Raw genomic sequence first — 56,014 nt, 5'->3', positions numbered from 1 at the left:
GTACGCGGCGATCCCGGATTTCGTCGTCGCGTGCGTCGGCGGCGGGTCCAACGCGGCGGGCACTTTCGCGGGATTCGCCGACACCAGCGCACGGCTGGTCGGAGTGGAAGCGATCGGCGGCTCGGGCGCGACGTTCGGTCAGGCCGGGGTGCTGCACGGTTCGCGATCGCTGTTCCTGCAGGACGAGCACGGGCAGATCCTCGAAGCCCATTCGATCGCGGCCGGGCTGGACTACCCGGGCGTCGGACCGGAACACGCGCACCTGCGCGACCTCGGCCGGGCTCGATACGTCGCGGTCAACGACGAAGCAGCGGTCGCCGCGGCCTCGCAACTGGCTCGTACCGAAGGAATCATCCCGGCGCTCGAATCCGCGCACGCGCTTGCCTGGGTGGCCGAAGCCGCTGGTACGCCGGATCTTCCGGCGGGCTCGACGGTGCTGCTCACCCTGTCCGGCCGCGGCGACAAGGACATCGCCACGCTCATCGCCCGCTCCGAGGAGTCCCGCGCATGAAAACCGACCGCAAAATCCTGATGCCGTACATCACCGGCGGAATTACTCCACAGTGGACTGATTACCTCCCGGCGCTGGCCTCGGCGGGCGCGGACGCGATCGAAGTCGGCATCCCGTTCTCCGACCCGACATTGGACGGCGTGACCATTCAAGAGGCGTCGAACGTCGCACTAGCCAACGGAACGACCCCGCGAAGTGTCCTCAATGCCCTGTCAGAGACCACAGTGGACGTTCCGGTCATCGTGAGCACTTACGCCAACTTGGCCGTCCGCAAGGGTTTCTGCGCTGATCTGAAAGAAGCCGGAGTCGAGGGCCTGATCGTGCCGGATCTTCCCTTGGAGGAAGTACCCGCGATCGAGGACGAAATAGACCTGGCCTTGCTGGTCTCCCCCGCGACGCCGGCCGACCGCGCGCAAGAGATCGTCGCGCGGAGCCGAGGTTTCGTCTACGCCGTCTCGTCCATGAGCACCACCGGCGAACGCGACCACCTGCCCGCCTCCGCGATCGACCTGGCCACCCGGCTGAAGAACGCCACCGACCTGCCAGTCCTCGTCGGCTTCGGGATCTCCCAACCCGCACACGCCGCCGAGGCCGCGCGCGTGGCCGACGGCGTGATCGTGGGCGCGGCGATCATGCGCCGGGTGCTCGACGGCGCTGGTCCGGAGCGGGTCGGCGAGTACGTCGCGACCCTGCGAGCCGCGCTGGACTAGAATCCGCTGGTCAAGCCAGACTGGACCAGAACGGACGCGCATGGCCCGATACCGAGCGATCGCCGCGGATCTCGCCGCGAAGATCCGCGCCGGGGAGTACGCGCCCGGTGCGGCCTTGCCGCCACAACGGGAGCTCAGCGCGTCCTACGGCGTCACGCTCATGACGCTCCGGCAAGCGCTGCGCGAGCTCAGCGACGAAGCCCTGATCGTGCAACAACCCGGCCGCGGCACCTTCGTGGCGTCCACACCGGCCTCGTACCAGCTGGGCTCCCTGCGCAGCTTCACCGAGGACCTGCGCGATCAGGGCTACGTCGTGCGCACCGAAGTCGTCAGCCAATCAGTGCGGCGGCTGCCCGCGCGCGTCGCGGCTCGGCTGCAGGCTCGAGCCACCGATTCCGGCCTGCGCCTTGAGCGAGTGCGCGAGTTCGGCGGTCGCCGGGCAATCCATCAGGTGTCCTGGATCGCTCCCCCGCACGGAGAACGCTTGCGGGACAAGGATTTCACCACGGTCTCGCTCTACAGTGCACTGTCCGAACTGGACGTCGTGGTCGATAGGGCCGCCGAAACCATCCGCCCGGACGCCCTCGACGACAAGCTCGCCCGCCTCCTCGCCGAGCCCGTCAACACCCCGGTCCTGGTCAGCGAGCGCACCACCAGCACCCCGGACGGCACGATCGTCGTCATCGACCGCGCGACCATTCTCGGCAGCATGATGCACATCAGCACCGAACGCGCCGCCGATCGCCTCTCACTGCGCTGGGGCGCCGGAAGCTGAATCACGGTGCCCGTGCGCCAAAACCGCCAGGTGCAACGAAAGCCGCGTGTCCGGATCGGACAGATCCACCCCCAGCAACCGCTCCACCGTCGCCAACCGCGAATACGCCGCCGGGCGGCTCAAATTCAACGCCTTCGCGAACTCAGTCATCGAATAACCCGACTCGACAAACGCCCGCAACGTCCCGAACACCCGACCAGCCCGCGGCTCCGGCAACGTCAGCAACGGCCGCAACTGAGCCTCGGTGAACTCATGCAACCGCGGATGCTCCCGCAACCACCACAACAACCCGCGCACCCCCAAGTCACCAGCCCGCCGAAGCCCAGGCGCACCAGGCGATTCGACGTCCGCGACATGCACCGCCTCCTGCAGCGCGGCCGGTAACTCACCGAGCCGGCGCACCGGCCCTGCCGCTCCGAAAGCCGCCGCCAACCCAGCTGGAACACCGGCAACCACCCGCTCCAGCAACGCTTTCTCCGCCGACACCGAAGAACACGGGAACACCGCGGCCACCCGACCCTCGGCCAGCACTCCGCCGATCCCGTCGCTGGTCAGCACCGCGTCCAGCAGTGCCCGCTCCTGCCCAGCCCGAGCCGGACGGCACACCAGCACCGCGTAGTACGTCGCCGACGCCAGCCCCAACGCCCGAGCCCGCGCGCGGACCGAACCCTCGTCCGCACCATGCAACAGGTCCCGCAGCAAATCGCCCTGCGCTTCGATTTCCACCGACAGCGGCGAGCGTTCGAGCAACTTCCCGACGGTCAGCGCCTCCGCCGCGCGTTCGAGCACCATCCACGCCGCCGGCTGCTCCGCCGACCGAGCGGGCACGACCAGTCGGCCCCAGCGTTCGCGCGGCGGCCCGACCGGCGTGCACATCCAGCTCTCCGGACCGCCCACCTCGGTCGCCGCGGAAAACGGCACCCGCCGGGACCGGGCGGGCCAATCGCGCAGGAGAGATTCCGCCGAACCGACGCCAGCGAACGCGAGCGCCCGATGCGTCCGGTCCTCCAGCACGACCGGCAACCCGATCAAGTCCGCCGCGTGCGCGAGGACCGCGTCCGGTGCCTGCGAAGCCGAACCGACCGTGCTGAACGCCTCGTGCGCGCGCTCGGCCAGCCGCAACCGCTCGTAATGCGCGTTGACGATCCGGGCGTGCACGATCTCGGTCACCTCGATGAAGCGGACCGTGCTGCGCAGCTCCACCAGCGGAAATCGCGCGGCGCGAGCGGCCTGAACCAGAGCGTTGGGCACCGCCTTCAGATGCTGCCCCGGCTCCACGACCAGCCCGATCGCGCCGGCGTCCCGGAGCGACCGCACGTAGGCCACCGCGTCGAAGCCCGGCTCGGTGAACGCCCTCCCGATGGAGAGCACCAGAACGTCGCTGGTCAGCGTCCCGGCGACGTCGCTCAACTCGCTCACGTGCACCGATCGCACCGGCACGTCGACCGCGTCCGCCGCCGAGCGCACGACCGGCGACCCGGCGGCCATCACGGGCAGCTCGAGGACGTCTCGCAAGGTCAGGTGCACGACGTCAGCATAACCCGACGATCTGTAAAGCAAAGACCCGTCAATCCGACGATTCGTCGGTTACCCGCGACCCGTCCGGGAGGGACCCTCAGAGGGCGAAGACCAGGAAGAAAGGTGGCTCGATGAGCGATTCCGTGCCGACGCTGTCCCAGTGGATCGCCGGCGGTGAGGCAGCAGGCGCGCCGGACGGCTACGGGGACGTCACGAACCCGGCGACCGGGAAGGTCACCGCGCGCGTGCCGCTCGGCTCGGCCGCGGACGCCGAGGCCGCGATCGCCGCCGCGAAGGCCGCGTTCCCCGCCTGGCGCAGGACTTCTCTGGCGAGGCGCAGCCGCGTGCTGTTCCGGTTCCGCGAATTGCTCGACGCCCGATCGGCCGAACTCGCCGCGATCATCACCGCCGAACACGGCAAGGTGCTGTCCGACGCGGCGGGCGAGGTCGCGCGCGGCCTGGAGGTCGTCGAGTTCGCCTGCGGGATCCCGCAGCTGCTCAAGGGCGCGGCGACGGCCAACGCGTCCACCGACATCGACGTCACGTCGCTGCGCGAACCGCTCGGCCCGGTCGCGATCATCTCCCCGTTCAACTTCCCCGCCATGGTCCCGATGTGGTTCTTCCCCATCGCGATCGCGGCCGGGAACACCGTCGTGCTGAAGCCGTCGGAGAAGGTCCCGACCGCCGCGAACTGGCTCGCCGAGCTGTGGCGCGAAGCCGGGCTGCCCGAGGGCGTGTTCAACGTGTTGCACGGCAACAAAACCGCGGTGGACGCGCTGCTGCACAGCCCGGACATCGAAGCGGTCTCGTTCGTCGGCTCGACCCCGATCGCGCAGTACGTCTACGAGACCGGCACCGCGAACGGCAAGCGCGTCCAGGCGCTCGGCGGCGCGAAGAACCACATGGTGGTGCTGCCCGACGCCGACCTCGACCTGGTCGCCGACCAGGCAGTCAGCGCCGGTTTCGGATCTGCTGGCGAACGCTGCATGGCGGTGTCGGTGGTGGTCGCGGTAGGCGACGTCGCCGACGCGCTGGTGCCGCGGATCGCCGACCGCGCGAAGACCCTGGTGACCGGCGACGGCACCCGCGGCTGCGACATGGGCCCGCTGGTCACCGAAGCGGCGAAGGACCGGGTGTCCGGCTACATCGCCGCCGGTGCCGAAGCAGGCGCGACGCTGGTGCTGGACGGCCGCGAGGGCAAGTTCGACGCGGACGGCAACGGATTCTTCGTCGGCCCCACGGTGTTCGACCACGTCCGCCCGGACATGCCGATCTACACCGACGAGATCTTCGGCCCGGTGCTTTCGGTGGTCCGCGTGGAGACCTTCGCCGACGCGATCGAGTTGATCAACGCCGGGCCGTACGGCAACGGCGCGGCGATCTTCACCAACGACGGCGGCGCGGCCCGCCGGTTCTCCGCCGACGTCGAGGCGGGCATGGTCGGCGTGAACGTCCCGGTGCCGGTCCCGGTGGCCTACCACTCGTTCGGCGGCCGGAAGAACTCGCTGTTCGGCGACACCCACGCGCACGGCGGCGAGGGCGTGCACTTCTTCACCCGCGCCAAGGTCGTCACCACCCGCTGGCCTGGCCCCGAACAGGGCGGGCTCGACCTCGGCTTCCCGCAGAACGTCTGAGAAGGGATCTGCGATGGACACTCAGTCGGCAGCAGCCCGGCACCTGTGGATGCACTTCTCCCGCATGGGAAATTACCAGGACTCGCCGGTCCCGGTGATCACCCGTGGCGAGGGCGTGCACGTGTGGGACGACCGCGGCCGCAAGATTCTCGACGGGCTGGCCGGGCTTTTCGTCGTGCAGGCCGGGCACGGCCGCCGGGAGCTCGTGGAAGTCGCCGCACAGCAGGCGAACGAGCTGGCGTACTTCCCGATTTGGGGCTATGCCACGAAACCGGCGGCGGAACTGGCCGAACGGCTCGCGCACCTCGCGCCGGGCGACCTCAACCGCGTCTTCTTCACCACCGGTGGCGGCGAGGCGGTCGAGTCCGCGTGGAAGGTCGCGAAGCAGTACTTCAAGCTGACCGGAAAACCCGGCAAGCACAAGGTGATCAGCCGCGCGGTGGCCTACCACGGCACCCCGCACGGCGCGCTCGCCATCACCGGCCTGCCCGCGATGAAGAAGGACTTCGAACCGCTGGCGCCGGGCGGCTTCCGCGTGCCGAACACCAATCTGTACCGGCATCCGGAGTTCGCCGACGACCTCGAGGCGTTCGGCCGCTGGGCCGCGGACCGGATCGAGGAGGCGATCCTGTTCGAGGGCGCGGACACGGTCGCCGCGGTCGTGCTCGAACCAGTGCAGAACTCCGGCGGCTGCCTCACCCCGCCGCCCGGGTACTTCGAACGGGTGCGGGAAATCTGCGACCGGCATGACGTGCTGCTGGTCGCCGACGAGGTGATCTGCGCGTTCGGCAGGCACGGCACGACGTTCGCCAGCGAGAAGTTCGGCCTCCAGCCGGACCTGCTGACCTGCGCCAAGGGGCTGAGCTCCGGCTACAGCCCGATCGCCGCGCTGATCGCGTCGGACCGCGTGATGGAGCCGTTCCTCGGCGCGGGAGTCGGCTTCCCGCACGGGTACACCTTCGGCGGGCACCCGGTGTCGGCCGCGGTCGCGCTCGCGAACCTCGACCTGATGGAACGGGAGGGGCTCAACCAGCGCGTACTGGACAATCAGGGCGCGTTCGAAGCGACCCTCGGCAAGCTGCTGGACCTGCCGATCGTCGGCGACGTCCGCGGCGACGGCTACTTCTGGGCGGTCGAACTGGTCAAGGACAAGGCGACCCGCGAGACGTTCAACGCCGACGAGCGGGAACGCCTCGTCCGCGGCTTCCTGCCGGGCGCGCTGTTCGACCGCGGCCTCTACTGCCGTCCGGACGACCGGGGCGACGTGGTCGTCCAGTTCGCCCCGCCGCTGATCGCCGGGCAGGCGGAGTTCGACGAAATGGAGCAGATCCTTCGGGACGCGCTGCTGGAGGCGCAGAAACTCGTCTGAGCCAACTGGCGAGGGAGGGGGCCGGGGCCGTGTGGTCCCGGCCTTCTTCCGTGCCGTCGCTTATCATGAGCGCCAAGGAATCCTGACCGCGAGGCGGCGCGCATGCCCGAGCACGAACCCGGCCTCGACCGCCGGCTGGCCGACGCCGTCGAGCGGCTCGGGAACGGACTGCGCGCGCTTTCCCAGCGCAGCGCCCGCACGCAGGGCCTTTCGCCGCTGCAACAACAGGCGGTGCTGTCCCTGTCCCGCCAGCCCGCGACGCGGCGCGAGGTGAACACACTGGCCGCGGAGTTCGACGTGACCACGCCGACGATGTCCGACGCGGTCAGCACGCTGGAACGCAAGGAACTCCTCACGCGCTCACCGGGTTCGGACGGACGCCGCCGCCTCCTGACTTTGACCGACCGCGGCTTCGAGGTCGCTGCCTCGTTGTCGGCGTGGGATCAGCAGCTGGTGCGATCGCTGGCCGCGGTGCCGGAACCGGATCGGGCCACCACACTGAATACGTTGTTGCGGGTGATCGCGGATCTGCAGCGCGACGGCGCGATCAGCGTGGCCCGGGTGTGCACGACGTGCCGGTTCTTCGGGCGGGACGAACATCCCGACCCGAGGGCTCCGCACCACTGCCACTTGATGCGGAAACCCTTGGCGCTGACCGAATTGCGCACCGACTGCCCGGAACACGTGCAGGCACCCGCCTGACCGCCCGCCAACAACTGCGTCACTGACCGTCCGTGAGGGGAACCCTGAGGGACTCAGAGTCCCTCAGGGTTCCCCTCACGGACAGCGAAGCCGGCGGCGAACGGAACCGGAGGGGGTTAGAGGGCGCCGATCTCCTCGCAGGCCTTTCGTACGCCGGCGCCGTAAGCTGGATCGGCCTTGGCGCAGTTGTCGATATGCCGTTCGACCGTTTCCTTCCGCGCGCCCTTGATCCCCCGCGCGGTGTTCTCGAAAAGCCGCTGCCGCGCGCCGTCGTCGAGCAGCCGGAACAGGGTGCCGGGCTGCTCGAAGTAGTTGTCGTCGTCCTCGCGATAGTCGAACCGATCCGCGACCGCACCAGCGGCCCCCGCGGGCTCGGCGTACTGCGGCTGCTCCGCCCACCGCCCGAAGGAGTTCGGCTGCACCCTCGGCACCCCGCCCTGGTTGCCGTCGACCCGCATCGCGCCGTCGCGGTGGTAGGTGTTCACCAGCGCCGCCGCGTGCGGGCAGTTGACCGGGATCTGGTGGTGGTTCACGCCGAGCCGGTAGCGGGTCGCGTCGCCGTAGGAAAACAGCCTGCCGTGCAACATTTTGTCCGGACTGACCGAGATGCCCGGCACCAGGTTGGCCGGGGTGAAGGCGGCCTGCTCGACGTCGGCGAAGTAGTTCTCCGGATTGCGGTTCAGCTCCAGTTCACCGACCTCGACGAGCGGGTAGTCCTTCTTGCTCCACACCTTCGTCAGATCGAACGGGTGGAACCGGTAGGTCGCCGCTTCCGCCTCCGGCATGAGCTGCACATATAGCGTCCACTTAGGATAGTCGCCGCGCTCGATGGCGTCGTACAGGTCGCGCTGGTGCGATTCGCGGTCCTCGCCGATGAGCGCGTCCGCTTCCCCGTCCGTCAGGTTCTCGATGCCCTGCTGGGTGCGCAGGTGGAACTTCACCCAGTGCCGCTCGCCCGCGTCGTTGATCAGGCTGAACGTGTGCGAGCCGAAGCCGTGCATGTGCCGGTAGGTCTTCGGGATGCCGCGGTCGCTCATCACGATGGTGATCTGGTGCAGCGCCTCGGGAAGGTTGGTCCAGAACCCCCACTTGTTCTCCGCGTCGCGCAGATTCGTCCGCGGGTCGCGCTTCACCGCGTGGTTGAGGTCGGGGAACTTCAGCGGGTCGCGGTGGAAGAGGACCGGCGTGTTGTTGCCGACCAGGTCCCAGTTGCCTTGCGACGTGTAGAACCGGACGGCGAACCCGCGGATGTCGCGTTCGGCGTCCGCCGCGTTCCCCGGCGACGGTGGAGAACCGCACGAACGTCTCGACCTCGTTGCCGACCTTGCTGAACAACGCCGCCCTGGTGTAGCCGCTGATGTCGTGGGTGACGGTGAACTTGCCGAAAGCACCGGATCCCTTGGCGTGCATCCGCCGTTCCGGGATCACCTCGCGGTCGAAGTGCGCGAGTTTCTCCACCAGCCAGAGATCCTGGAGCAGGACCGGCCCGCGCGCACCGGCGGTGAGGCTGTTCTGGTTGTCGGCGACCGGCGCGCCTGCCGCAGTGGTCGCTGCGACAAACAGCGTAAATTACCCGGTCAGACTATTCCCGATCGACCGATTCGCATTCCATCAGCGAACACGCTCTCATTTCCGAATACCTGCGCGCGTGCGGCTTGTCGCGGAGATTTGCGCATTGCTCACTCCTCGCTGTCGCGCACCACCAGCGCGATCTGCACCCGGTTCACCACGCCCAGCTTCGCGAACAGGCTGCTCGTGTGCGCCTTCACCGTCGCCACGCTGATGTGCAGCCGTTCCCCGACCTCGGCGTTCGACAGCCCCTCGGCGATCGCCCGCGCGGTGTCCCGTTCGCGTTCGGTCAACGCGGCCAGCCTCGCCTGCGCCGCCTCCCGCGCGGTACGCCGGGTCTCCGACGAGCGCGGCCCCATCGCCGCGGTGATCAACCTGCTGGTGGCGGCCGGGGACAACGCCGGGTTGCCGTCCGCGACCGAGCGCACCGCGGCCAGGATGTCCGGCGGCGGGGTGTCCTTGAGCACGAACCCGAGCGCCCCGGCCCGCAGCGCGCCGAGCACCATCTCGTCGGAGTCGAAGGTGGTCAGCACCAGGATCCGCGGCGGGTCCGGCCAGCTGAGGATGGCCTCGGTCGCGCTCAGGCCGTCGCGGCCGGGCATCCGCACGTCCATCAGCACGACGTCCGGCCGGATCCGGCGGACCTCGGCGATGGCGGCGTCGCCGTCCGCGGCCTCGCCGGCGACCTCCAGGTCGGCTTCGCCGTCGAGCATGAGCCGCAACGACATCCGCACCAGCTGATCGTCGTCGACGATCACGACCCGCACCCGGTCCACTCACTCGCTCCCTTCGCCGCGGGCAGGCCACGGCAGCCACGCGGTCAGCACGAACCCGCCGCCGGGGTCCGCGTGATGGTCAAGTTCACCACCGGCGAGCTCGACCCGCTCGGACAGCCCCAGCAACCCGAACCCCGCCGACGGCGGCGGCTTCTCGCCCCTCGCCGCGCCCGAATCCCGCACGGTCACGCGCAAGCCGTCGCCTTCCTCGCCCTCCACTGTGACACGCACTTCCGCGCCAGGTGCGTGTTTCCCGGCGTTGGTCAGTCCTTCTTGGACAATCCGGTACACCGTGCGGGCAAGCAGATCCGGCGGCGTACCGATGGATTCCGGGGTGTAGGCGACGTTGACCCCGAGCGCCCGGGCGTCCGCGACCAGTGCGGGCAAAGTCGCGAGCGACGGCTGCGGCGGCTCGAGCCCACCCGGACTCGCCCGCAGTACGCCGAGCACCTCCCGCAACTCCTCCAACGCCTGATGCGCGCCGTCCGCGATCCCCTTGGCCAGCAGCGACACCTGGTCAGGGTCCAGATCCGTCCGATGCCCCAGCACCCCGGCCTGCATCGCGACCAGCGAAACCCGATGCGCGAGGACGTCGTGCATCTCGCGCGCGATCCGGTGCCGCTCGACGATCCGCGCCTCCGCCGCCCGCGCGACCTGCTCGCGTTCCGCGCTCTCCGCACGTTCCCGCAGCGACTGCAACTCCTCGCGCCGCGCCCCGATCGCCGCCCCGACCGCCACGACGATGCCGGTGATCAGCACGATGAACGCCACCGACAGCCACCAGGGGTCGGGATCGGCGCCGCGCGGGTAAATCCCTTCGGTGACCGCTCCCGTCGCGATGCAGGCGAACCCGATGAACGCGGTCTCAAGCGGCCGCCGCCGGGTGGCGAGCGACCCGAGCACGAGCAGCGCCGCACCTCCCGCGGACGACGACACCGCCGAGACGATCACCACCCCAGTCGCGATCGAAAGCGGATACTTCCGCCGCCACAACGTCGCGACCAGGCACCCGACGCCGATGATCGGGTCGCCGAAGAGCAGCCACCCGATCCGCGGGTCCTCAGAGCCTTCCGGCAGCTGAGCGGCCACCGCGAACCAGGCGAACGCACCAAGCAGCGCGGCTACGACCAGCCGCCACCCCTGCTGCCACGGCTTGAGCCTGACCTGCGGAACGATCACCCACCCATCTTCGCCGATCCGCCCGCCCCGTGCAGCCGCCCACGGCACAGCGTCGCTTTAGACCAAAGTCGTAACCCTCGACTTTGGTCGGCCCCGGTTCGCTCCGCAGGTCCGATGCGTGTTGTGGGCGCGACCGCCACACTTGAGCCACCACGAGTTAGGGAGAACACATGAGCAAGGGCGGCTACACGGCAGTGCAAACGGTCGGCATGGTGATCACAGTCGTATGCGCACAAGCCGCGATCCGCAGTTTCTTCGACCACGACGCACGCCAACTGTGGGGCGCGTTCGACTGGGTCCCCGGCGGATGGACCGGTCAGCTCATCGCCTTATTGGCGCTGACGCTCGTCGGCGTAGCAATCGCCAGCTGGGGCGCCAACCGAGCCAAGACGAAAAGCTGAGTCCACTAGCGACTCAATGCACTTCAGGCCCCAACGCCGCATACGTTTCCGGTCGCCTCCGTCGCAAATAGACCGCCATCGCGAGCCCAGCGACAATCAGAATCGGCAACAACCACGGCAACAGGCCAATCCACGCCGCGTCCGACCCAGCCATGGTCGGAAAGTTCAGAACAGCAAGCACAATCACGCCGATCAACCCGGCCCCGCCCAGCCCCGGCGCGATGAACGTGCTCCACCAATGCGGATCCCGCCGCTGCCGGAAGAACACCACCACCGCGATCGACGCCATCGCCTGCAACACGAGGATCGCCAACGTCCCGAACCCGGTCATCGACGACGTCAAGAACGCGACCGGGTCGAGCCCCAGCACCGCGAAGATCGCCGCCACCACGGTAGCGAACCCGATCTGCGCCGCACTGGCGTTACGCGGCGTACCAGAAACCGTGCGCCCCAACGCCTTCGGCAACACACCGTCTCGAGCAAGCGCGTAGATGTAGCGACTGGCCGAGTTATGCAACGCCAGCAACGCGGCGAAAAGGCTGACCACCAGCAGAAGTTGCATGACATCGGTGAGCGCGGTCCCTAGAACGTCCTGCGACGTAGCAAGCAACAGATCGCCCGCCGCAAGATGGTCCTGCGCCACCGATTTCGCGTTGCCCACCCCGATCGCACTCACCAACGCCAACGACGTGACCGCCGCGAACACGCCAATCGCGATCACCGCGATATAGGTCGCACGAGGCACCGACTTGTTCGGGTCGCGCGCCTCCTCGCTGAACAACGCAGTCGCCTCGAACCCGATGAAACACGTGGCAGCGAACAACAATCCCAGCCCGATCGACCCCGACGTCACGACCGCGGGCGACAACGCACTGAACGAGTACCCGGACTTCACCAGCACCGCGACGTCGAACACGACCAAAATGCTGACCTCAAGGATCAACGAAACGGCCAGCACCTTCGCCGAAACGTCAACCCCGCGCCGGCTCAGCAAAAAGACCGCCACCACCGACAACCCAGCCCAAAACTCCCACGGCACATCAAGATGAAAGACCCGGTTGACGACACCTCCCGTCAACGCACCAGACGTCCCGACGGCCCCCGCCACGAAGCAGTTGTACCCAGCCAACGCAACGAACGCCCCGGAAAGCCCGGCCGGCCGCCCCAGCGCCGCGACAAGATATGCGTAGAACCCGCCAGCATTGGACACGTACCGGCTCATCCGCGCATACCCGATGCCGAACAACAACAGCACAACCCCAGCGATCAGGAACGACGCGGGCATCCCGCCGCCATTGCCGAGCGCGATCCCCAGCCCCGCGATGACAACCATCCCCGTCAACGGCGCGACGGCCGCCAGCACGAGAAACGCGATCCCGCCAGTCCCGAGCGCATTAGCGCGAAGCCGCCCCCCGACGGCCTCCGGTGTCGACTGCTGTGCCATCCCAGGCCTCCCGATCCACTGCGAGGCTCCCGTTGCCCCGCAGCGCCCCAGTGTGCTTGCTCGGCGCCCGATCGCCTTGTCGTCGCAGGCAGAGGTCTTGGCAATCCGCGCACCCCACCCCCTTTGGTTCGCGCGTTCCGTGAGGGCCACCTTCACGGACTCAGAGTCCCTCAGGGTTCCCCTCACGCCCAGCGGAGGTCCGTGAGGGACCCCTTCACGGACTTAGATTCCCTCAAGGAGCCCTTCACGGACCCCGCCCGCTCGCCGCCGCGATCTGCCCCAATGAAGCGTTCCGCGCGTCAGATGCACCCAATGTGGCATTCGGTGCACCCCACGCACCCAACGCCGCATTCGGTGCACCCCACGCACCCAACGCCGCATTCGGTGCACCCCACGCACCCAATGCCACATTGGCGCTAGCCCCACCACCACCAGCGAACCGCCGCCGATGCACCCACCCATGGAGGCACCCACCCCGCCCCCAACCCCGATACGAAGCCTCCTCTGCGGTTCGGGGGTGCTTGTCAAGGCATCTTTCCCGCCTTGACAAGCACCCCCGAACCGTCAGGACAATAAAACTTCGGGGTGGTGGCCCCCACTCAGAAGCAATGTCGCCGCCAGGCGACGAGCAATCACCCCAAAACCTCCCGCAACCGAACAGCAAACGCCTCCGGCTGCCCCGGATACCCATTCTCCGCACCAAGAAACCCCCCATGATGACTAGGAAACACAGTCACCCCCACCCCCAACCGAGCCGCGAGAGCCCGAACAGTCCGCCCAGTAAACGTCTCCCCGGTCTCCTCCCCCACCGCCAGCACAACCCGCCCCTCAACAGCCTTCAACGCGGCAAAATCCGGCACAAAATCAATAACCGGCCGAGACCGCGCGGACAACAACGGATCATCCCGCTTCCCGTCATCCTCGGCAGGCAACCCAAACTGCCCAGGCTCAACCTCAGGCTGCGCAAAGAACTCCTCAGTAAACTCCCCAACCCAACTGGTCATGGCGATAAACGCAGCCATCCCATACCCCCACCCCCGAGCCAAATACCGCTCAGTCACCGCATCACAAGCCCGAGCCGCCCCCTCGACATCCGGCAACGCCGCGATAGCCGGCGGCTCATGCGCGACCACCTTCACCACATCCCCCGGATACCGAGCCACCAACGCCAGCGCAGTAACCGCCCCGCCACTGCTGGCGAACAGATCAACAGCCCCCACCCCGAGAGCCGAAATCACCGCATGCACATCCCCAGCCTGCACCTCAGGCCGATTCTCCGTACCCCCGTCAGACCGAGTACTCCGCCCGAGCCCCCGCGGATCGTAAGTAACCACCGCCCGCTCCGGGAACAACCCCGCAAGCGTCCCGAACCCGCTGGCATCCATCGGCTGCCCGATCATCACCAACGGCCGGTCCACCTCCGAAACCGGCCGGTTATGCACGTCGTAAACGATGTCCGCGCCGTCAAGCACAAGATGATGAGTAGACACAGCGACACTCCCCTGCCTCGCGAAAACCTGTGCGAGCAGCCTACCCGACCACCGCACTCCGGAGTCCACAATGGACCCAACAGCTCAGCAGCCGACATCAGCTATGCTGACCCCGTGGCAAATTCGGCAGGCAGCAAAGGAATGCCGCGCCCCGAACGGGAGCGGCTGATCCTCGACGCCGCTGTCCAGGAGTTCGGAGCCCAGGGCTACGCCCACGCCTCAGTAGCCGCCATCGCCCGCCGGGCGGAAATTTCCAAACCGCTCGTCTACGGCTACTTCGAGTCCAAAGACGGCCTCTACCTCGCCTGCCTGCACCGAGGCGCGGCCCCGCTGGTCGACGCGGTCACCGAAGCCCAAACCGGCACCGGCCTGACCCGAGCCCTGGACACCCTGGACGCCATCTTCCGCACCCTGGAACCCCGCCGCCTGGACTGGGCAGTCCTCTGGGACCCCACCCTCCCCCCGAACTCCGCAGTAGACGAAGCGGCCCGCTCCTACCGCCGCAAACTGTCCGCACTCGGCGCGGAAGGCACCCAAGAAGCCTTGTCCACAGCCGGTTTCGCCGACCCCGCGGACGCCTCCCTGTTCGCCCGAATCTGGTACAGCGCGGTAGCCGCCACCGTCAACTGGTGGCTGGAGCATCCGGAAGAAACCGCCGAAACCACCACCCAACGCTGCGCGAGAATCCTCACCTCCCTGCGCGGCTGACTTCGCAATCCACCCACTCGAAGTATCCGCTCCCCGATACCGCCCGCTCCCGAAACGCGCCGGAATACGTGTACGCGCCGACATAACCGCGCCCATGCCCGTACCGCAATGGACTGTCCACAACGGCCTCCACCACCACAACTTCCTCCGCCCCGTCCCGCACCGTCCACCGAAACCGCTCCGGCACCCGCATCTCCCGCCCCCGCGGATCAACTTCCGGCTCGCCCCGATAGTCCACTTCGAACTGGACCTCACGAAACACCGCGGCATCCCCGTCAAGCGTGCGCACATAGGCAAGCCGACAAGCCGTAGCCCCAGCCGCCCGAACATCGGTCAGCAACAACTGGGTCCGGTCATCGAGATTGATGATCTGATAGGTAAAGAAGTCGATCGGCAGCTTGAACCGCGGCGGCAACGGCGTACGCCGAAGTGCTTGCGGCGAAACCGATCGCGCGTACTCGACAGTGCAGAGCCCGCCAATCTCGGTCTCGCCAGTGTCGTCGGTAATCATCCCGGTAAAGGTCGCGAGCAAACTCAAGTGGTCATACGCCGGGTTCCGCACGAACCAGGAAACCTGCGGCGTAGCAGTAATCGCCAGATCCGCCGAGAACCCGTCGTAACGCGCATGCACCTGATACGACGGATGTGCCGCTTCGATCGCGAGATCTGAATCCCACTCCAGCCGCGAACCGTCCTCCGCGAAGCGGCATTCAGTGTGCGAATCGTAGGCCTGATAGTGATGATGCCCAGACGCGGCAGTAGACGACAAGACAGTGGTGGTGCGGCGCGCATCGGAGGTAGCGAGGTAATCGTTGTCGAAACACACCGCACCGGTGCTGCCGATCAGCGTCATGGTGTTGAGGTAGCGGTGCGGCCGGGGCAGTTCCGGCACGAAGATGCCGTAGTGCGTCCACGCCCAGGTCCGCGAGTCCGGATGCGGCCGCAGCAGACCGGGCCGGTCGAACGGCTTCGCGGACTCCTCGATCCGCTGGTCGAAACGAGGGAGCACCCGGTTCACCACGAACGGCGCGGCAGCGGTCAGCACGCTCATCTTTCCTCCTCAGTGCCTATTACCCTAGAGTAAGTTACTCTAGGGTCAATTCGGAAGGGAGCAGTCGGATGACACGGTCCTGGTGGGGTTGGGGCGACACCGAAGAAGCGCTGACCGCCGAAGAATCGGAAGCGCTGGTCGCGCGCACGTCCGCCTTCCTTCCCGCCCACGACTTCACCGACCACGCTCCTCCCTCGCCGGACGACCTGCCGGCGCCGCCGTCCCGGCTCCGCCCGCCCGCCGCGCTGGCCCGGCTGTGCTCGACCGGCCAGGCCGACCGGTTGTCGCACGCGCGCGGCAAGGCCTTCCGGGACGTCGTCCGGAATCTGGAAGGGCGGGTCGAGGCGGTGCCGGACATCATCGCGCGCCCGGAGTCCGAGCAGGACGTGCTCGACCTCCTGGATTGGTGTTCCACCAGCGGCACGCCGGTAATCCCCTACGGCGGCGGCAGTTCCGTCGTCGGCGGCGTCGAACCGCGTTTCCCGGCGCCCGCGGTGTCGCTGGACCTCGGCCGCCTCGACCAGGTCGTGGAGATCGACCGGACGAGCCGCACCGCGCGCATCCAGGCCGGGGTGCACGGGCCTGCCCTGGAGAACCAGCTCCGCCCGCACGGCCTGACGCTGCGGCACTACCCCCAGTCGTTCACGCACTCCACGCTCGGCGGCTGGCTGGCGACCCGCGCCGGCGGCCACTTCGCGACGCTGGCCACGCACATCGACGACCTCACCGAGTCCCTGCGCGTCGTGACTCCGGCCGGCGTCAGCGAGTCGCGACGGCTGCCCGGTTCGGGGGCCGGACCGTCGCCGGATCGGCTGTTCCTCGGCTCGGAAGGCACACTGGGCGTGATCACCGAAGCGTGGATGCGGCTGCAGGAACGTCCCCGCTGGCAGGCGAAAGCGTCGGTGAGCTTCACTAAGTACGCCGACGCAGTACGAGCGACCCGGGCGATCGCCCAGTCCGGCCTGTACCCATCGAACTGCCGCCTCCTCGACGCGGCGGAAGCGTTCCTCAACACCGGCGTCCAGGCGGACGGCTTGCTGCTGCTCGCGTTCGAGTCCGCCGACCATCCGGTGGACGCCTGGCTGGACCGCGCGCTCGAACTCGCCGCGGACCACGGCGGCACCGTCACCGCCCGGCGCGGCGAATCCGGTTCGGCGTGGCGATCGGCCTTCCTGCGGATGCCGTACCAGCGCGACGCGCTCGCCCGCCGGTCGATGGTGGTGGAGACTTTCGAAACGGCCTGCACCTGGGACGCGTTCGAGTCGCTGCACGAGGCAGTCACGACGGCCGCGAACGCGGCGATCGCCGAGATCTGCGGCGCGGGCGTGGTGACCTGCCGGTTCACCCACGTCTACCCGGACGGCCCCGCGCCGTACTACGGCATCTACGCGACCGGCCGCTGGGGCAGCACCGTCGCGCAGTGGGACGAGCTGAAAACCGCGGTGTCCGAGGCGATTCTGGCCAACGGCGGCACGATCACCCACCATCATTCGGTCGGCCGCGACCACCGCCCGTGGTACGACCGGCAGCGCCCGGACCCGTTCGCCGCCGCCCTGTCCGCGGCGAAGGACGCCCTCGACCCGGCCGGAGTGCTGAACCCGGGCGTCCTGCTCCGCTAGTCCCTATCGCCGCAGATACCGCAACGCCCGCGCCGCCGCGTGACTGCCGCACATCCCGTGCGCGCCCGGTCCCGGCGGCGTGGCCGCGGAACACACGAAGTGGCCTGGAACGCCGACATCGTACGGCTGCAGGGTCGCCCGCGGCCCGAACACCAGCTGTCGCACGTCTTTCGCTCCGGTGAGGATATTTCCGCCGACGAAATTCGGGTTCCCCGCAGCGAATTCCGCCGACGACGTGGTCACCGAACCGATGACGCGCTCCCGGAAACCCGGCGCGAACCGTTCGATCTGTGCGGTGATCGCCTCGGTCGCGTCGCCGGAGTAGCCATGCGGCACATGCGCGTACGCCCACACCGGATGCACATCCCCGACCGAACGCGACGGATCGGCCAAGTATTGCTGACCCAGCAACACGAACGGCCGATCCGGCATCCGTCCATTGTGCACTTCACGCTCACCTGAAGCGACTTCCGCCGCAGAACCTCCCAAGTGGACAGTCCCGGCCGCCCGCGCTTCCGGCGAGCGCCACGGAATCCCGTCCTGCACCGCGAAGTCCACTTTGAACGCACCGGGACCGTAGCGAAACCGCTCGTACGCCCGCCGGATCCGCGGCGGCAATCGATCGCCGAGCACCGATGCCAGTGCGCGAGGTCCGACGTCCCACACCACCACATCCGCTCGCGGCAGCTGCGAAACCGCCTGCACCCGCACGCCGGTCTCGATCTTCCCGCCGAAGTCGGCCACCAACGCGGCCAATGCGTCGCTGATCGCCCGCGACCCGCCCTCAGCCACCGCCCAGCCGTGCCGGTGACCCGCGGTGAGAATGCCGAGCCCGATCGCTGACGACAGCGGACGGTCCAACGGCCGGAACGCGTGTGCCGCAACGCCGAGCCACAGCGCACGAGCCTGTTCAGTGCGGAAGTACCGGGCCAGCACGGTCGCCGGAGCGACCGTCGGCAGGCCGAATCTGCCCAGCAGCAACGGATGTTTCGGCACCCGCAGCAGCGGGCCGAGGATGTCCTCGCTCAGCGCGTCGTAGTTCTGCGCCGATGCGGAGAACAGCGCCGACCAGCGACGTTCGTCCGGACCGAGCCCGGCGGCGGTGGCGGAGACCGAGCGCCGCAGGACCCCGGCGGTGCTGTCGTCGAGCGGGTGCGCGCAGTCGATCTCCGGCAGCCGCCAGCGCAGGCCGTACCGGTCGAGCCCGAGGCCGGTCAGCACCGGAGAGCCGACCGCCATCGGATGCGTCGCGGAGCAGTGGTCGTGCAGCAGGCCGGGGACGATCGCCTCGTAGGTGCGGGCGCCGCCGCCGATCTCGTCAGCGGCCTCCAGCACCGTCACGTCGACCCCGGCGCGTGCCAGCACGGCCGCCGCGGCGAGCCCGTTGGGACCGCTGCCGACCACCACCGCCGTAGTCATGCCAGCACGCTGCCGGTCTTGGCCTGGTGAGCGGTCCAGGTGACGGTGAGCGGAATCGGACCGTTCGGCAGCCACGGCTGTTCGTTGACCGCGTCGGCCACCGTCCAGTGGCCGCGCTCGATCACGCCCAGCGCCGCGTCAATCACCTGGTAATGCTGCACCTTTGAATGGATGGCCTGCGATTCGACCCACACCACGATCCACTCCCCGGGCGCGAACCCGACCCGCTTCTGCACCGCGTTGACGAAGTCGCGGCCGTGCAGATGCCCGTCGCCGAAGTTGAACCCGAGGATCGAGTTGCAGCCGAACTCGGCCTCGCGCACGGTCCGCGCGTCGAGGTCCGGCAGGTTCTTCGCGAGCACGGAGAACAACCCGCGGCCCTGGCTGTGCATCGACCGCCAGGCGATCGTCTGTTGCATGGTGATCTCGGCGATTTCGGCTGGGTAGCCCATCTCCTGCAACTGGTCGACCTGGTTCTTCGTCGGCCGGTGCGGCAATGTGTTGAGCTTCGCCTCGGCACCCGGCGCGAACGCCCACAGCGCCGACGCCCAGTTGCCCGCGTATTGCCGCATCGACGGCAGGAACGACACCAGGTCCGGCCGCAGGTTGCCCAGGATCGGGAAGAACAGCAGCGCGGCCGCGATCACGACGGCGAGCCAGCCCGGCGTCATGTCGCCGACGCCGTATCCGGCGCTCGCCGGGAAGCCGAGGAACAGGAAGATCGCGAGGTAGCCGAAGAGAATGTTCCACTCCAGCGGCACGGCCAGCGGGAAGGTGGACGTGATGAACAGATGGAAGACCACCATCAGCGCGACGCCGGCGAGCGTGACCCAGTGATTGGTGGAGAACAGCAACACCAGCGGGGTAATGATTTCCACCGTCGTCCCGCCGACGTGCGCCATGAACGACGCGAGCTTCGACGGCCGGATGTCGTTCGGGAAATCGCGGTAATGCGCTCGCTTCAGCCACTTGAACGGCACACACGGGCTGTTGGACACCATCGGCGGCACCACATTCGTGAAGTGCTTGCCGAACTTCGAGACGCCCGCGCCGATCCAGACCAGGCAGATCAGCAGTTTCGCGGCAATGATCATGTTCACGAACGGAAGGAAGGCGAAGAACACCAACGCGGGCAGATACTGTTCACCGCGCGCGGCAAGGAAAACGGTCTTGTCCCGCAAGCCATTCAGCACGTACAGCACGATCGGCGCGATCAGCAATTCCGGACGCACGAGCCCTGAGGTGTTGCCCGGAAGCGCGGCCGACAACGCAGCGTCCGGGACGCCGGGCAGCACGATCGCGGTCAGCAGTGTCGCGAGGAAAGCCAGGTACAGCAGCACATCGAAGCCGTTTCGCCGGTCGCCCTTGGTGAACGGCACGCGCTTCCACGGTCGCAGCCGGATTGTCCCGGGCCGCGCCCAGAACAGGATCCCGCCGGTCATCGGCTTGAACTTGCCCGCGATCGGTCCCCAGGAACCGGCGACGCCGATCGCTTCCAGCAATACCGTCCACAGCACGAGCTTTTGGTAAACGACCGGCTCGTGCCACCACGCGGCGACGTCCCAGAACGGGCCGACGCCGGACGTCGCGGTCACCAGCGCCACCCCGGCCAGCACGTAGAGGAAAAGCAGCTTCACCACGTATGTGGCCGGAATCATTTTGGGCGAGCCGAAGCCGAACTGGACCCAGTGCAGCGCGAGCGCCTTGGTCCGTTCGAACAGTGGCTTCCGCAGGAAGGTTTCCGGATCGACCGGGGGAAAATCCCCTGTCTTGAACCCCATTGTTCTCCGCCTTTCTCCGGGCAGCATCGACCGGACCCGCTGATGCGGGCACGGATTGTTCTTTCAAGAGCGGGTTTAGCCAGCCGCGGCGAGTTCCCGGCGCAGCGCCGGTTTGTCGATCTTGCCGACCGGATTCCGCGGCAGCGCGGGCACGATGTCGATCCGCACCGGCACCTTCACCCGCGTCAGCCGGGCGCGGCAATGGTCAAGCAGCTCGGCCTCGCTCACGACCGCGGCCGGGTACAGCGTCACGGTCGCGACCGGCAGCTCGCCGAGCACCGGATGCGGCGCGCCGACCACCGCGGCTTCCAGCACCGCCGGGTGTGCGTGCAGTGCGTTCTCGATCTCCTTGGGGTAGAGGTTCTCCCCGCCCCGGATGATCATGTCCTTGATGCGGTCGACCAGGACGAGGTAGCCGTCCTCGTCGAACCGCCCGACGTCGCCGGTGTGCAGCCAGCCGTCGACGATCGTCGCGGCGGTGGCCTCGGGCCGGTTGAGGTAACCGCGCATCACGTTCGGGCCGCGGACCACGACCTCGCCGGGACCGTCGGTCAGCCTGCCTTCTGGATCCATCAGTGCGACTTCCTGCCCGGGCAACGGACGCCCGACGGTGCCCGGTTTACGCGGCCCGGCCAGCGGATTCAGCGTCGACGCGCAGCTTCCCTCGGACAGTCCGTACCCCTCGACGACCACCACCCCGAACCGCTGCTCGACACACTCGATCAGTTCAGCGGGCATCGGCGCGGCACCGCAAACCACCAGCCGCAGCGACGAAGTGTCCGGCCGAACAGTCTCCGGAAGACCCGCCAGCCGCGCGTAAATCGCTGGTACGGCGGAGAAAAACGTCGGTCGGACGCGTTCGATCGTGTCGAAGAAGTAGTCCGCGCGGAATCTCGCGGTGATCGTCGAGCAGCCGCCGGCGAGCAGCGGCGCGAGCACGCTGACCACGATTCCGTTGACGTGAAACAGCGGCAAGATCAGCAAACTGTGGTCCGCCGGGCCGAGTTCGAGCGCGTTGACGATCATTTCGGTCATCGCCCGGACGTTGGCGTGGTCGAGCACGACGCCTTTCGGCTGCCCCGTCGTGCCGCTGGTGTAGATGAGCAACGCGACGGCATGTTCGTCGTCGGCCACCGGTCCGTCGTCCGGCGCGGCGGTCGCCAACTGCTCGAGTCGCAGCGTCACCAGATCCGAATCCGCCTGCCCCACCACGACTTTCGCCTTCGCGTCCGAGATCTGGAACGACGCCTCGCCGTCGGTCAGCTCCGGGTTCACCGGCGTGACCGCGGCCCCGAGCCGCCAGGCCGCGAACAACACCACCGCGAACTCGACCCGATTCGGCAGCAGCACCGCGACCACGTCGCCCGCGCCGACCCCTCGGGCCCGCAAGGCGGCCGCCGCACTGCGCACCCGCACCGCGAATCCGGCATTGCCGAGTTCGCCGTGTTCATCGGCGAGACAGGGCAGGTTCGGGTTCCGCCGCGCTCGTTCTTCAGGCAGGGCCGCGAGGTGCATCGTCGAAGTCCTTTCCCAGGGCGGCTTAGTGGGAAATGACGGTAAGGACGGGCCGTGACCCAGGCCATAGGCCGCAGAACCGAAGGCTTCGCCGGTCGTTGTGCCGGGGTCACAACCGCCTGCACCGAGGGGGTGAACGACGCCGCTCGCCTGTCGCCGGGGCGGCCCGGTGGTTACCCTGACCGCCATGTCCGACGCCGTCGACGCCGTCGTGGCCGAGATCGCGCACGCCATCGACGCCGATCTCACCGCGCGCACCACCGAGCTGACCGACTGGTTCGTCGAGATGATCCCGGAGTTCCGGCACGACGAGACGGTCCGGAAGCTGATGATCGCCAGCACGTCGGCGAATCTGGTCGCGATCCTCGACATGCTGTCGCATTCCATCCCGCTCGACCGGATCACCGTCCCGCCCGCCGCGGCCGAGTACGCGCGCCGGTTCGCCCAGCACGAGCTGTCGCTGGAAGCGCTGCTGCGCGCGTACCGGCTCGGCGAGCACCGGTTCGAACAGTGGGCGATCGAGGCGCTGGAGCGGCAGCCGAACATCGACACCCAGCTCGCGCTGGCCGTGCTCGCCGAACTGTCCCGCCGCACCAACCGCTACATCGACCAGGTCATCCAGGGCCTCATCGACATCTTCGAGACCGAACGCCGCCGCTGGAGCAGCCGCACCGGAGCCGCGCGGGCGGCGCAGATCCGGCTGGTCCTCGATTCGGACACGCTGACCGAGGACTCCGCGCAGCAGCTTCTCGCCTTCCCGATGCGACAGTGGCACCGCGCGGCCGTCGCGTGGCTGCCCGCCGAGGGTGCGGGCGAACTGCAGGCCGCGGCCCGGTTGCTACAGGAGGTGTGCGGACGCGGTCCAGCTCTCACCATGCTGGCTGACGACCGCACGCTGTGGAGCTGGACGGTCAGCACGGAACGCGACGACATCGAGGTCGACCGGCTCCGCTCCGGCGTCACCGACATCGGCGGCGGCCTGCGGCTGGCTCTGGGCGCGCCCGGCTACGGACTGGCCGGATTCCGCGGTTCGCTGCGCGAGGCGGTCCGGGCACGGGCGGTCGCGGAGACCAACGAGGACCAGAGCCAGAACGTGGTGCTGTTCGACGACGTCGCAATCGCCGCGCTGCTCACCGAACAGTCCGACGATGTCTATCGATGGATCGCGCGGGTGCTCGGAGACCTCGTCGCCGACGATCCCGGCGCCGAACAGCTGCGCGAAACCCTGCGGGTCTTCCTCGACACCGACGGCAGCTACACGCACGCCGCCGCCCGGCTGCACCTGCACAAGAACACCGTCCACTATCGAGTCCGCAAGGCCGAGGAACTGTGCGGACGACCGCTCGCCGAGCACCGGCTGGAAGTGGAAGTCGCCCTGCGTGCGGCCACCTTGCTGCGCAAGCGGCTGCCGTGGAACGAACCCGGCTGACCCGTCTGTCCATTGTGGATTCTTTTGCCTTCTCGGGATGCCGTGTTAGCCTGTCGCCGTGCTGCGCCTCATGACGTCCGAGCGACTCGTAACCCAGCGCGCCGGCTGAACCAGGCTGCCGGCGCGCAAGCCGGCGTACGCCTTTCTCCGGGACCTGGCCCTCTTCCCGCCAGATCCTTCTTCCTGGAGAAACGCCATGTCCCTGAGCACTTTTTCTTCGGCCCCGTACACCTCCGCCCCGGCCATGCTGGTCCGCCGCCGGATCGCGACGTACTTCGTCGGCGGCATCGACCAGATCCCCGGCCTGGTCGCCACGCTGACCCAGCACGGGAAGCTGATCCACGAGCTGTCCGTCGACGTCCGCGAAGGCGTCCGGGAAAGCAGCATGGTCAGCACGGTCCTGGTCAGCCCCGATGCGCTCGACTCGCTGCTGGACGCCCTGCGCGACCTGTCGTCCGTCGTCTCCGCTGAGCTGGCCTGATCTTTCTGAGCCACCCCCTCGCCGACGGCCCGCCGACGCGCATGCTCAGACTGGGGTCCCCACCAGCGAAAGGGCATCCCATATGCGATTGGCCGACAAGATCACCCTGATCACCGGCGCTTCAAGCGGAATGGGCCGGGCGGCCGCCCTCACCTTCGCCCGCGAAGGCGCGACGGTCGTCGTCACCGACGTCGAAGACGCTGACGGCGCCGCCGTAGCCGAGGAAATCCGCGCGCTCGGCGGCCAGGCCGAATACCGCCGCCTGGACGTCACCGACGAAGACTCCTGGGCGGCTGTCCTCGGTGCCGTCCTGGACCAGCACGGAAAGCTGGACGTCCTGGTCAACAACGCCGGGATCAGCGGCACCTTCGACCCGGATCTCACGAGCACGGCCTTCTACGACCGCCTGCTGCAAGTCAACGCCCGCGGAGTATTCCTGGGCATCAAGCACGGCGCCGCAGCGATGTCCGGCAGGGGCGGCTCGATCGTGAACCTGACGTCGATCTCAGCCTCGATCGGCCAGGTCGGCGTGCATCTGGGTTATGCCGCCTCGAAGGGCGCGATCAAGGCGATGACGACCACCGCGTCGGTCCACTATGCAGGCGAAGGCATCCGAGTCAACGCGGTAGCGCCCGGCCTGCTGCCGCCCATGCGCACCTCCCGCGGCTCCACCGACCCGGTGTGGCGAGCGAAGCAGGTCGAGGGCGTGCCGATGGGGCGCACCGGGGAGGTGCAGGAGGTCGCTGATGTGATCCTGTTTTTGGCTTCCGCGGAATCCTCGTACGTAACCGGGGTAGAGATCATGGCCGACGGGGGTTACACGGCCCAGTAAGGTTTTCTGGGGCTTCCGCGGAGTTGGGCGGGAGCCCCGTAAGCCTCGGTGCGGTGTCGTGTGCACTCTGGCTGTGTTTCTGGCTGCTCGGCCGCTCCCGCTGGCGAGCCTGTCCGGACGGCCCGGCTAACCCTGGCCAGCTGCGCGCCGCCGCCTCAGCTAAGCGAGCGCGCCACACGCCGCCGCCCGGTCAGCCAAGCTCGCCACACGTGGCCACCCCCGGCTAACCGGGCGCGCCACTCGCGGCCGCCTGACCAATCGAGCGCGCCGCACGCCGCCGCCTCAGCCAACCCCGCCAGGCGCAGCCGCCCCGGCTAACCGGGCGCGGCACGCGCAGCCGCCCAGCCAACCAACCCGCCAAACGCAGCCGCCCTGATCAGCCAAGCCAGCCACCCCGGTCAGCCAAGCCGGCCACGTGTAGCCACCCCGGCTAGCCAACCCCGCCACACGCAGCCGCCCAGGCACCCCAGCCCGCCACACACAGCCACCCCAGCCCTGCCGCGCGCAGCCGCCCCGGTCACTGAGCCCCGGCGCGGAGACCCAGCGCGCGAACTGGCCCTCCGCATCCAACCGCCACAGTTCGTCGTCGAACCCGCGGCCCGCGCGAACCCATCGCCTCTCGCCCCGGCCCACCATCGGGCCTCGCCGCCGCGGTCCCTACCTGGATCAGCCGTCGCGAACGAGCCCCGCGGTACGTTCACCAAGCGCCGGTCTCCCCGGTGGCGAACGGAGGCGAAGCCGATGGAGCTGAGGCAGGTCGAACACTTCCTCGCTGTAGTCCGGCACCGCAACTTCACCCGCGCCGCCCAAGACGTGCACGTCGTGCAGTCCGCCCTCAGCGCGTCGATCCGGAAACTGGAAGCCGACCTCGGCGCGGAACTGTTCGACCGCACCACCCGCCGGGTGACCCTCACTCCCGCAGGCGAGGCCCTGCTCCCCCTGGCGCACCAAATCGCCGCGGACGTCGACTCCGCCCGAGGCGAGGTCGCCGCGGTAACCGGCCTCGCGCGCGGCCGGGTGTCGATCGGGACCATCCAGACTCTGACCGTCATCGACCTGCCCGCGAAACTCGGCGAATTCCGCGCCCGCTACCCAGGAATCCGGCTGCGTGTCCGGGAAGGCACGATCCCCGGACTGACCGCCGCAGTATCCGACGGCGAACTGGATCTGTCCTATATGGGCGGTCCGCTGCCGGAGGATCTGGCCGAATTCGCCAGCTGGCAGCAAAACCTGGTCCTGCTCACCCACCCCGGACACCGCCTGTCGCCCCGCCGCCGAGTCCGGCTGGCGGAGCTGGACGGCGAACCGTTCGTAGACTTCACCGGCAGCGGCCTGCAAGCCCTGGTCGACCGCGCCTTCACCGAAGCCGGAGCCCGCCGCGACCAGGTATGCGAGGCGACAAACGTGCCCCTGCTAGTCGACCTGGTCGCGGCCGGCCTGGGCGTCACCGTGGTTCCGGAACAGGTCGCCGCGAGGTCCGGGCTGCCGTTCGCCCACCTGACCCAGCCGACGCTGGCCCGCACGATCTACCTGACCGGCCGCTCGGCAAACCTCACCAACCCGGCGGCACGGGCGCTGCTGGCCCACCTCCTCGCCTGACCCCACGCACCGGCGCGAGCACCAGCGCAAAGCCGACCAACCCCAACACCAACGCGACGGTCGTCAGCCCGGTAATCCCGGCGACAAACGCCAACGCGAACGCTCGCCCGCCGAGCCGCCGCAGCAACCGGACAGCATCGCGAGTCTCTCCGTCGACCGGCTCGACATCGGCTGCCGGGCTGACGCCGACTTCCGACTCGACGCCAGCCTCCGAGTTGAGGCTCACCGCTGGCTCGACACCGGTCACCGAGCCGAGGCTCACGACCGGCCCGACACCGGCCACCGAGCTGGGGCCCACCGCTGGCTCGACGCCGGCCACCGAGCCGAGGCTCACGACCGGCCCGACACCGCGCACCGAATTGCCGCCGAACACCGGGCTGCCGTTGGCCGCCCTGCCGACGTTGGCGGCAGGCTCGGCATTGGCCGCCCGGTTGAGTCCGCCAGCAGAGTTGCTGCCCGCCACCGGGTTGGCGTCGGCCACGGCATCTGCTGCCGAGCTGGCGCTGACCGCCGACTCGACGCCAGGCACCGGGCCGACGCTCCCCATCAGGTTGACGGCCACCGACTCGGCGCTGGGCACCGGATCGACACTCGCCGCCCCGTCAACACCCGCCATCGCCTCGGCACCGGTCGCCAAGCTGACGTTGGTAACAGGCTCCCCACCTGCCACCGGGTCGATGCTGGCCGACTGGTCAACGCCCGCCATCGACTCGACGGCCATCACCGGCTCGGCACCGGTCGCCAAACTGACGTCGGCCACCAACTCGCCACCCCGCACCGCGTCGACACTCGACGCCTGGTCGACACCCGCCATCGGCTCAACAGTCGCCACCGGCTCGGCACCGGTCGTCGTGCTGTCGTTCGCCGCATCGAGAACAACGTTGTCCTGCGCGACCCGACGATCGCCCGCGTCGCTCTTCGCAGCGAGGCCGGGCTCGGTGTCGGCGGACCGGTCCGCCGGCACGCCACCGTCGAGGTCGTCGCTTCGGGCTGGATCCTCGGCGGAGTCGCCGGGCTCAGACGTCATGGGCTGAGTATTGGCCGACGGCGACCAGCCAGTCCAACGCCTGTTTTCGCTGCGATTCAGCGATGAAATCGATCGATCCTGCGGAGGCTCATCGACTTAGCAATTGCCGCCCCTCGACGGCGCCGGGATCAGGCGAAGAGCACCTCCTCGCTGCCGACCAGCTTCACGCCTGCCGCGGACAGTTCCTCGTTCACCCGGGCGCTCTCCTCCGCGGCGGGGAGTTCGTCGTCGTAGGTGGCGTGGGCGTCTTGGACCAGCGTGACCTCATGACCGCGGTTGAGGGCGGCCAAGGAGGTGGCCCGGACGCAGAAGTCGCTCTGCATTCCGGCCACGACCAGCGGGGCTGACTCCGCAAGCAAGGAGCCCAGCGAGGTATCGGCGAAGGAGTCGGGTGTCTGTTTGTCGACTACGTGCTCGCCCGGGCGGACGTCGTGCACCAGTTCCCAGCCGGAGGTGCCGGGCACGTCGGGGTCGTCGCCGGTGCCGTTGTTCCGGACGTGCACTACTTGGGCACCCGCTGCTCGCGCACGCTCCAGGACACGCGCGATCGCGGCGGCGACTCGGTCAGCATCGGGCACTGGGGTGGGCGGGAGAAGCATGTTGTTCTGGACGTCGATGAGAAGCAGCACGGGAACCATGACCGGAAGCATCCCAGCGGGCACCGACAAAAAACGGGGCTCGGCGTTCGCCCACAGGGATGAACACTGAGCAAGCTGCGGGGCAACGCCCTGATGAGCTGGCAGCGTCGCACTGGAGCGGCAACGCCTCCGCTGAAGAGGACTTCCCACCGGGTTCTGGCGCTGGCGAATCTCCTTAGCCCCAGCGGGAGCGCATCTTCGGACAGGGCGAGTTTCCGGCCGAGCATTCGGCAACCCATCCGCCGAAACCGCTCGCTGACAGTACTTCCGCGACGACCGCCAGGCCTGCCACCAGACCCCCCAAGCTACGAGTCTCTCGGCTCCTGTGCAGAATCCGGCTGCGCTGACGGCCGAGGGTGGCGCACCGGACGCTGCCGGGCGACCGGGTAGCGCGCCAGAGGGTGCGCCTCGTCCAGTCGGTGGCGCGCGCGGCGGGGCTCGGCGTCCGACGGTGAGACCCAGCGGCGCATCGAGTCGTCCGGCCGGGAGGTCGGGGAGGTCAGCGAGGGCGGGGTGGTCGGCGGCGGAACAGCGGAGCGACGCCGGGCGGCGCGGCGCAGGAACACCACGGCCAGCACCACGAACACCGCGGCGACGGCCACCAGGAGCCACCAAGCTTGCATTCGTCCTCCCGTCGTGGGTGGGTCGCACGCAAGGGTGCCCGTTCGGCCCGCCGACAGCGCGATGTCCACACCGCCGGGTGTCACCGGAACGGGGGGTTGTTTGCTGGATAATCGCGGAGGGCGGGCCGGGTGCCGCGCAGGTACCGGCTACAACGTCGCTAGCAGAGGCTGTACGACGACCAGGCTCGCAGTTAGCGCGAACGAAGGACACCGCTGACTGGATGCGCGACGGAGCCGAACCCGCGAGAAATACCGAGAGCTGTCGTGCGCGGCGAGGAGCAATACCGGAATCTCGCGACGTGGCGTGGCAGCTCGAGGGCAGGATCCAGGGCGGAGCCGCGCGGCAGAGAACGCCGGGGCAGCGCCGAGAACCTTGCCGCGCGGGGAAGCACGCCTCAGGCGCGACCAACATCAGCGGCGGTGCGAGAACCTCGTCGCACGGGAGCGCGCTCGGGGCTCAGCAGCAAGAACAAGGCAAGGAGAAGCCCCGCAGCGGCGAGCAGAACCTCAACCCACCACCAAAGGCCCTACTTCACCCCGTCCCGCAACGCCGACACCCGATCAACCGCCGCGGTGAACTCCCCGCTCGGCAAAGATCCGTCCGACAAGCCCGCAGCCAGCGAGGAAGCAGCATCATCCCCCTGGCTCACGTCTCGAGCGGAGGCCAGGATCAAGTCCATCCCCGCCTTCGCCGCCAGCACAGCACGGTTTCCCGGCCCGCCATAAGACTTCAGCGCGCCAGCCTCCAAAGCATCCGTCACGGTCACCCCGGCGAACCCCGTGCCGTTGCGGAGTTCCTGCACGGCCGCCGGCGAGAGTCCGGCGGGGCGGGAAGCGTCCAGAGCCGGGTACACGGCCCACGAGAGCATCACCAGCTTCACCCCGGCATCGACCCCCGGGTGGTAGGGAGCCTCGTCCTTAGCGCGCAGTTCAGGCAACGGCACGTTCAACGTTACCGGCCCGACGTCCGTGTTGCTTCCGGCCGGGACGGCGCCCAGTCCGGGGAAGTGCTTGGCGGTCGCGGCGACTCCGGTGGACTGCTGGGCGGTCGCGAAGTCCCGGCCCAGCGCACCGGCCACCTGGGGATCCTGACTATAAGAACGGCCGTATTTGTCGATGAAATTGCCCGGTTGGCGGTAGACATCCAGAACCGGCGCGAGGTTCACGTTCATGCCCACCCCGGCCAGGTTCTGGCCCGCACCGGTACCTGCGGCCTGCGCCGCGGCGGACGGGTTCGAGGACTGAGCGACCTGCTTCGCCGACAGGACCGGCTCCCCGGGCAGGCGGCGGACTTTGCCGCCTTCCTGGTCGGTCATCAGCAACAACGGCCGATGCACCGGGCTTTGCGCGTTCGCGTCCCGTAATTGTCGGATGACGCCGGTAATCTGCTGGGAACTCGAGATGTTCTCGCCGAAGAAGATCACGCCCGCGGCTTCCCCGGCGCGGATTCGTTGCAGCAGAGCGTCGGGCGGGGTCAGGCCGGGATAGGAGTAGATCACCCGCTGTCCGGCCAGTTGCCGCGGGGTGAGTTCGGCGGGGGTGGCGGCGACCGTGCTCATCGCGAGCACCGTCACGCCGAGAGCCAGCAATGCCTTCCGACGCTTCATGGGGCCTCCGTTCGCGCGGGTCGTGGGACCACGCTAAACCCCGCGTGCGTGCTCGGCCGATCGAGCTGTCGACGGAAAGTCCTAAGTGGACGTCAGACCCAGTAAGCGACCCGGGCCCGGTAATTGCGCAGCACCAGCAACGCCAGCGTCCAGCCGACCACGGTCACCACGCCCGCGACCAGCCAGTGCGTCCAGCTCTGCTGCTGCCCGACCAGCGGCGCGCGCACGATCTCGACGAAGTGGTACACCGGGTTGAGCTGCAGCAAATTCACCGCGACAGAACCGAAACCTTCGTGCGAGGCCTGATTCATCGCGCGCACCTGGTCCATCGACCACATGATCGGCGTTGCGTAGAAGAGCATCGTGATGAAACTCTGGATCACCGGCGGGATGTCGCGGAACCGCGTGGACACCACCCCGAACAGCAGCACCACCCACGCACCGTTCAGCAAGACCAGCAGCAGCGCGGGCACCGCGAGCAGCATTCCCCAGCCGAGCCCGGGGTGCAGCAGCGCGCCCGCTTTGTCCACCAAGCGGTACGGCTGCGAGAGCTTGCCGAAGAAGATCGCCAGCACCACTACGTACACGACGAGGTTGTGCGCCAGGTACAACGCCTGCCGCCACACCGTGCGCAGCGCGTACACCGACACCGGCGCCGGCAGCTGTTTGATCATCCCCTCGTTCGCGATGAACGTTTCCGAACCCTCAACGATGCAGCCGTTCATGAAGTTCCACAGGATGAGCCCGGTGGTGATGCTCGGCAGCAACGTCGAAATCGAGGTACCGAACAACGCGGAGTTCACCACGCCCAGCGCGAGCGCGGTGACCGCCATCCCGACGGTGATCCACAACGGCCCCAGCGACGAACGGCGGTAGCGCTGCTTGATGTCCTGCCAGGCGAGCAAGGCCCACAGTTCCCGGGCACGCAGCCCGGCCCGCAGGTCGGCGAGGGCGCGGCGCCAGCTTCTCGGGTCGGCGTCGATCGCGGGCGGAGCGGTCATGACACCGAACCTAGCCGCGATCGCCGGTCCCGGCCAACACGCGACTACGGTGTGCCGGGTGAGCTTTTTCCTGTCCCGCGTCCTTTCCGCACTCCGCGACGGCGGCGACACCGTGCTGTTCCACCACGACGACACCACGATGACGTACCGGGCGGCGGCAGAGCTGCTGTCGCGACTGCACAGTGGACTCGCCGAGGTACGCGGCATGGTGGCGATCGACGCCGCGAACCGGCCGGAAGTGGTGCTCGCTCAGCTTGCCGCGCAACTGCGTGGATTGGAAGTCGTGCTGATCGCGGCGTCCGCGAGCCGTCCGGCGCGGGCGGCGACGCTGGCGGCCACCGGGGCGACCTTGCTCACTGACACCGAACTCGACACGCTCGCCGCCGCGCGTCCGTCCACTACGGACACATTGCCGGATCGCGTCACGGCGATTTTCCCCAGCGGCGGCACCACCGGAACTCCGAAGCTGATCCGGCACAGCGGCATTTACGACGGCGTGGCCCACATCTTCCAGCCGGACGGCACCAAAACCGCTCTCGTCACCGCGCCGCTCACACACATGACCGGCAACGCCGCCGTACTCGGCGCGCTCTGCTGCGGCAACACCGTGGTGCTGCATCGGGAGTTCAACGCCGAAAAGCTGCTGGCCGATGTGGAGCGTCATCGCATCACGACATTTTCCCTTACCCCGCCTCGGCTCGCCGCGGTACTCGACCATCCGCATCTGTCCACAACGGACGTATCCAGCGTGCAGCAGCTTTCCCTCGGGGCCGCGCCGTTGCCGCCCCGGAGGCTGGCCGAGGCGCTCGAGGTGTTCGGACCGGTCGTCGGACAGGGTTACGGGCTCACCGAAGCGCCGATGATCGCCAGCATCTCCGCGGACGAAGTCCTTGCCCGGCCGGATCTTCTCGGCTCGGTCGGCCGCATCGTGCCAGGCATGGAAGCCCGCGTCGAGAACGGCGAGGTACTCGTGCGCGGACTGTCCATGATGGACGGCTACCACGGCCAGCCGCCGATCGGCGACGGCTGGCTGCACACTGGCGACCTCGGCCGCTTCGACGAGGACGGCTACCTCTACCTAGAGGACCGGATCGACGACGTCATCGTCACCGGCGAGCACGGCACGAAGGTCTCTTCGACCACTGTGGAGCACGCACTTCTCAGCCATCCCAAGGTAAAAGCCGCCGCAGTCGTCCCGGAAGCCGGACCGGACGGTACCCTTCTGCGCGCAGTCGTGGTCGCCGACAAGACGACCACCGACGAACTGCGCGACCAGGTCCGCAGAGAACTCGGCGGCGAGCATTTCGTACCGTCCACTGTGGAGTTCCGCGCTGAGCTGCCGCTGACCCCAGTGGGCAAAGTGGACAAACAACGGCTCAAGCGCTGACCGACGGGCCCAGCAGCCGTTCCCGGTGATGCTCCTCGTGCAGGTCTCGCCGTCGCGCGTGCAGCAATTGCGCCAACGTCACTTTGCCAAGCACCCGCGAGGGATCGTGCCGGTCGACCACCAACGCCTGTGTCGTGTGCCCGAGCGCCAGTTCGTTCGCGACATCGCGCAGAGTGTCGTCCGCGTACACAACGACATCCGCTGACATCTGCACATCCGGTTGGTGCGTCATCACTTCATGCACGAAGAACGTCTCAAGTGGATCAGTCGTATACTCGCGAGTGAGGTGCAGCCGTCGCCGCGCGATCTTCTCGGTGAGTACGGAACGCTTGAGCAGCAATACCGAAAGCGCGTACGCCGAGAACGACGCGACGACGAGTGGCAGCAGATAACTCCACGCGTGGGTCAGCTCCAACGTGAACACAATGCCGGTGAACGGCGACCGCATCACGCCGCCGACCACCGCGGCCAGCCCGCACGTCGCCCAGAATCCCGGCGCGACGTGTGGCAGCAAACCGCCTTCCGCCGCACCCAGCGCGGCACCGATCATGAACACCGGCGCCAGCACGCCGCCAGAGGTCCCGGATCCCAGTGACAGCGCCCAGATCAGCGTCTTCACAACCAGGATTCCGACGATCAGCGACGCGGTCGCGTGCCCGGTGAGCAGCGTGTCGATCACGTCGTAGCCGACGCCGAGCGCGTGCGGTTCGATCAACCCGCCGATGCCGATCACCAGGCCGCCGATCGCTGGCCACCACATCCAATGCACCGGCAAGCGCCCGAAAAGATCTTCGGCGAAGTAGACGAGCGCGGTCGCGCCGATCGCCAGCAACCCGCCGGTGAGACCGGGGATGAGGGCGAGGCCGTCCGCGGCCGGGCCGGGGTTCGCGCCGGTGAACGGGACCCCGAAAACCGGTCCGGTGCCGAGGAGGAAACCGCGGCACACCGTCGCGACCGACACCGCGGCGGCCACCGGCACGAGGCTGCGCGGACGCCATTCGAAGAGCAGCAACTCGACCGCCAGCAGGACCGACGCGAGCGGCGCGTTGAACGTCGCCGCCATCCCGCCCGCAGCACCGGCGACGAGCAGCGTCTTGCGTTCGTCCGCGGACAGTTTCAGCAACTGCGCGACGATCGAACCGACCGCGCCGCCGGTCATGATGATCGGTCCCTCGGCGCCGAACGGGCCGCCGGTGCCGATGCTGACCGCCGCCGAAACCGGCTTCAGCACCGCGACGCGGGGGGCCACCCGGCTGCCGCCGGTGAGGATCGCTTCGATCGCCTCCGGCATGCCGTGGCCGCGGATCTTTTCCGAGCCGTAGCGCGCCATCAGGCCGATCACGAGCCCGCCGACGACCGGCGCGAGCAGCACGAGCCACCACGGGTGGTGCTGCGCGCCCGGCGCGACGAGATCCGTGGCGACGCGCTGGTAGAAGACCAGATTGGCGATCAAGCCGATGAGCTTGAGCAGCGCGAACGCCGCCACCGCCGCGGCGCCGCCCACCGGCAGCGCGATCGCGGTGATCAGCAGCATCCGCCGATTGACTGCGAAGTCGCCGAGGTGCGCGGCCCGCGCCGGGATCTTCACAGCCGGCCCGGCCCGGCCGTCGGCACACCGGGTGCCGATTCCGCCGCCGCGACCAGGTCGCGGACCGCCGTCGAGACCGCCTGGCTCCGCTGGGCGGGCACTTCCGCCAGCAGTTCGGACAGCGCGCGGTGGCGTCGGTCCACGACACCCGTGACGACCTCGCGTCCGGCAGCGGTGACCTCGATCGTCACCACCGTGCGGCGGTGCTCGTCCTCGCCGCGCACGACGTATCCGTGCGCCTCGAGCTTGTCAGCCAGCCTCGTGACCGAGGAGGCGTTGACCCCCATCGCCTCGGCGAGCCGCGAACACGGCACGCGTCCCAGGCTGTCGAGCACCACGAGCAATCGCACCTGCGGGAAGGTGACGCCGCGCGGGGCGGCGTGCGCGCTGTCCCAGGCCACGGCCACGAGCACGCGAGTCAGCCGCTCGAGATCGGCCACGTCGTCCGGCAAACCTTGCATAGTGCAAAAGTTGCTATAGACAAGGCTCTGGGTCAAGGGTGTGCTCGGTCACGGGGGCATTCTCCCCGGCCGCCCGTTTTGTCGGTGATCTTGGCTAGGGTGGCGGTGAGCGACGCGGAGGTGAGCCGGTGGAGGACCACCCACTCCGGGGCAACCCCGGGGAGCAGCACGACACGTACCCACAGCGCCCCGCGCAGCGGCGGCACGCTCCGCGTGCAAGACAGCGCGGATGAACGGAGAACGAGTCGCCTCCGCGTCGCTCCTCGAACCGATGCCGGTGTGGCGGTGGCCGGTCGCGCGGTGGACGACGTTCGACGAATGCGCCGCGGCGCTGGACCTCACCGTCGGCGAACTGGCGTGGTTCGCCGACGAACGCGGCTGGCACCGACGGTCGCGGCCCGTGCTGCGGCACTACAGCTACCGCTGGATCCCGACGTCCACCGGCGGCGCGCGGCTGATCGAACGGCCGAAGCCCCGGCTGGCCGAGGTGCAACGCCGAGTCCGCAGGCACGTGCTCGACGCGCTGCCGGTGCACGAGGCCGCGCACGGTTTCCGTCGCGGCCGCTCGATCCACACCTGCGCCCGGCCGCACGCCGGACAGGACCTGGTGGTGCGGCTCGATCTGGCTGGGTTTTTCCCGACGGTCTCCGCGTCCCGCGTGCGCTCGCTGCTCGATCTGGCCGGCTACCCGCCGGCCGTCGCCGCCGCCATCGCCGGAATCCTCACCACTCGCACCCCGGTCGACGTCCTGCGTGCCGCGCCCGCTCGGTCGAGGATGCTGGACCACCTCGCCGGCACGCACCTCCCACAAGGCGCGCCGTCGTCGCCCTCGGTGGCGAACGCCGTCACCAATCGCTTGGACCGCCGGCTTTCCGGCCTCGCCGCCGTGCTGGGCGCGAACTACACCCGCTACGCCGACGACCTCGCCTTCTCCGGCGACGCGAGCCTGCCGCTGCACCGACTGCTGCCCGGTGTGCGGCGGATCGTGAACGACGAGGGCTTCCGCCTGCGCGACGACAAGACGTCAGTGAAACCGGCCTACCGGCAGCAACGCGTCGCGGGCCTGGTGGTGAACGCAGCGCCGGCCGTCGCTCGCTCCGAGTACGACGAGCTGCGGGCCGTGCTGCACAACTGCGTCCGGACCGGTCCGGCGTCGCAGAACCGTGCCGGGCACCCGGATTTCCGCGCGCACCTGCTGGGCCGGATCGCGTGGGTCAGCGCCGCGAACGAGACTCGCGGCGCGAAATTGCGTGGCCTGTTCGCCCGGATCGACTGGCCGTGAACGCGGTGGTTCAGACCGATAACAGGCTGAGATTCCGCTCCATCTCGGCCCACCATCCGGCCGCCGGAACATCTCTCGGCTGAATCAACGAGGCTTTGACCAGAATGTCGGGCCGGTTTTCTCGCCAAGCGTAGGAAAAAAGCTCGTCATAATGCGCCCGCGGAAGCCACCCCTGTTCCCGGCCCGCTTCCAATCGCATGAGCTGCCGAGCAAGATCCACGCTGCTTCGCTCACAACTGCGAAACGCGCTCGAAAATCGTTGCACGGCCACCACGTCGCCTCGCCGAAACGCCTGGCAGGCAAGGAAAAGTGCGGTCACGGCGAGGACGTCCGACCGATGCACCCCGCCCTCCGCCGCCAGATGTTCCGCGAGCTGAAAACTGCGCTTCCGCCGTCCCCGGCGCACCATTTCCGCCAGCGCTCGCTGCTGACGAGTGAGATATTCGTCTTCCCGCAGGTACTGCACAGCGTTTCCTCCCCTGCGCCCGGTCCCGACCCAGGCCGCTTCCCGGTACAGGATGCTCCACCAGGGTGACAGATACGTCGGCGACACTCAGCCGTTCGGAGCAAAATATCACCCAGGGGCATCGACAGTACCCGACCGCGCAAGCTCAGGAATTCCTGTGGAGTTCAGGGAATCGGGGACTTCGGCGGAGGTTGCGGGGGTTTTTCAGGTGGGCCGGTTTCCGCATTCGTTTCGGGGGTTGGGTTGGGTTGCCGATGCGGATGGGGTGAGTTGCTGCGGAATCCGCATCGTGGGGCGACTGGTCCCGGTGGACACCCCGGGCTCGACGGGGGCGGCGGTCGCGAATCGCTTTCATGGCAAGGGGTTGTTCCACTCAAACGGAGCGGGCCTCCGGGCGGTTCGCGCTTCGACGGGGTCGGGCGGCGCGATATTTGAGTTTGATTTCCGGCGGTGATTTCACCCGTTCGGCCCAATCGGGGCGCGGGATCAGGGCGCGGGAGGCTGCGCTGGGTGCGTAGCGGGAGGGGAATCTGAGCGCGAGATTTGACCACAGGGCGGTCGGGCACCACGACGCGGAATCGGCTGGGCAGGACGCGACCGGTCCCAACCTGGCGATGATCGGCCGGGCCGGGCAATGATGTGCCAGCCAGTTGCCACGCGAGCTCGGCATCCCTGTCCGCCGCGGGATTGTTTCTGCCCGACAGTGGGGGCACTTCCCGCCAGACAGAGCCGAAACACTGGCACCGCACATCAACCCGCGGCCACCCGCCAGGTTCCCCGCTTCGTCTGGCAGACCTAACCGAGCTTCCGGGGCCTGTCCAGCTGACCCGTCAGGTTCCCCGGCATCTCCAGCTACCCCTTCAGGTTCCCCGCGCCGTCCGGCAGACCCGCCGGGTTCCCCGGTACCTCCAACTGCCCCGCCCGGTCCCCGCTCCGCCCGGCAGGCCCGCCGGGCTTCCCCGGTCTGTCCAACTGCCCCGCCCGGTCCCCGCTCCGTCCAGCAGGCCCGCCGGGTTCCCCGGTGCCTCCAACTGCCCCACCGGGTCCCTGCTTCATCCGGCAATCCCGCTGGATTCCCCGTTCTCCGGAGTCGAAACCTCTCACCACAAGCCAAACGGCCCGGCCGCCTCCGCAGCCGGGCCGGTTGGCTCGTTATCGCTCAGTCGCAGCCAGCCCGGCCCTCCCCAGGGCACTCTGGCGCGCGAGCCGACAAAGCCCGCGACCGGTCCGCACGCCGGTCGCAGTGTGTTCTTCCCCGAACACCCCGAGCCCGAATACCCCGAAATACCCCGGAACAACTCCGAGCCCCTCGGACGGAACTCAGGCGACCTCGGTCCGGCTGCCGCCCGGGGCGTGCAGCCCCAGCATGTCCAGCAGCAGGGCGCATTCCTGCGCGTCCTTGGCCCTGGACGCGACGGCCAGCGCGGCCTTGCGGCGGCGTTCCTCCTGCCGGGCCGCGTCCGTGTCGTCCACGAGGTCTGGCGCCGGGTGCAATCCGGTGGTCAGGTCTCGCATGGTGGCTCCTCCCCGATCGGCGTCGGCGCGGCTTTCCGCGCTCGCTGCACACCCCTTCAACGGCCGACCCGCACCGGATGTTCCGATGACTCCGGTCACGTCGGCCGGTCAGGCCAGAATGGCACACGACAGGAGCGGCTGGTGCGGCAATAAAAAGGGGGCGCGCGCAGGGCGCGAGCGCGAACAGTCCTAAGTGGACACTAGGCAAAAGCGCCCATTCGGGTGGCATGACTGGCCTCACCCGGCCGGGCGAGTCACCATCCACGCTGTGCATCCCGACCGGCGCCCCGTGCGCACCGCTCTCGTCGGGATGACTGTGCTCGTCCTCGGCGTCCTCACCGCACTGCGAGCACCGGATCTGCCGATCATCGGCGACGGCACCGCGTATGCCGCCGAGTTCAGCGAAGCCGCGGGGCTCCAGACCGGCAACGACGTCCGGATCGCGGGGGTGAAAATCGGCCGGGTATCTGAGGTTTCCCTCGACGGCGCGTCCGTCCGGGTGTCGTTCCGGGTGTCGGGGGCGTGGCTCGGCGACCGGACATCGGCCGCGATCCGGATCAAAACGGTGCTCGGCCAAAAATATCTCGCGCTCGACCCGGTCGGGGCGGGGTCACTCGATCCGGACACGCCGATCCCGCGCGACCGGACCACTGTTCCGTATGACGTCCTGCCCGCGTTCCGGCAGCTGGCCGCGACCGTCGACGCCATCGACACCGACCAGCTCTCGCGCAGCTTCCACGCCATTTCCGAGACCTTCGCGCACACACCGGCCGACGTCCGCACGACGCTGACCGGGCTGTCGCGGCTCTCCGACTCCCTCTCGACCCGCGACGCGAAACTGGCTCACCTTTTAACGCAAGCACGCACGATTTCCGCCACGCTCGCCGACCGCGACGCGCAGCTGACCCGGCTTCTCACCGACGGCAACCAGCTGCTGGCCGAGGTAAGCAAACGCGAGTCGGCCATTCAGGCGTTGCTCAGCGGAGCCCGCCAGTTAGGCGTCGAGGTGTCCGGGCTCGTCGCCGACAACGACCGCGAACTCGGCCCGGTGCTCACCCAGCTCGACCGGCTCACCGCACTGCTCGAACGAAACCGCGCGTCGCTCGCCGAAGGAATCCGGAAACTGGCCCCGCTCGTCCGGTTCGCCGCGAATCTCACCGGAAACGGCCGGTGGATCGACGGTTACCTGTGCGGCCTGATCCTGCCCGCGATCGGACCGCTCAACGAGCACGGCTGCTTCAGTCCATGAGCCCGGGACCGCCGGTGATCCGCACGGTGACCTGGTTGTCGTTGTACGTGTAGGCCTCGTAAGTGAACTCGACACCGGTCTTCTCGACGTGCTCGGTCCACGCCCGGTACTCGTGCCGTTTCCAGCCCGGGAAGTTGAAGAACTCGTCGAAGTGCACGATGCTGCCGACCCGCAGCCGCGGGCCGACGTTGTCCAGCACGGTCTTCGCCGAGCTGTAGAGATCACCGTCGACGTGCAGGAAATCGACCGGACCGGGGTGCTTCTCCAGGAATCCGGGCAGGCTGTCGGAGAACAGGCCGACGACCAGTTCCGCCCCCGGCACGTCCGGCAGGTCGTCGCGAGCGAAGGCGCCGGCGGGCATGCCGTTGAGCCACGCCTCGGGCAGTCCGTCGAACGAATCGAAGCCGTACACCTCGGTGGCCTTGCGCGCGGCCGTGATGGTGCGCAGCGTGTTCCCGGACGCGACGCCGAACTCCAGCGCCATCCCGCCGGTGGGCGCGAGGGAAAGCGCGTACTCCAGCGTTTCCTTGGGGCTGCCGAAATGCTGCGCCCCGATCAGGCTTTCGCGCGCGAAGACGTTGCTCTCCAGAGCCGCGTCCTGGTCGCCGGCGTACACGATGTCGCGACGGCTGCGGATTTCGAACTCGACCACGCGGTCCAGCAGCCGATCCCCCTGCCGGACGACCTCGGAGCGCAGTTCCTCGCGCGTCCGCTCCAGTTCCGCGCGCAGTTCGGCGAGCTGGTCGGTGTGCGGATCGTGCAGCCGGGCCGCGGCCCGGCGCAGCACCAGGCCGGCCTTCCGGCGCAGCGCAGGGCCCAAAGTCCTTGTCGTCAGCCGATCTTGGCTTTCCTGGTTCATTCCGGGACGATAGCCGACAACCGGACGCCGCCTCGAACTGCCTGGTTTACCCGGGAGTAGCCGGCCGCCGGACCACCGCGGATCCCTGCGCCGCCGCGCACAACGTCGACTTCCCGTCTCTGTCCACTGTGTACAGATCGCAGCGGCAGGTGGCCCGCGAACGGCTCGCTTGGACCACCGTCGCTTCCGCGCGCAGCAGCACTCCGTCGGCAGGAACGAGGTAGTCGATGGAGAAACCGCTCGTGAGCAATTGCGCGCCGAGCACCGTCCCGGCGGCGAAGGTGAGCGCGTTGTCCGCGGCGTAGGCGAGGACGCCGCCGTGCAGGTAGCCGTTCTGCTGCCGGAGATCGTCGCGGACCTTCAGTTCCAGCACCGCGCGGCCGTCGCCGAATTCCTCGACTCGCGCGCCGAGCAGGACGCTGAACGGTTGTGCGGCGAGTCCGGCGCGCGCGAAGTCCAAGTCCATTCCCAGTCCTCACTTCAGTAGTGAAGTACTTCAGTAGTGAAGTGAGGATGGCGGCGAGAAGAGATCACTGTCAAGATCCCCGCATGGCCGCCGACGAACGTCTTTTCTTCCTGTTGCAGAGCGCGGCGCACCGGCTGCGCGTCGAGGGCGACCGGCGCTGCCTCGCGGCGGGCGGCGTGACGACCGCGCAGCTCGGCGCGCTGCTCGCGGTGCACGATCGGCCGGGGCTCACCCAGCGCGAACTGGCCGCTGAGCTGGGCCAGCGCGAATCCGCGATCACCGCGATGACCGGGCGGCTGATCGACGCCGGGCTGATCGTCCGGGAGCCGCATCCGCGGCAGCACCGGGCGCTGGTGCTGGACCTGACCGCCGAGGGAACCGCGACGCTAGCCCGGTTGCGGCCGGTGATCGAGACGTTCAACGGCGAGCTGCACGCGCTGCTCGGGGACGCGTTCGGGCCGACCAGCGAGGCGCTGCGGCAGCTGGCGGGGTGGCCGGGTCCCTCTGTGGTTGTCCGTGAGGGGAACCCTGAGGGACTCTGATTCCGTCAGGGTTCCCCCCACGGACGGCTGCGGAAGCGCTAGGGGCCTGTCCGGGTGCCGGGCCGACCCGCGCACCGGCTAGCTTCACCAGATGTCACCCGCCACACCCGTCCCCGCTGCCTCCCGGCAACGTGCGGGCCGCACCATGTCCGGCGTGGCGATCATGACGGCCCGGCTCTGGTGGGCCTGGCAGACGGTCCGATCCGCAGGCGTCGCGTACCTCTCGGCTCAGCGTTCGGAGCCGTCCCCGCCCTGTTCCGCGAGGAATCGTTCGAACTGCGAGCCCAGCTCGTCCGCCGTCGGCATGTGTTCCTGCGATTCGGCGAGCAGGCTGTGTCCGGACGCTTCGGTGAACGTGTCGTACTGACGTTCCAGCGCGCGCACCACGTCGGCGGATTCGTCGGATTCCGCGACCTGGCGGTCGATTTCCGCCTTGGCCACCTCGGCCGCGGTGCGCAGTTCGCCGTCGGGCAGGCGCAGGCCGGTGGCCTTGCCGATGGACTCGAGGATCGTCAGCGCGGCGGCCGGATAGGTCGACTGCGCCAGGTAGTGCGGCACGTGCGCGGCGAAGCCCATCGCGTCGTGGCCCCATTCGCCGAAGCGGTACTCCAGCAGCGCGGCGATGCTGCCCGGGACCTGCATGCGATTGGGCAGCGGCTGGTGCTCGCCGACCAGGTGCTCGCGGGTCGCGTGCGCCGTGACGCCGAGCGGGCGCGTGTGCGGGGCGCCCATCGGAATCCCGTGGTAACCCACGGTCAGCCGCACGCCCCAGCACTCCACCAGCTGCCGCACGGCGGCCGCGAACAGCTCCCATTCGCGGTCCGGTTCGGGGCCGGACAGCAGCAGGAACGGCATGCCGTCGTCGTCGTGCAGCAGGCGCACGACCAGCTCGGGAGCCTCGTATTCCTCCCAGTGGTCGACCGCGTAGATCATCGTCGGGCGGCGCGACCGGTAGTCGATGAGCCGGTCGACGTCGAACCGCGCGATGACCCGGTTCTCCACTTCGCCTGCGAGGTGGTCGGTGACCAGCCGCCCGGCCGAGCCCGCGTCCATGAAACCCTCGAAGAAGTGCAGGAGCACGGCTCCGTCCAGGTCGGGGACGTCCGAGTCCACCTCGTACAGTTCCTCGGGATCGAGTCCCACCGGATCCTCCTGCTGCTCGCTTGCACGGACGTACGCGGTACAACGCGGCCCGGCTGCGAATCCATCCCGCGCGCGGCGGAAATAGTAACGCCCCGCACTCATCGGCCACCCCGGATCGGGGGACCGTGACACTTGTCGTGGGCATCTGCGCGTCCGGTCGGGCACTCTGAGCAGGTGAACACCGAGGAATCCACCACTCTGCAACTGCGGCTGCGCCCGCCCGAACACCGGGTGAGCCGCCGGGCGATCGGCCACTGGGCGGCGTCGGCGGGAGCCGGCTGGCTGATCGTGCTCGCCGTGCAGGCGGTGGTGGTCGCGACCGCGGACGACCCGCCGTCGTGGCTCACGGTGACGCTGGTGCTCTCCTGCGTGCTGGCCCCGCTGCACCTGCTGGTCATGCCGCAGTGGCGGTATCGCGTGCACCGCTGGGAAGTCACCGGCGAGGCCGTCTACACCCAGTCTGGCTGGCTGAAGCAGGAGTGGCGGATCGCGCCGATCTCGCGGATCCAGACGGTGGACGTCGAACGCGGTCCTCTGGAGCAGCTGTTCGGGCTGGCCCGGCTCACCGTCACGACCGCGTCCGCCGCCGGGCCGTTGCGCATCTCCGGGCTCGACCGCGAGGTCGCGGTCACGCTGGCCGACGAGCTGACCCGCACCACCCAGGCCGTGCGCGGGGACGCGACGTGAACGCCACCGCGCCCTCCCCGCCGGTCGCCGCCGAAGGCACCGGCGACGCGCCCTGGCACCGTCTCGACCGCCGGATGTTGTTGATCCGCCCCGTTCTCGACCTGGTGAAGTCGCTTCCGGTACTGGTTGGCGCGCTGCTGCTCGGCCACGGTAATTACTGGCAGTGGATCGGTCTCGTGGCCACCGCCGTGACGATCGGCGTCGGCATTTCGCACTGCCTCACCTCGCGCTACCGCGTCACCGCGACCCAGATCGAATGGCACACCGGGTTGCTGCTGCGCAAGCAACGCGCGATTCCGCTCGATCGAATCCGTGCCGTAGACGTGGTTTCAGAGCCGAAACATCGGCTTTTCTCGCTGTCCGCGGTACGAATCGGCACCGGACGGCACGAGCACGGAAAGGGGCCGGGCAAGGACCAGTTGGTGCTCGACGCGGTCACCCGTGCCGAAGCCCAGCGGCTGCGGACCCTGTTGCTGCACCGGAAACCGGCCGAATCCGAGGCGCCGCGACCGCCGGAGTCGCTCGTCGCCGAGGTCGACAAGCGCTGGGTGCGGTTCGCGCCGTTCACGCTGTCCGGGCTCGCCGTGGTCGCGGCGATTCTCGGCACCGTCTATCACTTCGCGCACGAACTGCACTTCGATCCGACGAGTTTCGGGCCGCTGCGCGACCTCACCGCCCGCGCGCTCGCACAGCCGGTGTGGCTCACCGTGGTGCTGGCGGCGGCCGGGCTGCTCGTGCTGGTGTCGGTGCTGTCGGTCGGCGGATACGTGTTGTCGTTCTGGAACTTCCGGCTCACGCGCGAACCGGGCGGGACACTGCACATCCGGCGCGGGCTGATCACGACGCGGTCGGTGTCGATCGAGGAAGACCGGTTGCGCGGCGTCGAGATCAAGGAACCGTTGCCGCTGCGGATGGTCGGCGGCGCGAAGTGCGTCGCGGTCGCGGCGGGTCTGCGCGAGGGCAAGGGCGCGGACCGCGGCGGCGGCCTGCTGCTGCCGCCCGCTCCGGCCGCGAAGGCCAGGGAGATCGCGAGCGACGTGCTCGGCGAGGACTTCGCGAACATCCCCCTCGTGCGGCATTCCCGGCGCGCGCTGACCCGCCGGATCACCCGGGCCGTCTTCGCCGTGCTGGCGCTGTCGGCCGCGCTGTTCGCGCTGGCCCGGCTCGACGTGCTGCCGGAATGGCCGTGGCAGGCCGCGCTCGTGCTGCTGCCGTTCGCCGTCCTGGTGGGCTTCGACCGGTACCGCTCGCTCGGCCACGCGATCACCGGCCGGTACCTGGTGACCCGTTCCGGGTCGCTGGCCAGGGCGACGGTCGCCGTCCGGCGTGACCGGCTGACCGGGATCGTCGTGCACCAGTCGCTGTTCCAGCGGCGGGCCGGTCTCGTGACCGTCACCGCGCCGATCGCCGCCGGCCGCGGGCACTACCGCGTGCTGGACGTCGAGCAGGGCGCCGGGCTCGCGCTCGCCGACACCGCTGTGCCCGGATTGCTGACACCGTTCCTTGCTGGGGCGGAAAAACCGTGACCTGTGGTAATTTACCGACGCGTTCGTGACTGAATTCGGTGATCTCACGAAGAGGCTTTCAGGATGTCGGAACCCGGACTCCGTCGGACGGCCGGCGCCAACAGTTCCCGCAAAGTGCTCCAGCTGCTGCTGTCGTTCACCGAACAGCGCTGGGAGGCCAGCGTGGCGGAACTCGCCGGCGTGATCGGCAGCCCGGTCGCCACCACCTATCGCTATGTGCAGCTGCTGAAGGAACTGCAGCTGCTCGAAGAGGCGCGCTCCGGGCGCTACCACGTCACCAGCCGCGTCATGCCGCTCGCGCGCGCCGCCCGGCTCGCGAACGACCTGGCGCGGATCGCGCGGCCGACGATGGAGGAGGCCGCGCGCGAACTCGGCGAGACGATCCTGCTGTTCCAGCACTTCGGCGATTTCGCAGTGTGCAGCGACCGGGTCGAATGCGACCGCGCGATGCGGTTCACGTTCCAGCCGGGGCATTCGATCCCGCTCGGCGTCGGCGCGACCGGGAAGATGCTGCTCGCCCTGCTGCCCGACGGCGAACGCGAACGCCAGGTCGCCCGGATCGCCGACGAGCGCGGCGCCGAGGTGCGCGACGCCCTCAAGCACGCGCTGGTCAATCGCTTTGCGCAGAGCTGGGGCGAGATCGAGGACGGCGTGTGGGCGTGCTCGGTGCCGGTCGACGCGGACCGGCTCCGGCCGAGCGTGCTGAGCCTCGTCGGGCCGGCCACGCGCGTCGGCGACACGGAGCGCGAACGGGCGATCACGGCGTTGCGCGGCTACGCCGAGCAGATCGGAAAGGCGATTTCCGAGTACTCGGTGTAGCCGTAAAATCGGACCGGTGATCCGTCTCGCGGCCCCCGCCGACCTGTCTGTGCTGCCCGACCTCGAACGCGCCGCCGGAGAACCGTTCCGGACCGTCGGTATGGCCGAGATCGCCGACGACGCACCGCCTTCGGTCGAGGACCTCGCGGTGTTCCAGTCCGAGGGCCGGTGCTGGGTCTGGGACGACGACGGGGTGATCGCGGCATACGTGCTCGCCGAGGAAGTCGACGGTTTCGGCCACGTGGAACAGGTTTCACTGCTGCCGAGCCACGCACGCCGCGGCTTGGGTCGAGCGCTGATCGAGACCGTCGGCACGTGGGCAGCGGAGCGCGGGCTGTCCGGGCTGACGCTGACGACGTTCGCGGAGGTGCCGTGGAACGCGCCTTACTACGAGCGGCTCGGGTTCCGCGTGCTGGCGGACGAGGATCTGGGACCGGCACTGCGGGAGATCCGGCGGACGGAGATCGCGCGGGGGCTGGACCGGTGGCCTCGGGTGGCGATGGTGCGGTCTTCCTTGTAGCACAAGCGGTTTCGCGATCGTTCAGGCTGGTTCCGCCAGGATCGTCCGCGCCTGCGCCAACGCGAAGCCCAGCAGATTCAGCCCGCGCCATCGCGCCGGGTTCTCCGCGTCCGGATCGTCCGCGGCCAGGCCGATCCCCCACACCTGGTCAAGCGGACTCGCCTCCACCAGCACCCGTTTCCCCGTGCCCAGCAGAAAACGAAGCAGCTCCGGGTTCTGCCCGAACTTGGCGACGCTGCCGGCGAGCACGATCTCGCCGCGGCAGGCCTCCCACTGCTTCTGGTCGAAGCCCACGACGCCGCGTCCCAGCTCCTTGGCCTGGCGCGGATGCCGGGCTTCCAGGATCCGCTCGGCCTTCGTTTCGTCGCCGAACAGCAAGGCCTTCCGCCACATCATGTAGTGCTCGGCCGTGGCGAACATCCGGCCGTCCTCGGTGAAGGGCGCGGGCCACCACTGGCTCAGACAGCCCCGTCCGGCGCTTCCGTCACGCTCCGGCTGGTGCCCCCAGAAGAACAGGAACTTGACTCGCTGCCCGTCGCGCATCCGGTCAACCAGCTCGGTGACATCCCGCGGGCTCTTCTCCATGAGACGGCAGTCTTGCAGCGCCTAGCCCGGTCCGGGAACTGATTTCGGGTGCGCCTGGTGCTGGCGTGTTTCGGAACGGATCGAGCATTCACCGGCCAGACAGGTCAGTTCGTCGATGTGCCGTGTCAGGCTGGTATCAAGGCCGCGCCAGGCGACCCGTCGACCATCCGTCGGCATCATCGCGCTGGCGTTGAAGGTGGCACGATGAGCGACGCTCGCGCTCATCTGACAGCTGGTCAGAAGAGCCCGCCTCACTCGATGTTCGATGCGGCCTCGGCGAGCAGCCCGCGCAGCCACGCGTGGCCGGAGTCCGCGTCGTGCATCGGATGCCACCAGAACGCCTCGACGATCGGCACCGCGTCGAAGGGCACGTCGACGATCCGCACGCCGAGCGCTCCCGCGAGGTCCTTGGCCAGCCGATGCTGCACGAACGCGATCCCGCCGCTACGGCGGACCAGATGCGGCATCGCCAGGAACGAATCGGCGGTCGCGCAGACCCGCGGCGCGATCCCCAGCAGTTCCATCTGCCGCCACGCGGGCGCTCTCTCGAGCGGGTCCCGGAACGTGGTGACCCACGGAAGCCGCGACAGGTCCGTCATCGTCAACTGCTCGCCGACGTCCGGATTGCCGTCCGCGACCACACAGACCCAGCGGTCGCGGAACAGGTCCAGCGAGCGCGGCAGGTCCAGGTAGCCGTGCGGCATGAAGATCCCGTCCACCGTGCGGAAGAACTCGCCGTCGCGGCCGAGCGCCTCGGCGGTGACCGGGCTGAAGCGGACACTCGCGTTCGGCGCGCGTTCTTCGAGCAGCGCGACAAGCCGGGCGCCGGCGATGCTCGTCCCGTAGTCCGAGGAGACGATCGTGAACACGCGGCCGGAACCCGCCGGGTCGAACTCCGACTGCGCCGAGAACACCCGCTCGACCGCGGCGACCGCGACGCTCACCAACGGCCGCACCTGTTCGGCGAACGGGGTGAGCTGGTAGTGGTTGCCGACGCGGGTGAGCAGTTCGTCGCCGAAGTGGCGGCGCAGCTTAGCCAGTGCGGCGGACAGTGTCGGCTGTGTGCGCGAGAGCCGGGCGGCGGCGCCGGTGACGGTTCGCTCGGTCAGCAGCCCGTGCAGCGCGTAGAGATGATTGGTGTCGAGGCCGTGCAGCTGGTTCTCGAGGGGCATAGGCCGACTCTATGGCCAGTATGGAGCGTATTCGGTTCCTTTGGGATGCTGGTGCGCGCAGGCTGGCACCATGACCGAAGCCTGGATCGACGTCCACGCCCACTACACCCCGCCGACCACCCCCGAACAGCGGGAGGCGGCCTGGCGGTCGATGCGCGACGCCTGTTTCCTGGCCCCGGAGCCGTACCACTGGACCGTCGAGCAGACACTTGAGCAGATGGACCGGACCGGCATCCGCATGCAGATGCTGAGCAATCAGCCCACCACGACCGAGGCACTGCTGGCATCCAACGACTACGGGGCAAGCCTGACGCAGCAGTACCCTGACCGCTTCGGCCTGCTCGCCGCCCTGCCCACCGACGACGTCGCCGCGACGATGGCCGAACTCGGCCGAGCGGCGGAACTCGGCGCGGACGGCTTCGCAGTGACCTGCCGACGCAACGGCGTGTACCTCGGCGACCCGAGCCTGGAACCGATGTGGGCGGAGCTCGATCGCCGCGGTGCCACGGTATTCGCGCATCCCGACGCTTACGCCGACGGCGTGCAGGGCCGGCCGGCGCCGTTGCTGGAGGTCGGTTTCGAGACCACGCGGACGATTGTCGACATGCTTTACGCGGGCGTGTTCCGCAAATACCCGAACGTAAAGCTGATCGTCGCCCACTGCGGTGGCGGCGGTGCGCTGCCTGCCATGTCGGGCCGGCTCGGCCTGCTCGGCGCCCAGACCTGGGTTCCCAACCCGAACGGGCTGAGCACCGACGAAATCCGCGCCCAGTTGCGACGGCTCTATCTCGACACCGCCGCGACCGGGTTTCCGTCCAGCCTGGCGGCGGCACTGACCATGACCACGCCCGACCACCTCGTCTACGGCTCGGACTCCGGCGTGCCCTGCAGCACCGAGGAAACCATCGAAGCCAACCGGAAATCCCTGCTCGAATTCGACGGCCTGACGCCGCGGCAACGCCAGGACATCGGACGCAATGCCCTCGCACTGTTCCCCGGCGCCGCGGCCCGCCTCGACGGCGCCCCATCGGCTGACCTCACGGCATTCACCCAAGCAGCGGCAGTGCCCGCTATCTCCCGCAGATGCCAACTATCGCCTGCCGACACAGCCAGGGTCGCTCGTGAGGGGGACCTGGATTGCCCCCAGAATCGAACACGTGTTCTACTGATCGAGCCGGCCCCGGAGGGGGAAGCTCCGCGGGCCGGCACCCAGGCAGAACCCCTCCCCTCGATCGATCCCAGGAGGCAGTGTGGCGGTCAAGATCACCCACCTCGCCAGTGGTCAGCAGGTCCGCTTCGCGAACGCGGACGGCGCTCGCCGCTATGCCGAAATCATGGGCGGCGGCGTCGACAAATGGCGCTTCACGATCGTTCCCGGAGACCACGGGGCTCCCGGCATGCCGGCGGCGGTCGTCAACGTGCCGGTGTGGCGGACCGTCGCTCGGTGATCGGTTCTCGTTGGCTCGCATGGTGATCGGCGCGGCGCGAGACCGCCGTGCCGATCACCGGGACAACGTCACCTGCTGTTTGTTGCCTACTGGCCACGCCTTGTGCTCCACTGTCGATCACCCACTGCTGTAAGTCCCGCGACGCGGGACCGCCGCTTGTCAGCAGCGACCACCTCGGCACGGCCCTGCACCCGTGCCAAGACGGACAGAAGGAGCGGCTCCTTGCTTGCGCACCAGCGTGGAACACATCGGCGTGGAAAAATCCGAGTCACTGTCGCGTTGTCGGTCCTCGCGCTCGCGGTCGGGGCCGGCTCGGCCCACGCGGCGCCGGCGGCCACCCCGAAAGCCACCGCGTGGCCCGGCGGGTCGAAGGTGGCCATCGCCGACGACTCCGGGGTTTTCGGCACCAACCTCAGCGGCGTGTCGTACGAATCGCCCACCGTCCTGTGGGCGGTGAAGAACGGCCCGAGCACCCTGTACCGGCTCGTCCAGGACGGCGGCAAATGGCGGCCCGACACCGCCAACGGCTGGGCCAAGGGCAAGTCCATGCACTACTCCGACGGCAGCGGCGACCCGGACGCCGAAGGGGTCGTCTTCACCCCGGACGGCGTCTTCACCTCGACCGAGCGCGACAACGACAACGGCGACACCAGCAAGCCCGCTGTGCTCCGGTACGCGACCTCCGGGTCGGGCAAGTCGCTGAACGCGACCGGGGAGTGGGACCTCACCTCGGACCTGCCGTCGGTCGAGCCCAACAAGGGCCTCGAGGCCATCGCCTGGGTGCCGGACTCGGCGCTCACCGCGCACAAATTCCGGGACGAGCACACGAAAGCCGCCTACGACCCGGCGAGCTACCCGAACCACGGGACCGGCCTGTACTTCGTCGGGCTCGAGGCCAACGGGAAGGTCTACGCGTACGCGCTCGACCAGTCCGGCACCAAGTACACCCGCGTCGCCACCATCGACAGCGGGTTCCCGGCGGTGATGGACCTCGAATACGAGCCGTCGACCGGCCACCTGTGGGCCGAATGCGACAACACGTGCAAGGGCCGCACCACCACGCTCGACGTCAACGCCAAGGGCGCGTTCGCGGTCACCGCGCAGTACGACCGCCCGTCCGGGATGTCGAACTACAACAACGAGGGTTTCGCGATCTCGCCGACCTGTGCGAACGGGAGCAAGCAGGTCGTGTGGTCCGACGACGACAACGACGACAACCACGCGCTGCGCACCGGAACGCTCGCCTGTAAGTAGTCCTTTGTAGACAGACAAACCGCGGCGGCGCCGGAAACTCGGCGCCGCCGCGGTGTCGTAAAACGTTAGTTCTTCAACAACCTGTCCAGCGCCCGCGGAACAGCAGCCGCCAGCAAGTCCAGCTCCGCCTCTTCCGCGACCAGCGGCGGCGACACCGCCATCCCCTTGCCGAGCGAGCGCACGATCACGCCCTCCTCCAGCAGGAACTTGTGCAACCGGCCGGGCGCGCCCGGGTCCGCCGACAGCAGGTCCGGAGCCAGCTCCACCGCGGCCAGGAATCCCAGCCCAGCCCGGACTTCCGCCACCGCCGGATGCCCGACCGCGCCGGAAAGCGCGTCCGCGAGCGGCTTCTCCAGCGCCTTGCCGCGCGGGATGATGTCGTCGCGCTCGTAGATGTCCAGCGTCGCGTTGGCCGCGGCGCAGGCGACCGGGTGCCCGGCGTAGGTCGCGCCGTGGCGCAGGATCGGCGCGCCCGGACGGCCGGTGAAGAACGGCTCCGCCACGTGCGGCGCGACCAGCAGCACGCCCAGCGGGATCGTCCCGCTCGTCACGCCCTTCGCCGTCGTCACCAGGTCCGGCTGGACCGACCAGCGGTCGATGCCGTACCAGGTGCCGAGCCGGCCCCACGCGCAGATCACGCAGTCCGCGACGAACAGCACCTCGTGCTTGCGACAGATCGCCGCCACTTCCTCGATGTACCCGTCCGGCGGCAGCAGCACGCCGCCCGCGCCGATGACCGGTTCGCAGAAGAACGCGGCCACTCGCTCCGGCCCCACGCGGAGGATTTCCTCCTCCAACGCCGCCGCGTTGTCATACGGCACCTGCGAGAAATCCGCGGCAGGCGGACCCCAGCCCTCCGCGTTCACCGGGATCCCGGCCGCGGCGGTGCCGAATCCGTGCGTGCCGTGGTAGCCCTGGGTCCGGCTGATGACGTGGGTCTTGTCCGGGCGTCCGGTGTGGACGAAGTAGGACCGCGCGATCTTCACCGCGGTGTCCACCATGTCGCCGCCGCCCGAGCCGAGGAACACCTTCGACCCCGGCACCGGCGCCAGCTCGGACAGCCGCGACGCCAGCTTCAGCGCCGGCTCGTTCGCGACGCCGCCGAACAGGTTGTACGCGTCCAGCTTCTCCAGCTGCTCAGTGACCGCGCGGGTGATCTCGGGACGGCCGTGGCCGAGGTTCGAGTACCACAGCGAAGCGGAGGCGTCGAAGTAGCGACGGCCCGCGTCGTCCCAGACATAGGACCCCTCGCCGCGGGTCACCACGAACCGGTTCCCGTCGACCGCGCCCATGTCCGCGAACGGGTGCCACAGCGGGTTCGGCTGCTGGTCCGGCATTGCTCCTCCTCGGGGTCGGCTCAACCGGCCGGCGCCGCGGGGAGCGGCGACCGGCCGCCGCCGCCCTTTCTACCCGCCCGGCCGGGGATCGGCGAACCGCGACCCCTCGACGCGCGTCATCGCGGAACTCCGCAGTCCGGCGTCCCGATGGCTCCGATGGCGCTGTCCCCGGCCGGGCAGACTAGGCGCCTGCCGCCGCGACGGACGGCGGCAGGCCAGCTCGCCCTTGAAGATCTCAGCGGCGCGGACCAGATCGGCGTAAGCCTCGACGTGGATCCGGTTGATCGCGTCGTGCGCGTCGCGGGCGGCCGCGTCGAGCCACGCGCAGTAGTCGCTTCGGGTCTGGGTCCGCATCGCGCGCCCCCTGCTCAGACGTTTTCGACGGTGGTTGCCTGTGCGTTCGAAGGCGCGGAACTGAGCGACGCGCCTCGCCGGTCCTTGACGAAGAAGCTGGTGACCAGGCCGATCACGGTCATCACGGCGAGGTAGCCGCCGACCGCGTAGACCGTTCCAGTGCTGGTCTGCAGTGATTCGGCGATGGTCGGCGCGAATGCCCCGCCGAGCACCGCGCCGATCGCGTACGAGATCGCCGCGCCGCTGTAGCGGACTGTGGTCGGGTACATCTCCGCATACAGCGCCGATTGCGGACCGTAGGTGAACCCGAGCCCGACCGAGAACAGGAACAGCGCCACCAGGAGCAGTCCGACGTTGGCCGTGTTGATCAGCGCGAAGAACGGGAACATCCACGCCAGCTGGATGACGAACCCGATCCGGTAAGTGCGGACGCGGCCGATCCGGTCCGCGAGCCAGCCGCCGATCAGCGTGCTCACCAGCCAGGCGACCGCGGACAGCATCACCGCGATCAGCACTGTCGAACGGCCGAGGTGCAATGTCTTCGTGGCGTACGACTGCACGTATCCGCCGGTGGTCATGTAGCCGACGGCGTTGTTGGCCGCGAACAGCAGCGCGCCCGCGATCACCAGCTTCCAGTGGTGCCGGAACAACTGCACCAGCGGCATGCTCGAGCGCGCCTTCTTCTCGCGGACCTCCTCGAACACCGGGCTTTCCGCGACCCGCGACCGGATCATCAGCCCGGCGACGATCAGCACCACGCTCAGCAGGAACGGGATCCGCCAGCCCCACGCGAGGAACTGCTCCGGCGAGGTCACCGCGGTGACCAGCGCGAGGACGCCGTTGGCCAGCAGCAGCCCGATCGGCACGCCGATCTGCGGGAACGCGCCGTACAGCCCGCGTCGCTCGGCGGGCGCGTGCTCGACCGCGAGCAGGGCCGCGCCGCCCCATTCGCCGCCTGCCGACAGCCCCTGCACGATCCGCAGCAGCACCAGGATGATCGGCGCCCACACGCCGATCGACGCGGTGTTCGGCACCAGGCCGATCAGCACCGTCGAGATCCCCATCAGCAGCAGGGTGAGGATCAGCATCGCGCGCCTGCCGAGGCGGTCGCCCAGATGCCCGGCGATGATCGCGCCGATCGGGCGGAAGAAGAAGCTGATGCCGACCGTCGCGAAGGACACGATCAGCGCGTCCTTGCCGAGCACTGCGAAATACTGCGTCGCGAAGACCAGTCCGGCGCAGATCGCGTAGATGAAGAAGTCGAACCATTCGATAGTCGTGCCGACCATGGCCGCCAAGACGACGCGACGGTGCTCTCTGCTGATCCCGGTCGTGCGCGGCATCGCGCCTCCCCTGCTGCTGACGGTGCTTCAGGCCGTGGCAGATCGTATATAATCAGTCGTCACCCCGACAAGGCTCAATGAGGTAACTGAACAGGCTTTTTGCCCAGATGGCCCAGTCGCCGCCGCAAGTGCCCGTCTCTCGTTCGGCGCATCGTCTGGATTGAATGTATATTATTTAGCGCGGCGAACGGACCGGTTACCGTGGCCTGGACACCCCGCCCCGGCGGGCTGTGAAGGGGAGGCGACAGGGATGTCCACAACACACGAGACGGCCGGCGGGCTCAGCAAGAGCCAGCACACGTACCAAGTACTCAAGTCCCGGATCACCGCGGGCGCGTACCCGGCGGGTCATCGACTGGTCCTCGGCTCGCTGGCGAAGGAATTCGACGTGAGCACGGTCCCGGTGCGGGAAGCGGTGCGGCTGCTGCAGGCCGAGGGGCTGGTGCACTTCGAGCGAAACGTCGGCGCGACCGTCGCGGCGATCGACCCGGTCGGCTACGAGCACACGATGCAGATGCTCGCGATCGTGGAAAGCGCGGCGACCGCGCTCGCCGCGCCGCACCTGAGCGCCGACGACCTCGCCGAGGCGAGCGAACTCAACGACCGGATGCGCGCCGGTCTCGACCAGCTCGAACCGGTCGAGTTCACCCGGCTCAACCACGAGTTCCACGAGGTCCTCTACACCCGCTGCCCCAACCCGAGCCTGGTCGACCTGGTCAAGAAGGGCTGGGCCCAGCTCGCCAGGATCCGCGATTCGACGTTCTCGTTCGTCCCCGCCCGCGCGCTCGCCTCGGTCGCCGAACACGACCAGCTGCTCGATCTCATCCGCTCCGGCTCCGGCGCCGAATGGATCGAGCACTGCGCGCGGGCGCACCGATCAGCGACCCTGGACGCGTTCCTCAGCTGGGAGGCGGACTCGCACAGCTGACCTCACGCGGTCATGCACGCGAGGATCGTCGCGAAATCCTGCCGCGGAATGGAAAACAAGCCACGGCGGAACGGCAACCCCCAATGCGCGGGATCGGTGACGAACGACAGCTGGTCGACTAGCGGCTTCGCGTCCACGCGCCGGCAATCGTGAAAGGTGACCGCGAGCCGCCACGGCTGGAATTCGTCGCTTACGTAGGCCTGGTAAGGCTTGTCGCCGGTAATGGTGGCCCACGCGGTGAATTGCCGGACGGGCTTTCCTCCCTGCAAGCTCGTGCGCGGCGAGTAGAAAATCATCTCGTCGCCCGGACTTGGCTGGCGGAGACGCTTTCCCGCCCCGTGATCCGCCTGCGTGAAGCTGCCTTCGATGGCCCCTTCGACGTGGTCCAGAGTGACGGTGTTGATCCAGAATCGCTGATCGGAAGGGGTCATTTCGCGGTCAATCCTTCGACGAGACCGGTCGTCGGCCTGCCGATGAGCCGGGAAAGATCGTCGCCGACCCGGGCGAAAACTCCGCCCGCGATGGTTTCGTCGAGACCGACCAAGAAGCTGGCCAGCTCGCCGTCCATTCCCGTTTTGCCGAGCATTGCCCGCAATTCTTCGGAAGCGACCGGCCGATAAACGACCTCTCGCTCCAGCACGACGGACATCGCTTCGGCAATGTCGGCGTAGGTGAAGTCCGTGTCGCCGGAAAGGCTGTACGTGACATTGTCGTGGCCATCAGTGGTGACCACGACGGCCAACGCCTCGGCCAGGTCTTTCCGGCTGGCCGCCGCGACGACGGCGTCACCGGTCGCGGCGGCGAGGACGCCAGTGAAGCGAGGACCGGCCAGCGACTGAACATAATTCTCGATGTACCAAGTGTTCCGCAGAATCGTGTACGTCAAGCCGGAAGCGACAAGAGCCTTCTCGGTCGCACGATGGTCCGCGTTGATCTCGAAGCGCTCGTCGTCGGCGCGGACTCCGCTCGTGTAGTAAACGTGCCGGGCGTTCTTCGCCGCCTCGATGACCGACTCGTGCTGTGCGAGGCGATTCTCGTCGCGGCCCGAGATCAGCACGATGTCCGGGTGCCGGGCGACCAAGTCCGCGACGGCGGCCGGATCCGACAGGTCGACGGCAGCGGTGCGGAACCCGGCGGAAGCGAGTTCCTCGAGGCGCGCCTGGTTCCGCCCTGCCGCGGTGATCGTTTCGGGGCTCAACCCCCTGGCGGCCAGCGCGTCCAGGACGTGCTGGCCGAGTGCTCCGGTAGCCCCGAAAACCAGGGTGCTCGCGTCAGCCACGGTCGTGGAGGGTGACGTGGTAGCCGTCGGGGTCGGCGAAGGTGAACGTCCGGCCGAAGGGGCCGTCGATCGGCGCCGACACGATCTCGTGCCCGTCGGCGACGAGCGCGTCGTGAATGGCCTGGACGTCGGTGGCGAGCAGCCAGATCGCGGCGCCGATGCCGGGCCGGGCGGCGGAGGCGAGGTCGGTGCCGGGAACGACCTCGCGGAGCGCGAACGCGATCGGCTTCGTCTCGAAGACGACGGCGTGCGGAGGTCCGGCGGGCGAGCGGACGAGGCCGAGGTACCGCTCGTAGAACGCCTGCGAAGCGTCCAGGTCACGCGCCTGGAGCGAGATGAAGTCGGGGCCGATGGCGGGCACGGTGCTGCTCCTTTTCGTCATGTCAGGTTCCTGAC

The 56,014-nt window shown here is 68.7% G+C and carries 54 protein-coding genes and 2 pseudogenes (1 of these 56 running past the window's edge); 25 read left to right on the top strand and 31 right to left on the bottom strand.

Features of this window, described 5'->3' with window-relative positions:
• The 3 genes in view from trpB to ABD156_RS12680 are tightly spaced (at most 40 nt apart) and all read left to right on the top strand, a layout consistent with a single transcriptional unit that may run on beyond the window.
• Positions 1-511, top strand: partial view of a tryptophan synthase subunit beta gene (gene trpB / locus ABD156_RS12690; protein ID WP_344271192.1) — the 3' portion only. The gene continues 647 nt to the left of window position 1, outside the view; only the last 511 of its 1,158 coding nucleotides appear in the window; its start codon lies off the left edge, out of view; the stop codon is at positions 509-511.
• A complete protein-coding gene (trpA, locus tag ABD156_RS12685) occupies positions 508-1,221 on the top strand; it encodes a tryptophan synthase subunit alpha (RefSeq protein WP_344271189.1) in 714 nt (237 codons plus the stop codon). Before trpB ends, trpA begins: the two co-directional genes overlap by 4 nt.
• A 40-nt stretch (positions 1,222-1,261) precedes the next feature.
• A complete protein-coding gene (locus ABD156_RS12680; protein ID WP_344271186.1) occupies positions 1,262-1,996 on the top strand; it encodes a GntR family transcriptional regulator in 735 nt (244 codons plus the stop codon).
• On the opposite strand, the gene ABD156_RS12675 is transcribed toward ABD156_RS12680, so the two are convergent.
• Positions 1,970-3,523, bottom strand: coding sequence for a PucR family transcriptional regulator (locus ABD156_RS12675; protein ID WP_344271184.1), 1,554 nt, complete (start codon positions 3,521-3,523; stop codon positions 1,970-1,972). The genes ABD156_RS12680 and ABD156_RS12675 overlap by 27 nt on opposite strands.
• 122 nt (positions 3,524-3,645) lie before the next feature.
• Here ABD156_RS12675 and ABD156_RS12670 point away from each other — a divergent pair, with 122 nt between their 5' ends.
• The 3 genes from ABD156_RS12670 to ABD156_RS12660 all read left to right on the top strand — a co-directional run bounded on the left by ABD156_RS12670 (position 3,646) and on the right by ABD156_RS12660 (position 7,219).
• Positions 3,646-5,148 (top strand): CoA-acylating methylmalonate-semialdehyde dehydrogenase, encoded by a 1,503-nt coding sequence (locus ABD156_RS12670; protein ID WP_344271180.1) that lies wholly within the window; start codon positions 3,646-3,648, stop codon positions 5,146-5,148.
• Positions 5,149-5,161: 13 nt separating this feature from the next.
• The gene (locus tag ABD156_RS12665; RefSeq protein ID WP_344271177.1) at positions 5,162-6,517 is read left to right on the top strand and encodes an aspartate aminotransferase family protein; all 1,356 of its coding nucleotides are present in this window, start codon (positions 5,162-5,164) and stop codon (positions 6,515-6,517) included.
• Between the two features lie 102 nt (positions 6,518-6,619).
• A complete protein-coding gene (locus tag ABD156_RS12660; RefSeq protein WP_344271174.1) occupies positions 6,620-7,219 on the top strand; it encodes a MarR family winged helix-turn-helix transcriptional regulator in 600 nt (199 codons plus the stop codon).
• 116 nt (positions 7,220-7,335) lie between these two features.
• Here the strand turns inward: ABD156_RS12660 and ABD156_RS12655 are convergent.
• The 3 genes and pseudogenes from ABD156_RS12655 to ABD156_RS12645 all read right to left on the bottom strand — a co-directional run bounded on the left by ABD156_RS12655 (position 7,336) and on the right by ABD156_RS12645 (position 10,743).
• Positions 7,336-8,782, bottom strand: a pseudogene (locus ABD156_RS12655) (catalase).
• A gap of 116 nt (positions 8,783-8,898) precedes the next feature.
• Positions 8,899-9,564 (bottom strand): response regulator, encoded by a 666-nt coding sequence (locus tag ABD156_RS12650; RefSeq protein ID WP_344271172.1) that lies wholly within the window; start codon positions 9,562-9,564, stop codon positions 8,899-8,901.
• The gene (locus ABD156_RS12645; protein ID WP_344271169.1) at positions 9,565-10,743 is read right to left on the bottom strand and encodes a sensor histidine kinase; all 1,179 of its coding nucleotides are present in this window, start codon (positions 10,741-10,743) and stop codon (positions 9,565-9,567) included. It lies immediately after the preceding gene.
• Positions 10,744-10,913: 170 nt separating this feature from the next.
• Here ABD156_RS12645 and ABD156_RS12640 point away from each other — a divergent pair, with 170 nt between their 5' ends.
• The gene (locus tag ABD156_RS12640) at positions 10,914-11,144 is read left to right on the top strand and encodes a hypothetical protein (RefSeq protein WP_344271167.1); all 231 of its coding nucleotides are present in this window, start codon (positions 10,914-10,916) and stop codon (positions 11,142-11,144) included.
• 13 nt (positions 11,145-11,157) lie between these two features.
• Here ABD156_RS12640 and ABD156_RS12635 read toward each other — a convergent pair whose 3' ends face one another.
• On the bottom strand, positions 11,158-12,588 hold the full coding sequence (locus tag ABD156_RS12635; protein WP_344271164.1) for an APC family permease: 1,431 nt from the start codon (positions 12,586-12,588) through the stop codon (positions 11,158-11,160).
• A 632-nt stretch (positions 12,589-13,220) separates the two neighbouring features.
• The gene (locus tag ABD156_RS12630) at positions 13,221-14,078 is read right to left on the bottom strand and encodes an alpha/beta fold hydrolase (protein WP_344271161.1); all 858 of its coding nucleotides are present in this window, start codon (positions 14,076-14,078) and stop codon (positions 13,221-13,223) included.
• A gap of 114 nt (positions 14,079-14,192) precedes the next feature.
• Between ABD156_RS12630 and ABD156_RS12625 the strand changes: the two genes are divergently transcribed.
• Complete coding sequence (locus ABD156_RS12625) at positions 14,193-14,786, top strand: TetR/AcrR family transcriptional regulator (RefSeq protein WP_344271158.1); 594 nt, start codon at positions 14,193-14,195, stop codon at positions 14,784-14,786.
• Here the strand turns inward: ABD156_RS12625 and ABD156_RS12620 are convergent.
• Positions 14,767-15,837, bottom strand: coding sequence for a DUF6670 family protein (locus ABD156_RS12620; protein ID WP_344271156.1), 1,071 nt, complete (start codon positions 15,835-15,837; stop codon positions 14,767-14,769). The two genes, ABD156_RS12625 and ABD156_RS12620, sit on opposite strands and share 20 nt — an antisense overlap.
• Before the next feature lie 68 nt (positions 15,838-15,905).
• On the opposite strand from ABD156_RS12620, the gene ABD156_RS12615 reads away from it, so the two are divergent.
• Positions 15,906-17,456 carry an FAD-binding oxidoreductase gene (locus ABD156_RS12615; RefSeq protein WP_344271154.1) on the top strand — a complete coding sequence of 517 codons (1,551 nt, stop codon included), beginning with the start codon at positions 15,906-15,908 and terminating at the stop codon, positions 17,454-17,456.
• A 3-nt stretch (positions 17,457-17,459) separates the two neighbouring features.
• Here ABD156_RS12615 and ABD156_RS12610 read toward each other — a convergent pair whose 3' ends face one another.
• From ABD156_RS12610 to ABD156_RS12600, 3 genes are all read right to left on the bottom strand, one after another.
• Positions 17,460-18,875: a phytoene desaturase family protein gene (locus tag ABD156_RS12610; protein ID WP_344271151.1), complete on the bottom strand. Its 1,416-nt coding sequence runs from the start codon at positions 18,873-18,875 to the stop codon at positions 17,460-17,462.
• A complete protein-coding gene (locus ABD156_RS12605; RefSeq protein ID WP_344271149.1) occupies positions 18,872-20,656 on the bottom strand; it encodes a DUF3556 domain-containing protein in 1,785 nt (594 codons plus the stop codon). Before ABD156_RS12605 ends, ABD156_RS12610 begins: the two co-directional genes overlap by 4 nt.
• 75 nt (positions 20,657-20,731) lie before the next feature.
• Entirely contained in the window at positions 20,732-22,171 is a 1,440-nt protein-coding gene (locus tag ABD156_RS12600; protein WP_344271146.1) for a class I adenylate-forming enzyme family protein, read from the bottom strand.
• A 187-nt stretch (positions 22,172-22,358) separates the two neighbouring features.
• Here ABD156_RS12600 and ABD156_RS12595 point away from each other — a divergent pair, with 187 nt between their 5' ends.
• The 4 genes from ABD156_RS12595 to ABD156_RS12580 all read left to right on the top strand — a co-directional run bounded on the left by ABD156_RS12595 (position 22,359) and on the right by ABD156_RS12580 (position 26,512).
• Complete coding sequence (locus ABD156_RS12595) at positions 22,359-23,600, top strand: PucR family transcriptional regulator (RefSeq protein WP_344271143.1); 1,242 nt, start codon at positions 22,359-22,361, stop codon at positions 23,598-23,600.
• 196 nt (positions 23,601-23,796) lie between these two features.
• A complete protein-coding gene (locus tag ABD156_RS12590) occupies positions 23,797-24,081 on the top strand; it encodes a hypothetical protein (RefSeq protein ID WP_344271141.1) in 285 nt (94 codons plus the stop codon).
• Between the two features lie 82 nt (positions 24,082-24,163).
• Positions 24,164-24,913 (top strand): SDR family NAD(P)-dependent oxidoreductase, encoded by a 750-nt coding sequence (locus ABD156_RS12585; RefSeq protein ID WP_344271138.1) that lies wholly within the window; start codon positions 24,164-24,166, stop codon positions 24,911-24,913.
• Between the two features lie 741 nt (positions 24,914-25,654).
• The gene (locus ABD156_RS12580; RefSeq protein WP_344271136.1) at positions 25,655-26,512 is read left to right on the top strand and encodes a LysR family transcriptional regulator; all 858 of its coding nucleotides are present in this window, start codon (positions 25,655-25,657) and stop codon (positions 26,510-26,512) included.
• On the opposite strand, the gene ABD156_RS12575 is transcribed toward ABD156_RS12580, so the two are convergent.
• The 5 genes from ABD156_RS12575 to wzm form a co-directional block, all read right to left on the bottom strand.
• The gene (locus tag ABD156_RS12575) at positions 26,466-27,539 is read right to left on the bottom strand and encodes a hypothetical protein (RefSeq protein ID WP_344271133.1); all 1,074 of its coding nucleotides are present in this window, start codon (positions 27,537-27,539) and stop codon (positions 26,466-26,468) included. The genes ABD156_RS12580 and ABD156_RS12575 overlap by 47 nt on opposite strands.
• A gap of 128 nt (positions 27,540-27,667) precedes the next feature.
• Positions 27,668-28,177, bottom strand: a complete 510-nt coding sequence (locus ABD156_RS12570; RefSeq protein WP_344271131.1) for an isochorismatase family protein — start codon at positions 28,175-28,177, stop codon at positions 27,668-27,670.
• Between the two features lie 305 nt (positions 28,178-28,482).
• Entirely contained in the window at positions 28,483-28,800 is a 318-nt protein-coding gene (locus ABD156_RS12565) for a hypothetical protein (RefSeq protein ID WP_344271128.1), read from the bottom strand.
• A gap of 527 nt (positions 28,801-29,327) precedes the next feature.
• Positions 29,328-30,407: a glycoside hydrolase family 3 N-terminal domain-containing protein gene (locus tag ABD156_RS12560; protein ID WP_344271125.1), complete on the bottom strand. Its 1,080-nt coding sequence runs from the start codon at positions 30,405-30,407 to the stop codon at positions 29,328-29,330.
• Positions 30,408-30,499: 92 nt separating this feature from the next.
• Positions 30,500-31,408 (bottom strand): galactan export ABC transporter permease subunit Wzm/RfbD, encoded by a 909-nt coding sequence (wzm, locus tag ABD156_RS12555; protein ID WP_344271122.1) that lies wholly within the window; start codon positions 31,406-31,408, stop codon positions 30,500-30,502.
• A gap of 58 nt (positions 31,409-31,466) precedes the next feature.
• On the opposite strand from wzm, the gene ABD156_RS12550 reads away from it, so the two are divergent.
• The gene (locus tag ABD156_RS12550; RefSeq protein ID WP_344272308.1) at positions 31,467-32,795 is read left to right on the top strand and encodes a class I adenylate-forming enzyme family protein; all 1,329 of its coding nucleotides are present in this window, start codon (positions 31,467-31,469) and stop codon (positions 32,793-32,795) included.
• Here ABD156_RS12550 and ABD156_RS12545 read toward each other — a convergent pair.
• Positions 32,785-34,383 carry a chloride channel protein gene (locus ABD156_RS12545; protein WP_344271119.1) on the bottom strand — a complete coding sequence of 533 codons (1,599 nt, stop codon included), beginning with the start codon at positions 34,381-34,383 and terminating at the stop codon, positions 32,785-32,787. The two genes, ABD156_RS12550 and ABD156_RS12545, sit on opposite strands and share 11 nt — an antisense overlap.
• Positions 34,380-34,844 (bottom strand): MarR family winged helix-turn-helix transcriptional regulator, encoded by a 465-nt coding sequence (locus ABD156_RS12540; protein ID WP_344271116.1) that lies wholly within the window; start codon positions 34,842-34,844, stop codon positions 34,380-34,382. Before ABD156_RS12540 ends, ABD156_RS12545 begins: the two co-directional genes overlap by 4 nt.
• Before the next feature lie 229 nt (positions 34,845-35,073).
• Here ABD156_RS12540 and ABD156_RS12535 point away from each other — a divergent pair, with 229 nt between their 5' ends.
• Positions 35,074-36,126, top strand: a complete 1,053-nt coding sequence (locus ABD156_RS12535) for a reverse transcriptase family protein (RefSeq protein WP_344271114.1) — start codon at positions 35,074-35,076, stop codon at positions 36,124-36,126.
• Positions 36,127-36,136: 10 nt separating this feature from the next.
• Here the strand turns inward: ABD156_RS12535 and ABD156_RS12530 are convergent, their stop codons facing one another.
• Positions 36,137-36,592, bottom strand: coding sequence for a hypothetical protein (locus ABD156_RS12530; protein ID WP_344271111.1), 456 nt, complete (start codon positions 36,590-36,592; stop codon positions 36,137-36,139).
• A gap of 1,320 nt (positions 36,593-37,912) precedes the next feature.
• The gene (locus ABD156_RS12525; protein ID WP_037715467.1) at positions 37,913-38,107 is read right to left on the bottom strand and encodes a hypothetical protein; all 195 of its coding nucleotides are present in this window, start codon (positions 38,105-38,107) and stop codon (positions 37,913-37,915) included.
• A gap of 310 nt (positions 38,108-38,417) precedes the next feature.
• On the opposite strand from ABD156_RS12525, the gene ABD156_RS12520 reads away from it, so the two are divergent.
• Complete coding sequence (locus ABD156_RS12520; RefSeq protein ID WP_344272305.1) at positions 38,418-39,356, top strand: MCE family protein; 939 nt, start codon at positions 38,418-38,420, stop codon at positions 39,354-39,356.
• Here the strand turns inward: ABD156_RS12520 and ABD156_RS12515 are convergent.
• Both ABD156_RS12515 and ABD156_RS12510 read right to left on the bottom strand, forming a co-directional pair.
• Positions 39,346-40,215 carry a class I SAM-dependent methyltransferase gene (locus tag ABD156_RS12515; RefSeq protein ID WP_344271102.1) on the bottom strand — a complete coding sequence of 290 codons (870 nt, stop codon included), beginning with the start codon at positions 40,213-40,215 and terminating at the stop codon, positions 39,346-39,348. The two genes, ABD156_RS12520 and ABD156_RS12515, sit on opposite strands and share 11 nt — an antisense overlap.
• 46 nt (positions 40,216-40,261) lie before the next feature.
• The gene (locus ABD156_RS12510; protein ID WP_344271099.1) at positions 40,262-40,681 is read right to left on the bottom strand and encodes a PaaI family thioesterase; all 420 of its coding nucleotides are present in this window, start codon (positions 40,679-40,681) and stop codon (positions 40,262-40,264) included.
• Between the two features lie 83 nt (positions 40,682-40,764).
• Here ABD156_RS12510 and ABD156_RS12505 point away from each other — a divergent pair, with 83 nt between their 5' ends.
• Positions 40,765-41,223 (top strand): MarR family winged helix-turn-helix transcriptional regulator, encoded by a 459-nt coding sequence (locus ABD156_RS12505; protein WP_344271096.1) that lies wholly within the window; start codon positions 40,765-40,767, stop codon positions 41,221-41,223.
• A gap of 228 nt (positions 41,224-41,451) precedes the next feature.
• On the opposite strand, the gene ABD156_RS12500 is transcribed toward ABD156_RS12505, so the two are convergent.
• On the bottom strand, positions 41,452-42,366 hold the full coding sequence (locus ABD156_RS12500; protein WP_344271093.1) for a proteasome assembly chaperone family protein: 915 nt from the start codon (positions 42,364-42,366) through the stop codon (positions 41,452-41,454).
• A 132-nt stretch (positions 42,367-42,498) separates the two neighbouring features.
• Here ABD156_RS12500 and ABD156_RS12495 point away from each other — a divergent pair, with 132 nt between their 5' ends.
• The 4 genes from ABD156_RS12495 (at position 42,499) to ABD156_RS12480 (ending at position 45,918) form a co-directional block, all read left to right on the top strand.
• Positions 42,499-43,053 (top strand): PH domain-containing protein, encoded by a 555-nt coding sequence (locus tag ABD156_RS12495; protein ID WP_425546106.1) that lies wholly within the window; start codon positions 42,499-42,501, stop codon positions 43,051-43,053.
• A 74-nt stretch (positions 43,054-43,127) separates the two neighbouring features.
• Entirely contained in the window at positions 43,128-44,579 is a 1,452-nt protein-coding gene (locus ABD156_RS12490) for a PH domain-containing protein (protein WP_344272302.1), read from the top strand.
• Between the two features lie 114 nt (positions 44,580-44,693).
• On the top strand, positions 44,694-45,398 hold the full coding sequence (locus ABD156_RS12485) for an IclR family transcriptional regulator (protein ID WP_344271087.1): 705 nt from the start codon (positions 44,694-44,696) through the stop codon (positions 45,396-45,398).
• Positions 45,399-45,414: 16 nt separating this feature from the next.
• Positions 45,415-45,918: a GNAT family N-acetyltransferase gene (locus tag ABD156_RS12480; protein WP_344271084.1), complete on the top strand. Its 504-nt coding sequence runs from the start codon at positions 45,415-45,417 to the stop codon at positions 45,916-45,918.
• 21 nt (positions 45,919-45,939) lie between these two features.
• Here the strand turns inward: ABD156_RS12480 and ybiA are convergent, their stop codons facing one another.
• From ybiA to ABD156_RS12465, 3 genes are read right to left on the bottom strand one after another with little or no spacing between them, the layout of a single operon-like run.
• A complete protein-coding gene (gene ybiA, locus ABD156_RS12475; protein WP_344271081.1) occupies positions 45,940-46,503 on the bottom strand; it encodes a riboflavin biosynthesis intermediates N-glycosidase in 564 nt (187 codons plus the stop codon).
• A 21-nt stretch (positions 46,504-46,524) separates the two neighbouring features.
• Positions 46,525-46,728: a hypothetical protein gene (locus ABD156_RS12470; RefSeq protein ID WP_344271078.1), complete on the bottom strand. Its 204-nt coding sequence runs from the start codon at positions 46,726-46,728 to the stop codon at positions 46,525-46,527.
• 26 nt (positions 46,729-46,754) lie between these two features.
• A complete protein-coding gene (locus tag ABD156_RS12465) occupies positions 46,755-47,675 on the bottom strand; it encodes a LysR family transcriptional regulator (RefSeq protein WP_344271075.1) in 921 nt (306 codons plus the stop codon).
• Between the two features lie 70 nt (positions 47,676-47,745).
• Here ABD156_RS12465 and ABD156_RS12460 point away from each other — a divergent pair.
• The 3 genes and pseudogenes from ABD156_RS12460 to ABD156_RS12450 all read left to right on the top strand — a co-directional run.
• Positions 47,746-48,660, top strand: a pseudogene (locus ABD156_RS12460) (amidohydrolase family protein); the annotation flags it as partial.
• Positions 48,661-48,925: 265 nt separating this feature from the next.
• On the top strand, positions 48,926-49,123 hold the full coding sequence (locus ABD156_RS12455) for a hypothetical protein (protein ID WP_344272298.1): 198 nt from the start codon (positions 48,926-48,928) through the stop codon (positions 49,121-49,123).
• 279 nt (positions 49,124-49,402) lie between these two features.
• Positions 49,403-50,377 (top strand): esterase-like activity of phytase family protein, encoded by a 975-nt coding sequence (locus ABD156_RS12450; protein WP_344271072.1) that lies wholly within the window; start codon positions 49,403-49,405, stop codon positions 50,375-50,377.
• Between the two features lie 65 nt (positions 50,378-50,442).
• Here the strand turns inward: ABD156_RS12450 and ABD156_RS12445 are convergent, their stop codons facing one another.
• The 3 genes from ABD156_RS12445 to ABD156_RS12435 form a co-directional block, all read right to left on the bottom strand.
• A complete protein-coding gene (locus tag ABD156_RS12445; RefSeq protein ID WP_344271069.1) occupies positions 50,443-51,714 on the bottom strand; it encodes an aminotransferase family protein in 1,272 nt (423 codons plus the stop codon).
• A 69-nt stretch (positions 51,715-51,783) separates the two neighbouring features.
• A complete protein-coding gene (locus ABD156_RS12440; protein WP_344271066.1) occupies positions 51,784-52,068 on the bottom strand; it encodes a hypothetical protein in 285 nt (94 codons plus the stop codon).
• Positions 52,069-52,082: 14 nt separating this feature from the next.
• The gene (locus ABD156_RS12435; protein WP_344271063.1) at positions 52,083-53,411 is read right to left on the bottom strand and encodes an MFS transporter; all 1,329 of its coding nucleotides are present in this window, start codon (positions 53,409-53,411) and stop codon (positions 52,083-52,085) included.
• 250 nt (positions 53,412-53,661) lie between these two features.
• Here ABD156_RS12435 and ABD156_RS12430 point away from each other — a divergent pair, with 250 nt between their 5' ends.
• Positions 53,662-54,339, top strand: a complete 678-nt coding sequence (locus ABD156_RS12430; protein ID WP_344271061.1) for a GntR family transcriptional regulator — start codon at positions 53,662-53,664, stop codon at positions 54,337-54,339.
• Positions 54,340-54,341: 2 nt separating this feature from the next.
• Here ABD156_RS12430 and ABD156_RS12425 read toward each other — a convergent pair whose 3' ends face one another.
• From ABD156_RS12425 to ABD156_RS12415, 3 genes are read right to left on the bottom strand one after another with little or no spacing between them, the layout of a single operon-like run.
• Positions 54,342-54,770: an EVE domain-containing protein gene (locus tag ABD156_RS12425; RefSeq protein ID WP_344271058.1), complete on the bottom strand. Its 429-nt coding sequence runs from the start codon at positions 54,768-54,770 to the stop codon at positions 54,342-54,344.
• Positions 54,767-55,618 (bottom strand): NAD(P)H-binding protein, encoded by an 852-nt coding sequence (locus tag ABD156_RS12420; RefSeq protein ID WP_344271055.1) that lies wholly within the window; start codon positions 55,616-55,618, stop codon positions 54,767-54,769. Before ABD156_RS12420 ends, ABD156_RS12425 begins: the two co-directional genes overlap by 4 nt.
• Positions 55,611-55,979: a VOC family protein gene (locus tag ABD156_RS12415; protein ID WP_344272295.1), complete on the bottom strand. Its 369-nt coding sequence runs from the start codon at positions 55,977-55,979 to the stop codon at positions 55,611-55,613. Before ABD156_RS12415 ends, ABD156_RS12420 begins: the two co-directional genes overlap by 8 nt.
• Between the last annotated feature and the right edge of the window lie 35 nt (positions 55,980-56,014).

The organism is Amycolatopsis albidoflavus (assembly GCF_039525725.1).
In the GTDB taxonomy this organism is placed as follows: domain Bacteria; phylum Actinomycetota; class Actinomycetes; order Mycobacteriales; family Pseudonocardiaceae; genus Amycolatopsis; species Amycolatopsis albidoflava.
The sequence above is the reverse complement of the archived record's forward strand: the minus strand, read 5'-3'. Positions and strand labels throughout refer to the sequence as shown.

Bases quoted from the DNA above. Each gene is read 5' to 3' on its own strand.
- trpA (WP_344271189.1), top strand. From the start codon at position 508: ATGAAAACCGACCGCAAAATCCTGATGCCGTACATCACCGGCGGAATT.
- ABD156_RS12680 (WP_344271186.1), top strand. From the start codon at position 1,262: ATGGCCCGATACCGAGCGATCGCCGCGGATCTCGCCGCGAAGATCCGC.
- ABD156_RS12670 (WP_344271180.1), top strand. From the start codon at position 3,646: ATGAGCGATTCCGTGCCGACGCTGTCCCAGTGGATCGCCGGCGGTGAG.
- ABD156_RS12665 (WP_344271177.1), top strand. From the start codon at position 5,162: ATGGACACTCAGTCGGCAGCAGCCCGGCACCTGTGGATGCACTTCTCC.
- ABD156_RS12660 (WP_344271174.1), top strand. From the start codon at position 6,620: ATGCCCGAGCACGAACCCGGCCTCGACCGCCGGCTGGCCGACGCCGTC.
- ABD156_RS12640 (WP_344271167.1), top strand. From the start codon at position 10,914: ATGAGCAAGGGCGGCTACACGGCAGTGCAAACGGTCGGCATGGTGATC.
- ABD156_RS12635 (WP_344271164.1), bottom strand. From the start codon at position 12,588: ATGGCACAGCAGTCGACACCGGAGGCCGTCGGGGGGCGGCTTCGCGCT.
- ABD156_RS12620 (WP_344271156.1), bottom strand. From the start codon at position 15,837: ATGAGCGTGCTGACCGCTGCCGCGCCGTTCGTGGTGAACCGGGTGCTC.
- ABD156_RS12615 (WP_344271154.1), top strand. From the start codon at position 15,906: ATGACACGGTCCTGGTGGGGTTGGGGCGACACCGAAGAAGCGCTGACC.
- ABD156_RS12610 (WP_344271151.1), bottom strand. From the start codon at position 18,875: ATGACTACGGCGGTGGTGGTCGGCAGCGGTCCCAACGGGCTCGCCGCG.
- ABD156_RS12605 (WP_344271149.1), bottom strand. From the start codon at position 20,656: ATGGGGTTCAAGACAGGGGATTTTCCCCCGGTCGATCCGGAAACCTTC.
- ABD156_RS12600 (WP_344271146.1), bottom strand. From the start codon at position 22,171: ATGCACCTCGCGGCCCTGCCTGAAGAACGAGCGCGGCGGAACCCGAAC.
- ABD156_RS12595 (WP_344271143.1), top strand. From the start codon at position 22,359: ATGTCCGACGCCGTCGACGCCGTCGTGGCCGAGATCGCGCACGCCATC.
- ABD156_RS12590 (WP_344271141.1), top strand. From the start codon at position 23,797: ATGTCCCTGAGCACTTTTTCTTCGGCCCCGTACACCTCCGCCCCGGCC.
- ABD156_RS12585 (WP_344271138.1), top strand. From the start codon at position 24,164: ATGCGATTGGCCGACAAGATCACCCTGATCACCGGCGCTTCAAGCGGA.
- ABD156_RS12580 (WP_344271136.1), top strand. From the start codon at position 25,655: ATGGAGCTGAGGCAGGTCGAACACTTCCTCGCTGTAGTCCGGCACCGC.
- ABD156_RS12575 (WP_344271133.1), bottom strand. From the start codon at position 27,539: ATGACGTCTGAGCCCGGCGACTCCGCCGAGGATCCAGCCCGAAGCGAC.
- ABD156_RS12570 (WP_344271131.1), bottom strand. From the start codon at position 28,177: ATGGTTCCCGTGCTGCTTCTCATCGACGTCCAGAACAACATGCTTCTC.
- ABD156_RS12565 (WP_344271128.1), bottom strand. From the start codon at position 28,800: ATGCAAGCTTGGTGGCTCCTGGTGGCCGTCGCCGCGGTGTTCGTGGTG.
- ABD156_RS12560 (WP_344271125.1), bottom strand. From the start codon at position 30,407: ATGAAGCGTCGGAAGGCATTGCTGGCTCTCGGCGTGACGGTGCTCGCG.
- wzm (WP_344271122.1), bottom strand. From the start codon at position 31,408: ATGACCGCTCCGCCCGCGATCGACGCCGACCCGAGAAGCTGGCGCCGC.
- ABD156_RS12540 (WP_344271116.1), bottom strand. From the start codon at position 34,844: ATGCAAGGTTTGCCGGACGACGTGGCCGATCTCGAGCGGCTGACTCGC.
- ABD156_RS12535 (WP_344271114.1), top strand. From the start codon at position 35,074: ATGAACGGAGAACGAGTCGCCTCCGCGTCGCTCCTCGAACCGATGCCG.
- ABD156_RS12525 (WP_037715467.1), bottom strand. From the start codon at position 38,107: ATGCGAGACCTGACCACCGGATTGCACCCGGCGCCAGACCTCGTGGAC.
- ABD156_RS12520 (WP_344272305.1), top strand. From the start codon at position 38,418: ATGACTGTGCTCGTCCTCGGCGTCCTCACCGCACTGCGAGCACCGGAT.
- ABD156_RS12515 (WP_344271102.1), bottom strand. From the start codon at position 40,215: ATGAACCAGGAAAGCCAAGATCGGCTGACGACAAGGACTTTGGGCCCT.
- ABD156_RS12510 (WP_344271099.1), bottom strand. From the start codon at position 40,681: ATGGACTTGGACTTCGCGCGCGCCGGACTCGCCGCACAACCGTTCAGC.
- ABD156_RS12505 (WP_344271096.1), top strand. From the start codon at position 40,765: ATGGCCGCCGACGAACGTCTTTTCTTCCTGTTGCAGAGCGCGGCGCAC.
- ABD156_RS12490 (WP_344272302.1), top strand. From the start codon at position 43,128: ATGTTGTTGATCCGCCCCGTTCTCGACCTGGTGAAGTCGCTTCCGGTA.
- ybiA (WP_344271081.1), bottom strand. From the start codon at position 46,503: ATGGAGAAGAGCCCGCGGGATGTCACCGAGCTGGTTGACCGGATGCGC.
- ABD156_RS12470 (WP_344271078.1), bottom strand. From the start codon at position 46,728: ATGAGCGCGAGCGTCGCTCATCGTGCCACCTTCAACGCCAGCGCGATG.
- ABD156_RS12465 (WP_344271075.1), bottom strand. From the start codon at position 47,675: ATGCCCCTCGAGAACCAGCTGCACGGCCTCGACACCAATCATCTCTAC.
- ABD156_RS12445 (WP_344271069.1), bottom strand. From the start codon at position 51,714: ATGCCGGACCAGCAGCCGAACCCGCTGTGGCACCCGTTCGCGGACATG.
- ABD156_RS12440 (WP_344271066.1), bottom strand. From the start codon at position 52,068: ATGCGGACCCAGACCCGAAGCGACTACTGCGCGTGGCTCGACGCGGCC.
- ABD156_RS12435 (WP_344271063.1), bottom strand. From the start codon at position 53,411: ATGCCGCGCACGACCGGGATCAGCAGAGAGCACCGTCGCGTCGTCTTG.
- ABD156_RS12430 (WP_344271061.1), top strand. From the start codon at position 53,662: ATGTCCACAACACACGAGACGGCCGGCGGGCTCAGCAAGAGCCAGCAC.
- ABD156_RS12425 (WP_344271058.1), bottom strand. From the start codon at position 54,770: ATGACCCCTTCCGATCAGCGATTCTGGATCAACACCGTCACTCTGGAC.